At 48.6% G+C, this 57,671-nt stretch carries 55 protein-coding genes, 3 pseudogenes and 1 other annotated feature (1 of these 59 running past the window's edge); of the genes and pseudogenes, 15 read left to right on the top strand and 43 right to left on the bottom strand.

All coding sequences use genetic code 11. From position 1 onward, the window contains the following. The 12 genes and pseudogenes from H8730_RS10790 to H8730_RS10735 form a co-directional block, all read right to left on the bottom strand. A protein-coding gene (locus H8730_RS10790) for a stage III sporulation protein AF (RefSeq protein WP_177717842.1) crosses the window boundary here: on the bottom strand, positions 1 to 370 show its 5' portion. Its footprint begins 194 nt before the window's first position; only the first 370 of its 564 coding nucleotides appear in the window; the start codon lies at positions 368 to 370; the stop codon falls past the left edge of the window. A 16-nt stretch (positions 371 to 386) separates the two neighbouring features. Continuing rightward, positions 387 to 1,577 (bottom strand): stage III sporulation protein AE, encoded by a 1,191-nt coding sequence (locus H8730_RS10785; protein WP_177717840.1) that lies wholly within the window; start codon positions 1,575 to 1,577, stop codon positions 387 to 389. A 13-nt stretch (positions 1,578 to 1,590) separates the two neighbouring features. Further along, complete coding sequence (gene spoIIIAD, locus H8730_RS10780; RefSeq protein WP_177717838.1) at positions 1,591 to 1,977, bottom strand: stage III sporulation protein AD; 387 nt, start codon at positions 1,975 to 1,977, stop codon at positions 1,591 to 1,593. A 37-nt stretch (positions 1,978 to 2,014) separates the two neighbouring features. Beyond that, positions 2,015 to 2,209: a stage III sporulation protein AC gene (gene spoIIIAC, locus H8730_RS10775; RefSeq protein WP_177717836.1), complete on the bottom strand. Its 195-nt coding sequence runs from the start codon at positions 2,207 to 2,209 to the stop codon at positions 2,015 to 2,017. A 17-nt stretch (positions 2,210 to 2,226) separates the two neighbouring features. Then, positions 2,227 to 2,751 carry a stage III sporulation protein AB gene (locus H8730_RS10770; protein WP_177717834.1) on the bottom strand — a complete coding sequence of 175 codons (525 nt, stop codon included), beginning with the start codon at positions 2,749 to 2,751 and terminating at the stop codon, positions 2,227 to 2,229. Further along, positions 2,735 to 3,679 (bottom strand): stage III sporulation protein AA, encoded by a 945-nt coding sequence (gene spoIIIAA / locus H8730_RS10765; RefSeq protein ID WP_177717832.1) that lies wholly within the window; start codon positions 3,677 to 3,679, stop codon positions 2,735 to 2,737. Before spoIIIAA ends, H8730_RS10770 begins: the two co-directional genes overlap by 17 nt. Before the next feature lie 216 nt (positions 3,680 to 3,895). After that, positions 3,896 to 4,777, bottom strand: a complete 882-nt coding sequence (dapA, locus tag H8730_RS10760; protein ID WP_177717830.1) for a 4-hydroxy-tetrahydrodipicolinate synthase — start codon at positions 4,775 to 4,777, stop codon at positions 3,896 to 3,898. Between the two features lie 30 nt (positions 4,778 to 4,807). Continuing rightward, entirely contained in the window at positions 4,808 to 5,374 is a 567-nt protein-coding gene (efp, locus tag H8730_RS10755) for an elongation factor P (protein WP_177717828.1), read from the bottom strand. Positions 5,375 to 5,446: 72 nt separating this feature from the next. Beyond that, positions 5,447 to 5,920, bottom strand: coding sequence for a type II 3-dehydroquinate dehydratase (aroQ, locus tag H8730_RS10750; RefSeq protein ID WP_249289825.1), 474 nt, complete (start codon positions 5,918 to 5,920; stop codon positions 5,447 to 5,449). 9 nt (positions 5,921 to 5,929) lie between these two features. Beyond that, positions 5,930 to 6,427, bottom strand: a pseudogene (locus tag H8730_RS10745) (shikimate kinase); the annotation flags it as partial. Beyond that, positions 6,417 to 7,331 carry a shikimate dehydrogenase gene (aroE, locus tag H8730_RS10740; protein ID WP_177717825.1) on the bottom strand — a complete coding sequence of 305 codons (915 nt, stop codon included), beginning with the start codon at positions 7,329 to 7,331 and terminating at the stop codon, positions 6,417 to 6,419. The pseudogene H8730_RS10745 and the gene aroE, both read right to left, overlap by 11 nt. A 9-nt stretch (positions 7,332 to 7,340) precedes the next feature. Continuing rightward, positions 7,341 to 7,871, bottom strand: a complete 531-nt coding sequence (locus H8730_RS10735; RefSeq protein ID WP_177717824.1) for a YqeG family HAD IIIA-type phosphatase — start codon at positions 7,869 to 7,871, stop codon at positions 7,341 to 7,343. A 318-nt stretch (positions 7,872 to 8,189) separates the two neighbouring features. On the opposite strand from H8730_RS10735, the gene H8730_RS10730 reads away from it, so the two are divergent. Beyond that, entirely contained in the window at positions 8,190 to 8,648 is a 459-nt protein-coding gene (locus H8730_RS10730) for a HutP family protein (RefSeq protein ID WP_177717823.1), read from the top strand. A gap of 33 nt (positions 8,649 to 8,681) precedes the next feature. Continuing rightward, the gene (locus H8730_RS10725; protein ID WP_177717822.1) at positions 8,682 to 9,620 is read left to right on the top strand and encodes a magnesium transporter CorA family protein; all 939 of its coding nucleotides are present in this window, start codon (positions 8,682 to 8,684) and stop codon (positions 9,618 to 9,620) included. Between the two features lie 97 nt (positions 9,621 to 9,717). Here the strand turns inward: H8730_RS10725 and H8730_RS10720 are convergent, their stop codons facing one another. Both H8730_RS10720 and H8730_RS10715 read right to left on the bottom strand, forming a co-directional pair. Then, positions 9,718 to 14,568 carry a SpaA isopeptide-forming pilin-related protein gene (locus H8730_RS10720; RefSeq protein WP_177717821.1) on the bottom strand — a complete coding sequence of 1,617 codons (4,851 nt, stop codon included), beginning with the start codon at positions 14,566 to 14,568 and terminating at the stop codon, positions 9,718 to 9,720. Positions 14,569 to 14,964: 396 nt separating this feature from the next. Continuing rightward, a pseudogene (locus tag H8730_RS10715) lies at positions 14,965 to 15,348 on the bottom strand (manganese catalase family protein); the annotation flags it as partial. Between the two features lie 163 nt (positions 15,349 to 15,511). Here H8730_RS10715 and H8730_RS10710 point away from each other — a divergent pair. After that, a complete protein-coding gene (locus H8730_RS10710) occupies positions 15,512 to 16,579 on the top strand; it encodes an ArsR/SmtB family transcription factor (RefSeq protein WP_249289820.1) in 1,068 nt (355 codons plus the stop codon). Between the two features lie 292 nt (positions 16,580 to 16,871). On the opposite strand, the gene H8730_RS10705 is transcribed toward H8730_RS10710, so the two are convergent. From H8730_RS10705 to H8730_RS10700, 3 genes are all read right to left on the bottom strand, one after another. Further along, positions 16,872 to 17,312, bottom strand: a complete 441-nt coding sequence (locus H8730_RS10705) for a hypothetical protein (protein WP_177719624.1) — start codon at positions 17,310 to 17,312, stop codon at positions 16,872 to 16,874. A gap of 372 nt (positions 17,313 to 17,684) precedes the next feature. Next, positions 17,685 to 17,813 (bottom strand): peptidoglycan-binding domain-containing protein, encoded by a 129-nt coding sequence (locus H8730_RS18060; protein ID WP_430385386.1) that lies wholly within the window; start codon positions 17,811 to 17,813, stop codon positions 17,685 to 17,687. A gap of 121 nt (positions 17,814 to 17,934) precedes the next feature. Continuing rightward, positions 17,935 to 18,120, bottom strand: a complete 186-nt coding sequence (locus tag H8730_RS10700; protein ID WP_177719632.1) for a hypothetical protein — start codon at positions 18,118 to 18,120, stop codon at positions 17,935 to 17,937. A gap of 292 nt (positions 18,121 to 18,412) precedes the next feature. Here H8730_RS10700 and H8730_RS10695 point away from each other — a divergent pair, with 292 nt between their 5' ends. From H8730_RS10695 to H8730_RS10675, 5 genes are all read left to right on the top strand, one after another. Then, entirely contained in the window at positions 18,413 to 18,946 is a 534-nt protein-coding gene (locus H8730_RS10695) for a hypothetical protein (protein WP_177719631.1), read from the top strand. A 57-nt stretch (positions 18,947 to 19,003) separates the two neighbouring features. After that, complete coding sequence (locus H8730_RS10690; RefSeq protein WP_177719630.1) at positions 19,004 to 19,390, top strand: hypothetical protein; 387 nt, start codon at positions 19,004 to 19,006, stop codon at positions 19,388 to 19,390. Between the two features lie 258 nt (positions 19,391 to 19,648). After that, entirely contained in the window at positions 19,649 to 19,930 is a 282-nt protein-coding gene (locus H8730_RS10685; protein ID WP_177719629.1) for a nucleotidyltransferase family protein, read from the top strand. Beyond that, positions 19,920 to 20,252 (top strand): HepT-like ribonuclease domain-containing protein, encoded by a 333-nt coding sequence (locus tag H8730_RS10680; protein WP_177719628.1) that lies wholly within the window; start codon positions 19,920 to 19,922, stop codon positions 20,250 to 20,252. The genes H8730_RS10685 and H8730_RS10680 overlap by 11 nt, the downstream gene beginning before the upstream one ends. 57 nt (positions 20,253 to 20,309) lie before the next feature. Further along, complete coding sequence (locus H8730_RS10675) at positions 20,310 to 21,875, top strand: recombinase family protein (RefSeq protein WP_177719627.1); 1,566 nt, start codon at positions 20,310 to 20,312, stop codon at positions 21,873 to 21,875. A 26-nt stretch (positions 21,876 to 21,901) separates the two neighbouring features. On the opposite strand, the pseudogene H8730_RS10670 reads toward H8730_RS10675, so the two are convergent. The 6 genes and pseudogenes from H8730_RS10670 to H8730_RS10645 all read right to left on the bottom strand — a co-directional run. Continuing rightward, a pseudogene (locus tag H8730_RS10670) lies at positions 21,902 to 22,105 on the bottom strand (manganese catalase family protein); the annotation flags it as partial. Between the two features lie 6 nt (positions 22,106 to 22,111). Next, positions 22,112 to 22,402 carry a spore coat protein CotJB gene (locus tag H8730_RS10665; protein WP_249289819.1) on the bottom strand — a complete coding sequence of 97 codons (291 nt, stop codon included), beginning with the start codon at positions 22,400 to 22,402 and terminating at the stop codon, positions 22,112 to 22,114. Between the two features lie 12 nt (positions 22,403 to 22,414). Beyond that, positions 22,415 to 23,011 (bottom strand): spore coat associated protein CotJA, encoded by a 597-nt coding sequence (locus H8730_RS10660; protein ID WP_249289818.1) that lies wholly within the window; start codon positions 23,009 to 23,011, stop codon positions 22,415 to 22,417. 126 nt (positions 23,012 to 23,137) lie between these two features. Beyond that, positions 23,138 to 24,478 carry a sensor histidine kinase gene (locus tag H8730_RS10655; protein WP_177719763.1) on the bottom strand — a complete coding sequence of 447 codons (1,341 nt, stop codon included), beginning with the start codon at positions 24,476 to 24,478 and terminating at the stop codon, positions 23,138 to 23,140. Continuing rightward, positions 24,475 to 25,149 (bottom strand): response regulator, encoded by a 675-nt coding sequence (locus H8730_RS10650; protein ID WP_177719764.1) that lies wholly within the window; start codon positions 25,147 to 25,149, stop codon positions 24,475 to 24,477. The genes H8730_RS10655 and H8730_RS10650 overlap by 4 nt, the downstream gene beginning before the upstream one ends. A gap of 12 nt (positions 25,150 to 25,161) precedes the next feature. Next, a complete protein-coding gene (locus H8730_RS10645) occupies positions 25,162 to 25,986 on the bottom strand; it encodes a helix-turn-helix domain-containing protein (protein ID WP_177719765.1) in 825 nt (274 codons plus the stop codon). A gap of 176 nt (positions 25,987 to 26,162) precedes the next feature. Here H8730_RS10645 and H8730_RS10640 point away from each other — a divergent pair, with 176 nt between their 5' ends. The 3 genes from H8730_RS10640 to H8730_RS10630 are packed head-to-tail and all read left to right on the top strand — an operon-like array spanning position 26,163 to position 28,948. Then, positions 26,163 to 27,011 carry a sugar phosphate isomerase/epimerase family protein gene (locus H8730_RS10640; RefSeq protein WP_177719766.1) on the top strand — a complete coding sequence of 283 codons (849 nt, stop codon included), beginning with the start codon at positions 26,163 to 26,165 and terminating at the stop codon, positions 27,009 to 27,011. A 2-nt stretch (positions 27,012 to 27,013) separates the two neighbouring features. Continuing rightward, positions 27,014 to 28,075, top strand: a complete 1,062-nt coding sequence (locus H8730_RS10635) for a Gfo/Idh/MocA family protein (protein WP_177719767.1) — start codon at positions 27,014 to 27,016, stop codon at positions 28,073 to 28,075. A 12-nt stretch (positions 28,076 to 28,087) separates the two neighbouring features. Next, positions 28,088 to 28,948 carry a sugar phosphate isomerase/epimerase family protein gene (locus tag H8730_RS10630; protein ID WP_177719768.1) on the top strand — a complete coding sequence of 287 codons (861 nt, stop codon included), beginning with the start codon at positions 28,088 to 28,090 and terminating at the stop codon, positions 28,946 to 28,948. A gap of 53 nt (positions 28,949 to 29,001) precedes the next feature. Here H8730_RS10630 and H8730_RS10625 read toward each other — a convergent pair whose 3' ends face one another. The 13 genes from H8730_RS10625 to gpr form a co-directional block, all read right to left on the bottom strand. Beyond that, positions 29,002 to 29,988, bottom strand: a complete 987-nt coding sequence (locus H8730_RS10625) for a Gfo/Idh/MocA family protein (protein ID WP_177720389.1) — start codon at positions 29,986 to 29,988, stop codon at positions 29,002 to 29,004. Positions 29,989 to 30,034: 46 nt separating this feature from the next. Continuing rightward, positions 30,035 to 31,237, bottom strand: a complete 1,203-nt coding sequence (gene thiI, locus H8730_RS10620) for a tRNA uracil 4-sulfurtransferase ThiI (protein ID WP_177720391.1) — start codon at positions 31,235 to 31,237, stop codon at positions 30,035 to 30,037. A 14-nt stretch (positions 31,238 to 31,251) separates the two neighbouring features. Continuing rightward, the gene (locus tag H8730_RS10615; RefSeq protein ID WP_177720393.1) at positions 31,252 to 32,463 is read right to left on the bottom strand and encodes a cysteine desulfurase family protein; all 1,212 of its coding nucleotides are present in this window, start codon (positions 32,461 to 32,463) and stop codon (positions 31,252 to 31,254) included. Next, positions 32,444 to 33,181: a 16S rRNA (uracil(1498)-N(3))-methyltransferase gene (locus H8730_RS10610; protein ID WP_177720395.1), complete on the bottom strand. Its 738-nt coding sequence runs from the start codon at positions 33,179 to 33,181 to the stop codon at positions 32,444 to 32,446. The genes H8730_RS10615 and H8730_RS10610 overlap by 20 nt, the downstream gene beginning before the upstream one ends. Before the next feature lie 13 nt (positions 33,182 to 33,194). Continuing rightward, positions 33,195 to 34,157 carry a 50S ribosomal protein L11 methyltransferase gene (gene prmA / locus H8730_RS10605; protein ID WP_177720397.1) on the bottom strand — a complete coding sequence of 321 codons (963 nt, stop codon included), beginning with the start codon at positions 34,155 to 34,157 and terminating at the stop codon, positions 33,195 to 33,197. 19 nt (positions 34,158 to 34,176) lie between these two features. Next, on the bottom strand, positions 34,177 to 35,322 hold the full coding sequence (gene dnaJ / locus H8730_RS10600) for a molecular chaperone DnaJ (protein ID WP_177720399.1): 1,146 nt from the start codon (positions 35,320 to 35,322) through the stop codon (positions 34,177 to 34,179). A gap of 117 nt (positions 35,323 to 35,439) precedes the next feature. Further along, positions 35,440 to 37,299, bottom strand: a complete 1,860-nt coding sequence (gene dnaK, locus H8730_RS10595) for a molecular chaperone DnaK (protein ID WP_177720401.1) — start codon at positions 37,297 to 37,299, stop codon at positions 35,440 to 35,442. An 88-nt stretch (positions 37,300 to 37,387) separates the two neighbouring features. Further along, positions 37,388 to 37,987: a nucleotide exchange factor GrpE gene (gene grpE / locus H8730_RS10590; RefSeq protein WP_177720404.1), complete on the bottom strand. Its 600-nt coding sequence runs from the start codon at positions 37,985 to 37,987 to the stop codon at positions 37,388 to 37,390. A gap of 40 nt (positions 37,988 to 38,027) precedes the next feature. After that, a complete protein-coding gene (hrcA, locus tag H8730_RS10585; protein WP_177720406.1) occupies positions 38,028 to 39,128 on the bottom strand; it encodes a heat-inducible transcriptional repressor HrcA in 1,101 nt (366 codons plus the stop codon). A gap of 127 nt (positions 39,129 to 39,255) precedes the next feature. Further along, positions 39,256 to 40,419: a radical SAM family heme chaperone HemW gene (hemW, locus tag H8730_RS10580; RefSeq protein ID WP_249289817.1), complete on the bottom strand. Its 1,164-nt coding sequence runs from the start codon at positions 40,417 to 40,419 to the stop codon at positions 39,256 to 39,258. A 95-nt stretch (positions 40,420 to 40,514) separates the two neighbouring features. Next, positions 40,515 to 42,323 carry a translation elongation factor 4 gene (gene lepA / locus H8730_RS10575; protein WP_177720410.1) on the bottom strand — a complete coding sequence of 603 codons (1,809 nt, stop codon included), beginning with the start codon at positions 42,321 to 42,323 and terminating at the stop codon, positions 40,515 to 40,517. A 146-nt stretch (positions 42,324 to 42,469) separates the two neighbouring features. Next, positions 42,470 to 43,747, bottom strand: a complete 1,278-nt coding sequence (locus H8730_RS10570; RefSeq protein WP_177720412.1) for a stage II sporulation protein P — start codon at positions 43,745 to 43,747, stop codon at positions 42,470 to 42,472. Positions 43,748 to 43,824: 77 nt separating this feature from the next. Further along, entirely contained in the window at positions 43,825 to 44,832 is a 1,008-nt protein-coding gene (gene gpr / locus H8730_RS10565) for a GPR endopeptidase (protein ID WP_249289816.1), read from the bottom strand. Positions 44,833 to 45,048: 216 nt separating this feature from the next. Here gpr and rpsT point away from each other — a divergent pair, with 216 nt between their 5' ends. Then, the gene (gene rpsT, locus H8730_RS10560; RefSeq protein ID WP_177720413.1) at positions 45,049 to 45,312 is read left to right on the top strand and encodes a 30S ribosomal protein S20; all 264 of its coding nucleotides are present in this window, start codon (positions 45,049 to 45,051) and stop codon (positions 45,310 to 45,312) included. Positions 45,313 to 45,396: 84 nt separating this feature from the next. Here the strand turns inward: rpsT and holA are convergent, their stop codons facing one another. The 6 genes from holA to H8730_RS10530 form a co-directional block, all read right to left on the bottom strand. After that, positions 45,397 to 46,389, bottom strand: a complete 993-nt coding sequence (gene holA, locus H8730_RS10555; protein ID WP_177719871.1) for a DNA polymerase III subunit delta — start codon at positions 46,387 to 46,389, stop codon at positions 45,397 to 45,399. Next, entirely contained in the window at positions 46,377 to 48,716 is a 2,340-nt protein-coding gene (locus H8730_RS10550) for a DNA internalization-related competence protein ComEC/Rec2 (protein ID WP_249289815.1), read from the bottom strand. Before H8730_RS10550 ends, holA begins: the two co-directional genes overlap by 13 nt. Before the next feature lie 68 nt (positions 48,717 to 48,784). Beyond that, a complete protein-coding gene (locus tag H8730_RS10545; protein ID WP_249289814.1) occupies positions 48,785 to 49,927 on the bottom strand; it encodes a GerMN domain-containing protein in 1,143 nt (380 codons plus the stop codon). After that, positions 49,924 to 51,354 carry a sensor histidine kinase gene (locus tag H8730_RS10540; protein WP_249289813.1) on the bottom strand — a complete coding sequence of 477 codons (1,431 nt, stop codon included), beginning with the start codon at positions 51,352 to 51,354 and terminating at the stop codon, positions 49,924 to 49,926. Before H8730_RS10540 ends, H8730_RS10545 begins: the two co-directional genes overlap by 4 nt. Positions 51,355 to 51,365: 11 nt before the next feature. Further along, positions 51,366 to 52,049, bottom strand: coding sequence for a response regulator transcription factor (locus H8730_RS10535; protein WP_177720270.1), 684 nt, complete (start codon positions 52,047 to 52,049; stop codon positions 51,366 to 51,368). A 19-nt stretch (positions 52,050 to 52,068) separates the two neighbouring features. Beyond that, positions 52,069 to 52,698, bottom strand: coding sequence for a helix-hairpin-helix domain-containing protein (locus tag H8730_RS10530; RefSeq protein WP_177720269.1), 630 nt, complete (start codon positions 52,696 to 52,698; stop codon positions 52,069 to 52,071). A 191-nt stretch (positions 52,699 to 52,889) separates the two neighbouring features. Here H8730_RS10530 and H8730_RS10525 point away from each other — a divergent pair, with 191 nt between their 5' ends. Continuing rightward, entirely contained in the window at positions 52,890 to 54,233 is a 1,344-nt protein-coding gene (locus H8730_RS10525; protein WP_177720268.1) for a D-alanyl-D-alanine carboxypeptidase family protein, read from the top strand. Positions 54,234 to 54,364: 131 nt separating this feature from the next. On the opposite strand, the gene leuA is transcribed toward H8730_RS10525, so the two are convergent. Next, positions 54,365 to 56,017 carry a 2-isopropylmalate synthase gene (leuA, locus tag H8730_RS10520; RefSeq protein ID WP_177720267.1) on the bottom strand — a complete coding sequence of 551 codons (1,653 nt, stop codon included), beginning with the start codon at positions 56,015 to 56,017 and terminating at the stop codon, positions 54,365 to 54,367. 200 nt (positions 56,018 to 56,217) lie between these two features. Then, positions 56,218 to 56,469 (bottom strand) — a binding site (T-box leader). A gap of 363 nt (positions 56,470 to 56,832) precedes the next feature. Here leuA and H8730_RS10515 point away from each other — a divergent pair. Then, positions 56,833 to 57,096 (top strand): type II toxin-antitoxin system prevent-host-death family antitoxin, encoded by a 264-nt coding sequence (locus H8730_RS10515; RefSeq protein WP_249289812.1) that lies wholly within the window; start codon positions 56,833 to 56,835, stop codon positions 57,094 to 57,096. Beyond that, positions 57,089 to 57,391 (top strand): type II toxin-antitoxin system RelE/ParE family toxin, encoded by a 303-nt coding sequence (locus H8730_RS10510; protein ID WP_249289811.1) that lies wholly within the window; start codon positions 57,089 to 57,091, stop codon positions 57,389 to 57,391. The genes H8730_RS10515 and H8730_RS10510 overlap by 8 nt, the downstream gene beginning before the upstream one ends. Positions 57,392 to 57,671: the final 280 nt, after the last annotated feature.

Below are 57,671 nucleotides of genomic sequence, written 5' to 3'. Positions count from 1 at the left end.
CCCCCTGAGAGGTACACGCCACTTGAATTTCATCTAGCACCTTTCCCTCCTGGGCCAGCACGTCGGAACACTGTTTTGCTAGGATATCCGCATATTGTTTTTCCAGAATCTCCTGCTGCGTTTTTCCATATTCCTCCTGGGCCACCGCGGCTGTTTCCGTCAACTCGGGAAAATCTTGCAGCAAAAACGTCTTGCTGAGATCCTGTCGAAAAAACTGAAGAACCGGTCCTACGGCAATCATCAAAAAGGCGATTCCCAATATTAGCTGAATGAATTTCTTTATCGACCCCTTTGGAATCAGGATCTCCATCATCCCCTGAAAAATCAGGAAGACCACAATTGATAACGCCCACTGCCGAATTGCACCCATACCGCACCTCCTCCTGTTATAGCGCCGCGCCTGTGGTATACAAAAAGATGCCGAATGCGCCGATAAAGATGATGATGGCGCTGCACAACACTGCAATTAAAAGTCCTGCTGCATCCGCCATTCCCGATAGGAGACCTATGACACGTGAATCTGCGACTGGTGCCAGCAGTGCCGCCATCACCTTGTATAACAGCCAGCAGACAATGAGTTTGATCATGGGCAATAGGCAGATGCAGAGTAGGATCAAAAAGCCCGCTGCCCCGATACCATTTTTAACCAGCGTTGATCCTGTCAATACGGTATCCACTGCTCCGGATAAGGCGCTGCCGACCACCGGCACCGCAGAAAAAGCTGTGGATGCCGTCTTTTGTAAAAACTTGTCCATGGCTGGCAGCGCAATTCCCTGGATTCCCATCAAGATAAAAAACAAGGACGTTATGATCTTTAACCCTTTTTCAATCAGAATTCGTATGAGACTGATAAATTGACCGAGCATTTCTTTCGGTGAAATATGGTTGGCCGTTTCCAGCATCACCATCAGCACGATCCCTCCCCCTACGACATACTGTAAGGCGGACAGCAGCAAGTTCATGCCTCCTAGAATGACCTCACTCTGAACTGTGGCTGAGACGACTTGTCCGGAAGCGGCCGCCACCGCTGCTAAGGCAGGCATAAGCGCAAATCCCACCTGCAGAATTCTCTCCGTCGTCGATCGGACGATATCCACAGCCACCGCAAAGCTGTGAAACAAGGTGATCACCAACACACCGTATACGGCAAAAAATCCGATTTCTCCAGCGCTGCTGCCCTGAAAGTGCTCGTCCAGACTTTTCAGAAGCTGACTCAGCAAGGCCAGGGCTGCGACCTGGAGAAGCAAATGCCCTTGCAGTGGAATCTCTTTAAACAATAGATTCAGAATTTCTTGCATCCATTGACCAAAAGTTAGATCCACCTCCCCGCTGACTAGCTGGCTTAATAAATCACCAAAACTTTGAAAAGCAAAGTTCTGTTCATAAAATTGATTGTCCTGCGATACTTCCCCCATTATCGAATCCATGGAATCAAAATCCAGCGCCTCCATCTGCTGGCGGATGATATCCTCCGCGTCCTCCCTGGAGCCGGAATCCTCCTCTGCGCGGACGGAGGTTATGGATAGACACAATAGGATTAGCACCATCACCACAAGTCGAAGAGCTTTCTTTCTCATGTGTCCTTCCCCCTCACAACAGTATTGAGGATAAGGTATCCAGAAGCGCTGTGAAAATGGGGAGCGACACTGCGATAATCAGAATCTTTCCCGCTAGCTCAATTTTCATCCCGATGGCGCCCTGCCCTGCGTCTTTGCAAATCTGGGAGGCAAACTCCGTAATATAGCCGATCCCGACAATTTTAAATAGGATGCCCAGTGTCTGGGAGGACAGCCCCGTCTTTTCTGCCAGACTTTGAACAACGCCCACTACGTCCTCCAAGTATCCCGCGACGAAGAACAGAATCACGACCCCCGCCGCAATGGTGATGTAGATGGCAAATTCTCCGTGAAAGGGCTTTAATACCAACGCAAGAATGACGGCTATGATTCCAACTACTGCTACCTGAAATATTTCCATATCAGCCTCCATTTGTATCCACCGCGCATTGGTCCGCCTACAAGTTGAACATGGATTGAATCATGGTGAAGAGCTCATTAATGTACTGTACGACCCAAAATAGCACGACGATCAACCCTGCCAGCGTCGTCATCATGGCCTGGTCCTCTCTTCCCGCTCTGCTGAGAACCTGATTCAGAACGGCCACAATGATGCCCACAGCCGCGATCTTAAATACGATTTCAATCTCCAAAGCCGGTTTCCTCCTCTTTATAGCAATACCACCATGATCAGAATGCCGCCAAGAATCCCTAAACTTTTGTACATACGGCCTTTTGTCCGCTTTTCTTCTGCCAGACGCTCCTGCTTGTCCTGCACATATTGTTCTAGCAGTGCGATCTGATTTTGCAAAAGCTCCGCGTCTTGTCCAGCCAAATGCTTGCCCAATGAACATAGCATCATACAGTCCTCCTCATCGAGGTTCAGTTCCCTTTGGCGCTTCCGAACCCCCTCGCTCCAAAGCTCGTCCAGACTTTTTCCTTCTTTTCGGTCCATATCCTCCGATAGATCGGTAAAGACTCGCCCCAGACCTCCCGCAATCCGTTTGCCAACCATCTCGGCTGCGTCGGATAAACTGGCCGAGTATCGAATTTCAGATGCCAAGATATACAGCGCTCGTTTCAACTCTTTATATTCTTTTAGCCGCACATCCATCCGCCGAGACATCCAAAGGCCCGCCATAGCAGACGTGAGGCCAAGAAAGCAGAGGCCCATCATCTTACAATAAAACTGCATAATCTCCCTTCTCTCCGTCATAAATTTGTTCCAGTGTCCCAGGACCTTTCCGGCCGCTTAGCACAATGATCCTCTGGAACACTCGATTTGCCGCCAGCTCGTCCATGCCGGGTTTATTTAAGAAGTCATCGAGGCTGTTTCCGTGAATGGTACAGAGAAGCTTGACTCCACTATTGACTATGGTTGTAATCGCCTGTATTTCTTCTATGCGGCCTATCTCGTCGACGGCGATGACCTGCGGTCCCATGGAGCGCAACAGCATCAGCATCCCCTCCTGCTTCGGACACCCATCTAAAATGTCCGTTCGCAGCCCGACTGTGTTTTGTGGAATTCCTCGATAACAGCCCGCTATCTCCGAGCGCTCGTCCACAACACCAACCTGCATCTTCTCTCCATCCGAGATCTGTCGGATTAAATCCCGCAACAGGGTGGTCTTCCCACAGCGAGGCGGGGAGATGAGCAGTGTGTGGTAAATACCTTGCGCACCTCGTATCCAGGGCATAATCTCGTCGGCGCACCCGATGATTTCATGGGCAATGCGAATATTCAGACTCGATATAAATCGAATGGTTTTGATTCTGTCGCCGTCTGCCACAACTTTTCCGCACAGGCCGACCCGATGTCCCCCCTCCAGGGTGATATATCCATTTTTTAGCTCTTGCTCGTAGGCGTACAGAGAATAGTTGCTCATCAGTTCCAGCGTCTTTTCCAACATGGCAGAGGTAACCTGAATTCCCTCATCCTCACTGTCACTCAGCCGCCCCTGTGACGTCAGGAACATTTTTTTCCGGCCTGCATACGCCATCGCTGGCCGATTGACCCGTAAACGGATTTCTTCCAGGGGATACACTGTATGGTTGATCATTCTGCCCACCGCTTCTCGAAGAGGCGGACATAGAATTCTGGAGATCGTATCTTGTTTCTGCATCTCTCTCCCCCTTTCCAGATTCTGTTATCATATGTATGTCCCACCTTTCATGTTTATGACAGAAAAAAACAAGCCTCCTCTCATTGGCCACCTTTGCAGCCGTGAACTTTGCCCACACCACCGGTCAAATGGCACTTGTCCGGCGGACTTTTCTGTACAATAAAAGAGCAGTGTGATAACTATATGCATCACACTGCTCTTCTATCTTGTGGTATTTTACTGTAATCCATAATCGAGCATGGCTTGCCTCAACTTCGCCCGGTTTGCCTCTTCCATCTCAACGAGAGGTAACCGGCAAACCCCAACATTCATCCCCAACATATTCATTGCCTCTTTGACTGGGATCGGGCTTGTTTCACAGAACAGCGCCTTGATCAGCGGCAGGGCTTTTAGCTGTAGGCGTCGGGCTGTGTCCCAATCCCCCTGTAGACATGCCTTTATCATTTGATGAACGTCAGCCGGGACTATATTGGCGAGCACGGAAATGACGCCCTTCCCTCCCATGGACATCAGCGGAACCGCTAACCCATCCTCGCCGGAGTAGATGGAAAAGTCTTCGCCACATAAGTTTTTTAGCTCCCCCACATGGCCAAATTCACATTCCTTTATGCCAACGATATTATCAAAATCCTTGGCCAACCGTGCCACGGTCTCCGGGGTCATGTTCATTCCGGTTCTCGAAGGTACATTGTACAGGATGATCGGGATGTCAATGGCCTTTGCCATGACGGCAAAGTGCTCATAGAGCCCCCTCTGCGTTGTCTTGTTATAATAGGGCGTCACCAGTAAGACAGCATCCGCCCCAACATCCTGGGCAGCACGGCAGAGAGCAGCGCCATGGTTGGTATCGTTAGAGCCTGCGCCTGCCAAAACGGGAACCCGTCCCGCCACACGCTCCACCGTATACTGGATCGTCCGGATATGTTCCTGATCCGGCATTGTCGACGCCTCGCCTGTCGTCCCTGCAATGACGATGCAATCCGTTCCCTGCTGAATTTGGAAATCTATCAGTTCCCCCAGCTTAGGATACTCGACGCCGTCCTCTGTAAAAGGAGTAATGATCGCCACGCCTGAGCCTTCAAAAACCGTCTTCTTCATGGATAAATACCCTCCTTCATTTACCCTGTCTTACGCTCGACCCAAGTACTCTCCTGTACGAGTATCGATTTTGATCTTTTCTCCGATATTGATGAACAGTGGCACCGCAATGCTGGCGCCAGTCTCCACCTCCGCCGGTTTCATGACGTTGGTCGCGGTATCTCCTTTAAGGCCTGGCTCCGTGTGTACGACTTCCAGTTCGACAAACAAAGGCGGCTCAACTCCAAACACCACATTGTTGTGGGAGAGAATTTTGACCTTTTCGTTCTCCTTAACAAATTTTAGAGCGTCACCCAACTGATCCTGGCTGAGACCGATCTGTTCATACGTGTCCTGATCCATAAAGTAAAACAGAGTGCCATCATTATATAAATATTCCATATCGCGGCGCTCTATGTGCGCACGGTCTACTTTTTCAGAAGGACGGAATGTCCGCTCAATGATTCCACCGTTTTTGATGTTTTTCAGCTTACAGCGGACAAAAGCGGCGCCTTTGCCTGGCTTTACGTGCTGAAATTCGATTATTGTGTAAATATCTCCCTCAAACTCAATGGTTACACCATTGCGAAAATCACCGGCGGATATTACTTCTGCCATACTATAGTTCCTCCTCTTATCATCCTTATCAAATTTTCCTTCTTACTAGTGTAACCGATTGATGACATTTTTTCAACCATTTTTTTGCAAAATATTGCATAAAGCTTGCAAGCCCAGCTCATAGGACTTGAACCCAAATCCACAAATCTGACCAATGCACTCAGCCGCTGTGACGCTGCGGTGTCGAAACTCTTCCCGCTTATGGATATTGGACATGTGGACTTCCACAACCGGCACTGCGATGGATGCAATGGCATCCCGCAGCGCATAACTGTAATGGGTGAATGCACCTGGGTTCATGACAATCCCGCTGATCCCTTTCCTATGGGCTTCCTGTAGCGTATCGAGTAAGGCCCCCTCGTAGTTCGTCTGAAAGCACTCGACCTTCACTCCAAGTTCTTGACCTCTCTCCACCACATACCGCTTGAGGGCTTCATAGTTTTCATCTCCATAGATTTCGGGTTCACGGATTCCCAAAAAATTTAGATTTGGTCCGTTGCAAACCCATATTTCCCGCTGGCTCGATTTCTCTAGTTCGTTTGTCATGTCGAGTATCTCCTCCGCTATGTCTTCCGGTGATTGTTTGAAAACGGAAACCTCTATATCCGCAGCACTCCTGTACAGGGGTAACCGTTCCTGCAAAAGCTTTTGTATCGCCTCATACCGCGCTTCCCCCTCATACGGTGCCAACAGCGGTCTGGTTGTATCGCATCGCATTCTGCGATACAGTTCCTCCGGTGCTGTGTACATGTGTACAACCACAGCTCCACCCTCTTTAAGGCGTTGACAGTTCGCGGGATCCTTGATGATGCCGCCCCCTGTGGCAATCACTTGATGGGTCCTTTCTGACAGCCTATGGATCAGATCCCGTTCCATCTTTCGAAATGCCCTTTCACCCTTCCGCAAAAAAATCTCAGACACCTGCATCTTCTGCTCTTCTTCAATTCGCGTGTCCGTATCGACGAATTCCCACCCAAGCATTGCAGCTAGCCGTCTTCCAACCGTCGACTTACCACACCCCATGAAACCCACCAATACGATGTTACTGGCCATAGTGAAAATGCCTCCTCGCCCAGGCAAGAAATTTTTCATGCATGGTTTCCAATTCACCTTCCGAGAATTGTCTCTGAGTCCAGATTTCGTATGATTTTGCCCCCTGGTAAAATAGCATTGACAAACCGCCGACCGCGGGGATCCCTCGTTCCCTTGCCATATTGACAAATTTCGTTGATTCCGGGTTAAACACCATATCCGCCACATGGCATACTTGATCAAAAAAGTGAGGATCGTCTACCGGGATTCCATCAACATTGGGATACATTCCAACAGAGGTTGTCTGCAACACCACAGAGTATTCCCCCTTGTAAAGCTCTTCCTCTGAGATTGAAGAGATTGGGGGGATCGGATACGCTCCATATTTTTGAGCGCGCACGACAAACTTATCAATCATATCCTGCGCGCGCTCCCGTGTGCGATTATAAACTCCAATTTTAGCAGCCCCTTCTACTAGACAGCTTGTCAGCGCGCTGCGCGCCGCTCCTCCAGCGCCAATTATTAGTACCGCCTGATCCTTCAAAGGGATTTGATTGAGCTGTAAAAGTTTGCGAAAGCCTGTCACATCGGTATTGTAACCTTCATATCCAGACTCCGTCCATCGAAGCGTATTGACAGCTCCTACTAGCTGGGCCTCCGGGTCAATGCGATAGAGCGCCTCGCGCACCAACTGTTTGTGAGGAATCGTGACATTGATTCCCTGAATTCCCAGCGCCCAAGCGCCATGAATCCCTTGCAGTAAACGCTCCTTCGTAATATGAAACGGTACATAGGCAAAATTATCTCCTGTCGCTTCGATTAAAATCTGATGGATGTAAGGTGAAAAGGTGTGCTCAATGGGGTCGCCCACTACCGCTAAGAGCTTCGTGTTGCCGTCTATGCTCATACATGCTTTATCGCTCATGTCTGCCTCCTACTTTTTCTTTTGAGTTGTATGCTCTGAAGATGGGTTCAACTGTCTGTACCGGCGCAACACGATCTTCTCTGCGCCGCGCTTAATCTTAGTGATCCACTCATCCTTCTCAGAGATCGGACTGACGAGAATGCTAACCATACCCATTCGGTTACCCGCCCATACGTCAGTAAAGACTTGATCTCCAATCATAGCCGCCTGACCGGGTTTAAGCCCCATGGTCTTCAGCGATTTTCGCAGATTATAGCCAAAGGGCTTTCCTGCTCGATGGACCGCTGGCACCTTTAAATTTTCATTGAATAGCGCAACTCTCGCTTTTTTCCCATTTGACATAATGCATATTTTGAATTGCATTTTGGTCAACTCCTGAAATAGACGTATCGCCGAGGCATCCGGCCTTGGAAGATCATATGGAGCCATGGTATTGTCTATATCAAAAAAGAGCCCTCGAACACCTTTCCTCCAAAGCTCTTCATACGGGATGTCATATATGGATGCCACATAGTGGTCGGGATAAAAACAAGTGAACATAGGCTACACCTCTTTTGCTAAAATCTTCTTTATTGTATCGTATTTTTTGATAAATTGCAACCATTTTTCCTGTCCCTCATGATGCTGTACAGCGCACCGGCTTGAGACTGGTCTGAAAAAAAGTTGCAATTTCTAAGATAAAGTGATATAGTAAATAAAAGGTTGTAAATTAGCGCAAATTATACTTATCACGCGCTCCAACGCCTATCTTCTATTTTTATCCCGATTTTGACCTTTTTTGATGTTTTTCCAATTCTCCCGTATTGGGATTTGAGAATCCGGCATTCGCTTATGACCTTTTTCGAAAGGAATGATCCTATGAAATCTGACAGTACAGAAGTTGCACGCTCTGCAATTAAAGTTGCCATAACCTCGTCCCGCTCCATGGAGGAACAGATGATTGAGGCGTTGAAAAAAAAGGGGATTCAGTCAGTTGCCGTTGACATCGGAGGATCTCTGCTAGAGTCCATCCCCAAAATTGTGGAACGCGCTCTCGTCGCCTCCAAGCGGACTGGAATCATACAGGATTGCCATCTCCACGATGGAGCTGTTGTCGGCGCTGCCAAGGAGGCAATCATGCAGGTATCAGGAAAAGCTATGGGGCTCAATGTAGGCGGCAAAATCGGAATTGCACGATACAAGGAACATATCAGTGTCTGTATATTCTTAAGCATTGGTCTGCTTCATCTGAATGAAATCGCCATCGGACTTGGACACCGCTCTCTGCCCTCTCCAGATGAACTGAACACCTCCGCTTTTCCGGAAGAGGCACAGTAAGTTCTGATATCTCATGAAAGAAGGGATTCTTCTATGCAGGAAATTTTAAAAACCATCGACGGTCAATTGACAGTCCTGTCTGCCCCTGAACCTGATTGCTGGATCAACCTGACGGCGCCCACTGAAATGGAGATTAACACGATCTGTCAAGAGTTTGAAATTGAACGGGAAACTGTAACGGCTGCCCTGGATGAGGAAGAGCGCTCCCGAATTGAGTCGGATGGAAACGCGACTCTGATCGTCGTCGATGTGCCGATTATTGAAATCGACGATTCGTCTGAATTCAATGTGTACACCACAATTCCCTTAGGAATCATCTTGCAGCCCAACCGTATCCTGACCATCTGCACGAGAGCTGTACCGATTCTACAAGATTTAAAGCATTTAAAACCCTTTCATACTCATATGAAGACACGCTTCATCCTGGAGCTGCTCTACAAAAATGCCACGTATTTTCTGCGTTATCTCCGGCAGATCAACCGGTTAAGTGATCAAGTCGAGGCAAAACTCCATAAATCCATGCGGAATAAAGAATTGATTCAACTTCTTGCGCTGACCAAGAGTTTGGTCTATTTCACAACCTCCTTGCGCTCGAATGAGGTTGTTCTTGAAAAGATGATGAAATACGATGTCATCAAAAAATATCCGGAAGACACAGATTTGCTTGAGGATGTCATCATTGAGAACAAACAGGCCATTGAGATGGCAGATATCTATACCGGCATTCTGAGCGGTATGATGGATGCATTTGCATCCGTGATCTCGAACAATTTAAATATCGTCATGAAGACTTTAACCGCCATTACGATCGTTATGACAGTCCCCACTGTGATAGCAAGCCTCTTCGGGATGAATGTTCCGATACCCTTTGGTTTATCGCAGAGTCCTTATGCGTTTTTAATCGTAATCGCCATATCCGCCATCGTATCGCTGGCCGTCACATTATTTATGAAACGTGGTAAAATGTTTTAATCATTGGACTTCTCCCCTGCCCTGACCGGCAGGTTTTTTATCGCAGAGAGACCGCCGCAAGACAGACACAATATACTCTCGCGGAACACGAACTATTCTATGATTTCCACCTCCGCCTTGACCGTATCTTCAATGCAATGATCCCCCCTATGGAGGCCATCATCCCCAATCCCAGCAGAACAATCCTGACAAGGGTGTTGGAATCCCCTGTTTTAGGATTTGCCATTCTGTCATTCAATACGATGGAATCCCCCTGAATCGTTCCGTCTTCCAGCACCTCAAATTGGTATGTTGCATCGTTGAGTTGATAGTCTGGTGGCGCGACAATTTCGCAGAAATAATACCGCCCCGGCGTTAGATATGAGAAGTCCACATACCCTTCTTCATTCGTCTCCACCGTCAACAGCTGGACTCCATGGCTATCGTACAGCCCAATCTTAGCTCCCTGCAATTCCTTGCCCGTCTGCTGGTCCTGTTTCCATATCCGCCAAACAGCTGGCTCATTCCATATCTCCTTCACCCCCTTAACACTGCCATCAGCATAAACTTCGAACTGGTATTGGCGGGGATCCACCCGATATCCATCCGGCTGACGGATTTCCTGAAAAGTATAAACACCTTCCAGAAGATTCTGTAGGTGAATCCTTCCCTCCGCATCCGTAACTTTTTCGATTGTCTCTCCGCTGGACATGGCTTTGATTCGGAGCCTTGCTCCGGCTAACGGCTCTGACGAATATGTGTCCATCTTTTGAATTGTCCACTCCACGGGCCGGTTAAAAAGGAGCGAATCTCCATGCCCCCTGCCATCTTCATCGATCCAAAAATGGTATACTCCTTGATCCAGCTGATATCCATTCGGTTGCCTAATCTCTCGAAATGTGTACCGGCCCGGAAGGAGCCCTGTGATCTCTACAAGTCCACTTGAATCCGTGGTTTGGCACATCAGGGATCGACCTCGTTCATCCAATATCTCCAATTCGGCATCTTCCAATGCTTTTCCAGTCAAGACATCCGACTTTTGTATCTTCCATGTGGTTGGATGATTGATTCTGTGAAGGGTGATTCTATCCGGTGATTCTATGTCCAACGTAACTTGGGAAACTTGGGAATCCAACGCGAAACCCGGAGGGGGCGTCACCTCGATCAACTCGTATTCGCCGAGAGGCAGGTAGGTAGACAGCGCACTTCCCCTCTCGTCTGTCTTTAATGTCTCAACCAACATCCCGTCTAGAGTCCTCACTTGGTATTCCGCGCCTTCTAGTCCAATCTCTCCGCCATCCTCAACTTTGAGAACATGAATTCTTTTTTTGATCAGTTCATTTTCTATCTGCATTGTCTCCCCCTCTTCATCCCGTGGAGTCACAAGAAACTCAGATGTATCCGCCCCCCGATAGGAGGCATCGACGTTGTATGTCGTGTCAGCAGCTAGATAGCCTAAAGGTCCATCCAGTTCTCTCAGATAATATTCGCCCAGCGGAAGATCTGTCTTGCTCTTCGCGCTCCCATCCTGTCCAGTTATGAGAATGTCGACAAGGGAATCCTGTGGGATTATAGCCGTTTCTTTCTGTGTAGAGAAAAAGTTCTGAGCCGCGTAAAGTCCAAACACAAAGCCCTCGCCCGGCCCATACTGATACTGAGGCCCATTCTCACACCACACGACCTGCTCCGCGGCCTTTTGTACCTGTACAATCGCTCTCTGCCGCCTATTCTCCATCGCGACCGTCTCCGTGATCACTTCCGCCGTTTGATCTTGATACCGTAGCTCCACCGTGTTGACAGCAGTGTCTCGAACAAAACCTGGAGGGGCCGTGACCTCTCGAACTCGATACCGTCCCAGATATAGTTTTCCTGATTTGGCTCTCCCATCCACGCCTGTGGTTATCGTGTCCACGATTTCCCCCTTTTCCACCTGCTTTGTGTGATCCGGTGTATAAATATCCTCAGCGGCAATTATTTCAAATGAGGCTCCTTCCAATCCCCTTTTTTCATAGATTGGGTGGTACAGTAACCCGTAGTCTGTTTTCTCCACATAGGTATCCGAAAGGATCTCCCCTGTTTTCACAACTTCAATCTCCCCTTTCGCCGCTTGGTCAAAGAAGGATACCACGATAGGGCTCTCAATATCAGTTTCAACAGAAAACTGAACCGGATTTTCATTTAATATGTAGCCGTCTGGAGCCTTCTTTTCATAGAGGAGATACCTCCCATATCCCAGTGGACCCGGCAGTGTCAAAGTTCCAGAATCATCTGTCTCAAACTCGCAAAGCCACTGTTCTGTGGGATAATAGATCTTATATCGCACTTCCTCCCCTGTCTTTTCGTTTACCATCTGAAATTTGGCGCCTGCCACCGGAATGACCTCTCCCGTGGCTGCATCGCGCTTCTCAATTCGAACATAAGATTGAATCGGATGATTTTCTAAAATGTAATAATAGGTTTTTTGATCCTCCCAGATCTCAACATCAAACTCTTCAATGTCTCCATATCCCTCCAACGGCTGGATCTCTCTCACGCAGTATCGCCCATATGGCAACCAATCGCTCTGTGCATATCCCATTTCATTCGTCTTCACCGTCGCGACCTCTGCATTATCAGACTTGCGATAAATGCCGAACACGACTCCCTGCAAAGGTTTCCGGGCAGCCCCCTGCCCCGCCGGTGCCGTATCCGCAAACTTGGTCAAGGAGATCTTTCCCTGAATAACCCGATCTTGTATGCATACCTGCTTGCGCGCTATTTCGACCCGTTCTCCTTCATAGGCCACTTCCACTCGCAACGCTTCTGAATTCAAAGTATAACCTTGAGGTGGTTGCTTCTCGATGACATAATAGGTTCCCAGCGGAAGAGCATCGCTGGAATAGGCAATCACCTCTCCCTCTCCCGCCTGGATCGTTTCAACCAGTTCTCCATCTGGCTCCTGATAGTGAATCTCATACACCGCTCCCCCAAGGTCAGCATCGCCCTGGGGCTCTGAGCCTGTTTCTGAATCTTGCTTTACGATGGAGATCTGTCCATATTGCGGCTTTTGCGGTATATTGAGATGCGCTTTCACAAGATTGGCGGTTTGACCTCCGTATTGAAGTCTCACAACGTAAGGTTTTTCTGATACTTGGTACCCTGGTGACGCATGAATCTCTTTCACATAGTACGTTCCGAGGGGTAAATTCGCCGATACAGCCTTTCCCTCTTCATCAGTTATCATGACATCCGCTTGAACCGTACATTCCGCATCGCGGTAGACTCGAAATTCAGCTCCGGCTAATGAATATGAACCGTTTTCATCTGTCACGGCGCTATCGGCAGAGTATTTTGATAAGAGAATTTGGCCTGTCTGCGGCTGTTCGTAGACATCGATCCGTTTGCGCAGAATCTCTTCCTGTCCATCCTCCGCCAACAGTGCCACATCGTATGGCGTCGTGTCCAGAATGTATCCCCTGGGGGCTGCCAGTTCCTTCACATAGTATCGCCCTAGCCTAATATCGGTAAATTTCCCTATTCCCGCTTCATCTGTCGCTGTCCGATCCACTTCCTGCCCAGCCTCATACCATGTTTTGCCGTTTGCATCCCGTATGGTCTCCGCCGCATAAAGACCATAAACCGCTCCTTGCAGAGAATACTCGCCCCATTCCGGTTTTCGGTTGATTTTTCGGAGAATGATCTCACCGCGCTTCCGATTATTTTGAAACGTAACGGTCGCCGTTTTCTCTCCCTCGATAACGACTTTCTGAGGATTGTCACTTGCGATGATAAACTCTTGGGGAACTCCTATTTCTTTTATCCAGTAGGTCCCCGGTAGAAGCCCTGTCTTGGCCGCAATTCCCTTCTGGTCTGAGATCAATGTGTCAATCTGATCAAGACACTCCGCATCTGTAAAAACTCCAAAGGTAAACCCATCCCGTTTGCCATCATTATTTTTTGTTACCTTTTCGATTTCGAGATCCCCGGTTGTCAGCTGAAGGGCAACATAGGCGGACACTGTATCGGCGCCTGTCCCCGCCGGCGTGATACATGTCTGTGTTCTCTCGCCTGCAGTGCTTGTCGTCCATAAAAGTGGAATCTCCGTATTGCCGGCCGACTGCTTCTGTCCTGTCGCTAAGACAGAATCGGTTGCCTCATGGAGAGTAATCTTTAACGAGTTGCCAATGCTATCGATTTGGGCACCTGTTGCTATAAATTGGTAGCTTGATACGATTCCGTTTGCATCGTCCAACGTCACGCTCCTGTTTTGAACTCTGCGGGTATTGTCCATTGCCTCAACCGCCGTGGCGTATGTGAAACTTGGACGCTTCATGTGATTCTGCACAGCCATCTCGATTCTCGCATACTCTTGCTGAAAAGTCGTCTCATACGTCTCAATGCCTGAATATAGTTCTTTTGCATTCTGTGAATCTGCCGCTGCCCAGGTTGGTTTCGCAATGTGAGTAAACGTATCATCCCGTTCACCGATGACAGTCTCCCAGATCAGTGCCTGGGTTGCCAGATAGGTCTCCAAACCACCCCCCTGAGCCATAGGTTTCACCCAACCTCCCCAGTGCCAGTTCCCACCATACAACAGGATGCGCCCTATAATTTTTTCTATATCGCCTTTGTTGGTTAGCGTCGGATTCGTCAGCTCAGTGAGATTCTGTGGTCCATCTGGATTTGCTGTCATCTGCGCGTTATTGTGGATCCTTGTTCCCGGCTCAACGCAATATACCGGTGTTCCCGCCTCTAACTTCTGTCCTGTTATAGTTCCCTGTACATCGGAGCGCAGAAACATACAGCTATAATTGCCTCCACCGGCCTCTACTCCGTTCCACGTTTTGATCTCTCGCCGCATAAAGCCATCGTATACCCGCATGTCTAAACGGTTACTCCAGTCCTCTGCCCTCGTTTTGGGCTGAATTAGAACGAACATTGCCAGTGATATTGCAATCACCAGCCGCTTCCAATGGAATGTATGTCCCACTCGGTCGCCTCCCTCTTTTGTTTATTTTCCTGCATCGCCTTACAGTTTTATTGTACCGCATCTTAGCCGTGTATCTCGATTTTATCCATTTCGTTTTGTTCTTCTTTCATATAAATAGTTTAATTCATTTGTGTCAAAAAGCCAAAAAATTGGAGCAATCCCGTATAGTATCCTGCTTTTCTACGTGATAACAAGGGATCCGTTCACTTGACACTATTTTCTTGTTATTTCCAGATTGGGAACAGAATGATGAGATCGCCAACCACAGCCCGTTTGAATAAAAACATGCTCCATCTAAAGCAGACGGCGAACCGTCCGCTTGAAATGGAGCACGTCATTGAAATGAATCTGTGGCAACGCCAGCTCAGGACTTATCTTGAGATTGCGATATGATCACTAATAGCATTTTTTTATGCTCTTATGAAAATTCACATCATCCAGCGCTTCACCAAATCTCTGAAAATGAACGACCTCGCGCTGACGCAAAAAACGGAGAGGATCAATTACATCGCAGTCATCCGTCAGGTTCATCAGATGTTCGTAAGTGGTTCGCGCCTTTTGTTCTGCTGCCATATCTTCATGCAAGTTGGTCACCGGATCATCCATGGACTGGAAATATGCCGACGTAAAGGGGACTCCATTGGCATCCGCCGGGAACACCGCTCTACCATGTTGTGTATAGTAGCCACCTAACCCCGCGGCTATGATTTCGTCTATCGTTGCATCCTGCATTAGCTGATACATCATCGTGGAAATCATCTCAACGTGCGCTAATTCTTTAGCGCATTTACCTTATCAATCATTTTTTTACTTTCAAATCTCTTCGTATGTTGCCACTGTGCTTTTCGTTTTCCAATTTACTAGAAAATTTGTAAATTCTCTTGCATCATTCACATGTTTGTGGTAATCTTAAGACATATTGTGTGGATTGGAGTGGATAGTATTGCATATAAATGAATCCGTTGGTATTTTCTATGATATGATCTATTACAATCTCATCTATTTCAATAGAAAGTACATAGAACTTAAAGATTATGGCTTTTATTATGACCGAGATGCATTTTTTATAAATTATGATACGCTTAGGAGAGCGAGAAATCATCTAGATCCTCCACCTCAGCTTTTTCCCTTTTTTTGTTTTTATAATGATAGACCATGTGTAATGACTGAATTTTTACAAGATGCCTTTGATTTCTTTCATGATACCATAGATTCTTTCCTTGCTAAGCTGTCCGATAAGGCATCGTTTAAACGATTTGTGTATTCCTATTATTTATCGGATTTTCTCGAACAGCTGTCCCTTGATGAGGTTCTGCGACGCGACGGTGAAAGTATTGGCAAGGCATTAGCTCTCCTTAGCAAGCGAATCGATATTGAACAGTTTACCTATATGTTTTACCATTTTAACGAAGTCATCAATAGTTTAGTCACGTATCTCAACCAGTTGAAGCCGTTTATTGAGGCATTTCATAGCACACAAAAAAATAAGATTCAAGTTGTTCAAGATTTTATTTCGGAAGATAATCAAGTAATGGTCAGGAAATGTTGGCCTGATAGAATGGATGATCTCGTCCATTTTGAATCCCAGACCTATTCTGTGAGCTTACTTAATAAATATCTAATTGTACGACAAAGAAGTGCAGATAAAAATAAACATGCATTCCTTTTGGGATATGATTGTTGTTCGGTTCTATCTCAAATAGTTGACTACAGTTCTATGTCCGTATCAACCGTTATGGAATCCTTAGGTCATCGAGTTAAGCTTGAGATTCTAACAAAACTGCGCGAAAAGGATATGACGGTGTCTCAATTAGGACGGAGCCTAAACTTGGCCAGAACATCAATTTCGAGATACATTGAGGATTTATATGCCGAGTTAGTGATTTTAAAGATACGAAAAAAAGGTTCCGAAATCTATTATTGCATAAATCCGATTTATTTGCGGCGCGCAAAAAATATAATTGATGAATATTTAGATCAATTTATTCTTGATGTTGAGTCAAAATTATGATATACTATACACGAAGGAGTGATGATATGAATTGGAAATTCCCTGCGATACAGTCAGTATCTTGTATCGATTTATCTTCCCTGGTATCCGCTTTGGCTAGGTCTTGTTTTTTACTTGTCGGAAGATAATTTAGTATGAAACAAAGAAAACATCCACTCAAAGTGAATGACAAAATGCTGCCTCTACATGAGAGACATTATTCAGATGATGTAGGGCCTATTGCTTTAGTATGTTTATCTTTTTAAATCCGCATAAACAGCATGTTACAGAATAGTTTGTCACTAGCGTGTGACTACCAAATCAGTATAATACATAAGCTCAGAATATGCAAATTCAGAACGCGCAACCGTCCGAAAGGGCGGCCTTTTTTTGTCAAGCCCAGTCCGTGGGATTGGGATGAATGGTAAAGCCTACGATATCGGTTCTCTGTTCCAACCTGTATGTTGTAGCCTGGTTTGAGCTGCCCGTTTAACATGGCGTCTTCTTTCATTCGCATAAAGGTAGCGTCATGATCTGTTTTGGAATAGCTGTTCCTTCCTTCAAAGATTTCCAGGGCCATTTCGTATTTCTGCTTTCTCGGCAGGATATCCTTTTGAAATTCCCTGGCTGTTTTCTTTAGTACCTTGTCTTTGGGATTCTCTTCCAGCTTCTTGTCAATGCTTTCCACAACAGCGGCCACCTGTTCGGCTGTGATCCGGGTGTTTTCACCCTTTTCCCCTAAATCTTCTTCCAAATAGATATGGTTTTCTTCCGCAACGATCCGGTCAATCTCCTGGAGGTGGTTTTTGATTTTTTCATCCAGCTTCTGGTCATAATTCCGAACAGACTTATTCCACCCTGTTTGTATCTGTTGTAGAGTGGAGACAGCTCCAGACTGTCCACGATGGTATTTACAACCCGCACCATGTGATTTTCAGGTATGAGATCTTCAAAAGATAGTGGTAATTGTAACTGATCCATGGTATAATCTTTAAATGTGAGCATACCTTATTATACCATGTAATAAGGGAAAATGGAGAGCGGCGTGGTAACCGTTCTCTATTTTTTTGAAATGAAGAGGGTATCCCTCAAGTCATTTCATGACTTTTGGGACACCCTCATCGTTCTATCTATAAGGTCTCCAAATCGGAGGTCCCTTTTTGCTATCGAAACAAGCTAACCTGCGTCTCCGCCCAGCCATACCATCCACCGTCAATCCATGATCCGCCTGATACTTGCGCACTGCGGCCTCCATACCGAAACACGGAAAGAAAATTGAGTGGTCTCTTGTAGCTCTTGAATTGATGCTTGTCCTCTTTAGATTCTTTGAAAGACGGCTTTTGCCGTCCTTCTTCTTTAGTTTGCTACAGGGTCGTCTATGATACCGGAGCCTTTCGAAACGTACATGTAATATCCATCCCATATTTTTGGGATAGAATGGTGCTAAAGGTTTGCTCCATCTTGCGCCGCTCTTCCGCCAACTGTTCTGGTGTTCGAACTTCATCAAACTCCGTATTGATTTTGACCACCGTATTCCCGATCTTTATTGTTTCTTTTACCATGTCGATCACCTCCTATTGGATGGTATGTTGATTGTAGATTGTCCTATGCCTTGACGATTCTTCCGCGATGTGCTATTTTGTATCTGTCATTGAATTTTCATATGTCGTCCCTCTCTTTTAGGAAGTAGTCCGGGTAATGCGTGACCTTAGAATGCCAACGCGCACCATATCCGTTTTATCGTTTGTTTTTATAGATTTTTGCAATATATTTTTGATATTCCGTAAATTCTGTTGCATTTCAAAAGGTAATGTGATATTCTTAGATTGCATTCATGAAAAGGAGGTGCGGCGCGTGTCTGTTGAGCAAGATTTAAAAACTTTAATATTAAAACATTATAAAAGTATTCGTGCTTTCGCCCTTGAGTTAAACATCCCCTATTCAACGATTGATACCATGTTAAAGCGCGGTGTTTCCGGTACTGCTGTTTCTACTGTTCTTAGAATTTGCCACGCGCTACAGATAGACGCAGATAGCCTTTCGAACGGGAAAATAGAAGAAAAACAGCCTGTCTCTACAATAAAATATTCTCTTACTGAGGAAAAACACATAAAAAAATACCGCACCCTAGACGAGTACGGCAAAAAGAATGTCGATACAATATTAGATAACGAATACGAACGCTGTAATAAGGATGAGAAGGACCTCATCGTCCTCCGCGATATCAAAGCGGAGTCCGAAGTTCCCAAGGGCTTTCATTCCATCCCCACTCCACAAGTAGACGCATTCGCCACCCATGCCAGCGCTGGACAACTACAATCAACCAAGCAAATCGACGCGGCAGAAGCTTTGGCAGATAAACTGCGACAAAAAACAAATAGCAAATAAAGGACGTGATCGAATGTACAAACATGAAGAAATTGCCACTAGGAGGCTATTACAAGGATGAATATAACGTACTACCCCACCGAAGACATTGTCAAATCAGCTATGCAACAGGACGACCCCCTACTGGCCATCATATCCTTTGACGGTGCGGCCGCAGCAATTGCTCCCATTGATGACGCGGTGGAACACCATATTCTAATCAAAAAGTCCGGTCTTCCTGCCAACATCGATGAAGTTTTTCGAATCGTTATCAATAAGGAAGGCGCAGACTGGACATTCATCTGTCCCAGCGATTATAAACAGATTCCAGATAAGCGAAGGAGAATCGCCGCTTTTTATAAGGACGGCTTCGCTTTAATTACAGAATTGCTTTCTGAAATTGGATACTTTGTTGACGTAACCATCCCCAAGCGATATCGACGACACTTCGATGAGCTGATGTAGATATCGTTCCTTTCTTGGGGCACAAGTGAAAATAAATAATAAGCCAGCATGTAGCGCTTACATTGTCATAAAAAGCTTTATCTTTGCACATACATTATATTGATAATCTTTAGTATTAACTGCTATAATGGATGTACAAGACGAGATGATACTATGGCAATAGCAAGCGCATTTGCGGAAATCCATCGCTGATCTGAAGGCTGGCAAAGGACAGATTCATGAACCAATCGAGAACGAGAGATAAGGAGGTCCACAATCATGACAGTGAATACAATTCGAGATGCTGTTTTAACATTGATACCAGATTACCCTATTGACAGGGTTATTCTGTTTGGCTCCCGCGCGACCGGCCAAAATCGGAACGATAGTGATGTCGATTTAATCTTTGAATTTTCCGCCCCTGTATCTCTTCTCACTTTATCTTCAATTCAGCTTCGTCTTGAAGAGATACTACAGCTGAATGTAGACGTCATACATGGACCCTTACAAGAAACTGATCTGTTAGAAGTATCCGAAGAGGTAGAAATCTATGCAGCGTAGAGACTATATTATTATTCAAAAGGTCGTTTCCGAAATTGACTTGGGGCTAGAAATGCTCGGCACTTCTGATTTAGACGCGTTCCTTCGGGACGAAAAATTAAAACGAGCGATTGGAATGACAGTCATCAACATCGGAGAATTAATTAAAAGTGTGAGCTTAGACTTAAAAGAAGCTTATCCGCAAATCCCTTGGAAAGCAATCGCAGGTATGCGAGACTTGACCGCACACAAATATCAAACACTTAGAATGGAAGACGTATATTTCACCGCTAAAAACGACTTTCCGGCGTTAAAAATCCAATTGGAAAGCCTACTCAATTAATTTGCCGCCCTCCTACACTTACAGGAGGGCAAAAATCTATCACCAGGAGCTGACACCATGCCCTACTGCACCTATCTCCGCAAATCCCGCGCTGACGCCGAAGCGGAAGCCCGCGGCGAAGGCGAAACCCTAGAGCGCCACCGCAAGATTCTCTTCGACTTAGCCAAGCGCCTTCACCTGGACGTAACGAAAGAATACGCCGAAATCGTCTCCGGTGAAACTATCGCCTCCCGTCCGGTTGTCCAGGAACTCCTAGCCGACGTAGAACAAGGACTCTGGAACGGTGTACTGGTGGTCGAAGTGGAACGTCTGGCCCGCGGTGATACCATCGACCAGGGTATCATTGCCCAGACCTTTAAGTTCTCCGATACCAAGATCATCACGCCCATGAAGACCTATGACCCGAACAATGAATTCGACGAGGAATACTTCGAGTTTGGCCTTTTCATGAGCCGCCGTGAATACAAGACCATCAACCGGCGTCTCCAAAATGGCCGCGCCGCTTCCGTGCGGGAAGGAAAGTACGTGGGAAACAAGCCTCCCTATGGGTATACGAGAAAAAAGCTGGACCATGACAAAGGCTATACCCTGCTCCCCCACCCGGATCAAGCCAAAGTGATCCAACTGATCTTCCAATGGTATACAGAGGGCCTGGAAAATGAGATCATGGGACCTGCCGTCATCGCGACCAAACTCAACCATATGCATATCCCGCCACAGAACGGTGATGCTTGGGTTCCGGCCAGCATCCGCCGCATTCTGCGCAATCCCACCTACACCGGAAAGGTCTGTTGGGAGCGCCGAAAGGTGGTCAAAAAGATGGCCGGAGGGCAACTGGTTAAAAGTCGTCCAGATGCCAAAGACTACATCCTTGCGGATGGTCTCCACGAGGCTCTGATTCCCATGGAAACCTGGAACAAGGCCCAGGAGGTCATGACCCAATCGCACGTTCCCTCTAACGCCCACCTGCCCATCCAAAATCCTCTGGCGGGATTGGTCTTCTGCTCTCAGTGCGGGCGCCGCATGATCCGCCGTCCATTTCCCTCCCGCCCTGACACGCTCATGTGTCCCCTCAGCGGCTGCTCCACCGTCGCCTCTGATTTGGACCTGGTGGAGTCTCGGATTTTGGAGTCCCTGAGTCGATGGCTCCGGCGCATAGAGGTCGATATTCAGACGGCAGGGAGGCCACAGAACAATAGCGCGCAGATTGAACTGTTTACCGCTGCACTGAACCAGGCAGAGGACGACCTGGCAACCTTGCAAAAGCAGGTAGATTCACTCTATGACTTGCTAGAACAGGGAATTTACACAAAGGAAGTATTTCTACAGCGTTCGAAGGTCCTATCTGAGAAATTAGCAGACAAGAAAAAAGAGCGGTCCTTCTACTCCAGAAAACTGGAGGAAGAACAGCTCAAAGAAACGCAGCATCAAGACGTTATCCCTGCAATCGAGCATGCTTTAGAAATTTACGATCAGCTGGAAACCGCCGCTGAAAAGAACCGTCTACTCAAAAGCGTCTTAGACAAAATCATCTATTCGAAATCGGATAGTGGCCGCTGGCATGGTAGTCCAGACGCGTTTGAACTGGAGATTTATCCAAAGACCTACACCCAGCCTATTTAGTCGGTTTCTATATATAGATAACGTCTATGCGCTAATTCTTCCGTCGAAATATCAGTTAATAATCCCTTTGTCTTGCTGGTTGGCATCGTATAGCGCTGAGACATATATCGCAAACTAGCCCCCAGCTCTCCGTCGGGCCCTCCCAATTGTGCTGCGACGAATTTGGCCATGTTCAAATCGCCTTTTCGAATATTGATAGGATACTGCAATTTTTTCTCATAATACCACATGGACGGCTACCTCCTCTTATTTTCCCAGGGCCACGGCTGGTCATCCACCCACTGCCAGGGACAGTCGCTTTTCGCTGTACCAAAATTCATAATCGGGCCATATTTCTGCGTATATACTTTTCTCAATTCGTCCATCGCCTCGACTAAAATATTATAATCTTCAAGCGCCTGCCGGCAATCTGGGTGGTTGTCAAGGTACAGATTCAAATCAACCAACAAAAAGCTGATCTGCTGAATCTGTTTCATCAAATCCTGCTCTTGATTACAGGAATTCATATTATTGCAATTGCACATCATCTAAGCCGCCTCCTATCTCGCATCATATTTTTGTCCCGGACCCCAGGGCCAATAGAGGTTGGTAAAAGAACTTCCTCTAGCAAGCGCAGTTTCCGGCGAAACTAGGCCCGTGTACGGCTGAGGCGGGATATATGCTGTAACCAGTGGCACATTTTCACACAGATTAACAGGATTGCATCCCCCATTTTCAGCTGCTGAACTGCAATCGGCTTTTTGGCAACCACAGGCCGCTTCCGGTCTTTGCACACATGATCCACAATCGACTGTCCTCGGTTCCGGGCGCTGTCCGCAGCCACAGGCTCTCGGCTCCGGGCGCTGTCCACAGCCACAGGTCCTCGGCTCCGGGCGCTGTCCACAGCCGCAGGTCCTCGGCTCCGGGCGCTGTCCACAGCCGCAGGTCCTCGGCTCCGGGCGCTGTCCACAGCCACATCCCTGCTGCTCATTGTCTGACCCATGCGTAATATCCGCCAAGACGCTCTGGGTCCGCTCCATCGCCTGTTGGATCTGCTTATGCATCTGGTCATAGGATCGATTATCAGAACACGCGGCCTGATTGCCAATAGGACGCAAATAACTTTTCCGCGCACCTGCGTACTCTCGTTTCTCCATATAGAGTCCCTCCTTAAAAGAACTGGATTGTATTCGGTACAGTATCAGGATATGTATAAAAAACAGGGGGGGTGAATGAAAACTTTCAAATACAAAAAGAGCTGCCGTATAAGACTACGACAGCGTTCAATCATCATGGGAGGCTCCTATATCCGGAAGCCAAATTGTAAAGCGTGTTCCCACGCCAGGTTCGCTTTTACAAGCGATTTCACCCTTGCACAATTCCAGAATCCGTTTGACGATGGCCAACCCCAATCCGCTTCCCTCTTTCGAATGGGAGGAATCTCCCTGATAAAATTTGTCGAAAATACGCTCCTGCACCTCCGCATCCATCCCGATGCCGTGATCTTCGATCTCCGCGACCACAATAAAATTCTTTCTGTAAAGCTGAATTTTAAGATACCCCCCTGGGTCTGAAAACTTAATCGCATTCCCGATTAAATTGATCCAAACCTGTTCCAGCATCTCCTCATTCCCAACCCATCGCACAGGTTCCAACCGCAAGTCTAGCTCCAATTCCTTTTCCGTCCACTTCTGCTCTAAAAGCAGCAAAACACGGCGAATCTGCTCATCAACAGAGAATTCCTGCTTTACCGAGACGATATCTTGATTTTCTAAGCGGGACAGTTTTAATACATTGGAGGTCAGCTTACTCAGCCGATCCGATTCGGATATGATGATATCCGTATATTCATCGAACCGTTCCGGCGGAAGCGTAGAATCTTTTAACAGATTGGCAAATCCCTGAATGGATGCTATCGGCGTTTTAAACTCATGAGAGACATTGCTCAGAAAATCCTTGCGCAAATGCTCCATATTCCGTAGCTCCCGAACCATCCGATTGAAATTTCGCGTAAGAACGCCTATTTCGTCTGCACTGTCATAGTCAACCTGAACGTCAAAGTTTCCTTTCGCCACTTCCTGGGCCGCTTTTGTAAGCCTCTTCACCGGTTTCGTAATCTGACGCACTGCAAACAGAACCAATAACCCACCGATACTTGTACAGATAATCAGCGCCACGATGACGGTATACCGAAAGATCGTGACATTTCCCAAGCGGGAGTGAAGGCGCACCTCAATATAGTAACCGTCACCCTGGATCAAAACCGCTGGAAATAGATTTCGGACCGATCCTTTGATAAACACTTTTTCTCCCTTGAGAAGAGCCTCTATCTGGCTTGTCTTCAGCCGGTAGGGGAGTTCTTTCATGTCGCGATAGACCATGATTTCATACATGGAATTCGATTGAAGCCGCGCGATCTCCTCGACGGAAAGATCCGTCTTCTGATCCAATTCCAATATCGCGCTGCTCGTCTGAATCATCTGTGGCTTCAGGCTTGTCAAAATCACGCCAAAGGCAAAGTGGATCATAATATAAAAGGAGAGCAGTGACGCAATCAGAAAAATTCCCATAAAAATCAAGACGAATTTCACGCGGATGGAATGAATAGACAGCCGCATTTTCATACATATCGCTCCGCTTTGTAGCCAAGACCGCGGACGGTTATAATTTTAAACTCCTCCAAGTCCCCCAGCTTCTCCCGTAGGCGCTTGATATGGACGTCCACAGTCCGCTCATCGGTCTTTGCATCCATCCCCCATATCTCATCCATCAGCTGTTGCCGGGTAAAAATCTTTTTAGGATAGCTCAGCAATTTATATAGTAAATAAAACTCTTTCCGCGGCAACTCCAGTGTTTCCTTCTCAGATGTGACTGTCAAAGCATCGTAGTCCAAAACAACATTTCCAATCGTAAGCTTATGCTCATTGACAATCTGGGCTCGGCGCAACAAGGCTCCAACCCGCCAGATCATTTCATTCATGTCAACTGGCTTTACCATATAATCATCCGTTCCCAGGGCAAAGGCCCGTTTCTTATCCTCCAGCCCTTCCCTCGCCGTCACAACCAAAATCGGCAGTGTAAAATTGGCTTGCCGCAGCTGCTCCGTCAGTTGAAAGCCGTCAAGAAAAGGCATCATCAGATCACATATAGCCAAGTCAATATGCGTATTCTCTAAGATGGTTAGCGCCTCTCTGCCGTCCGCCGCCAGATATACCTTATATCCTTCCTGCTCAAGATATGCTCTCATCAGAGTTCGCAAGCTGTGATCGTCCTCCGCAATTAAAATATGAAACACTCTCTTCATCTCCTATTCTTGACCTTTTTTCTCCCTGGACGGAAGCTGACCCATATATTTCTTGTATACCTTTGAGAAATACGACAGATTCCCAAAGCCGCTCTGTTCTGCACTTTCACTGACATTGTAGCCTGACGTCAGCAATTTTCTCGCATTGCTGCAGCGGAGATAATTGATATAGTCCACCGCCGTCCGCCCTGTCACCTCTTTAAACGCCCTACAAAAGTAGAATTTACTGAAACCGACTCTTTCACAAATCTCTTCGATTGCCAACGTGTCCGCAAAGTGTCCGCGAATGTAGGCGGTCGCCTCCTTAACCATCATCAGTTTTCTATAGTTTTCCGCCGATTTCGCCAGCAACTCTTCTGACACCACATAGTGGCGGTATAAATACACGAGCAACTCCCCAACCTTAACCTTGACCGCTGCCTTATAATACGGGGCTTTCCTCTCGTATTCTTTGGCTATAGAAATGAAATAGCTCCGCAGCGCCGGATCATAGATTTTGCTCTGAAGTAGCTGCTCATCAATATAAAATCCCAGCTCTTCACAGAAGCTTTTATCAGGTATCAGACAGAAATAGTGTGAAGAGGCGGTAATCGCTGTGATTTCATGGAGATTGCTAGAGTTGATAACCGCCAAGTCCCCCTCCTGCATCTCCATCTGCTCCAGATCCGATGTGACGATGGCACGTCCGTGAAAAAAATAGAGAATCTCCATGCTTTCATGCCAATGCATTACAGCCCGGTTCCCATGGAGTTGTACGGTGTCGCTGTGAAAAATAATAGGAAATTTCGGATCTTTATGGTTGTGAAACTCATATAGACTTTCCCTCACCTAAAAACCTCCTGAGCAATATCGTGTTAAAAAGAGGCAACATATTTCCTTTACTTCTTATTTCACTATTATATAATAAAATAGAATCATACGTCAAGTCACTGTTGTCCAAGCAACGGCTTGTTTAGCAAGTATGCGTCAAATGAAAGTCAAAATATAATGTAGGAGGTTATTGTATGTATTCTTTTCCGATCGGCGTCATGTTGGATTCTTTTCGCACCGATGTTCCAACAGCCTTAGGTAAGGCCGCTAAAGTAGGAGCCAGCGGAATTCAGGTCTATTCTACATACGGAGAGCTTTCACCTGAGAAATTAGTCGGCTCAAAGCGTGGCGAATTTTTGGATATGGTAAAGTCTCATGGACTCAAGATTTCAGCACTATGTGGAGATTTTGGCCATGGATTTGGCGATCCGGACAAAAACCCTGATCTCATCGAAAAATCCAAACGCGTCTTAGACCTGGCAAAGGAGTTGGAAACGGACGTGGTTACGACGCATATCGGCGTTGTGCCCACGGATTCGTGCCATCCCAGATATCAAATCATGCAGGATGCCTGTGGCAAGCTGGCAGAATATGCCGACCAGATGGATGCACATTTTGCCATAGAGACGGGCCCAGAGACTGCTGCTACCTTGAAGGGCTTCCTGGACGGTCTTCATTCCACCGGCGTCGCTGTCAATCTGGACCCAGCGAATCTGGTGATGGTTACAGGGGACGACCCTGTCGCCGCTGTCTACACCTTAAAGGACTACATTGTGCATACCCACGCAAAAGACGGACGCCGGCTTCTCGTCCGCGACCCTGAGATCATCTACGGGATCATTGAAGACGAAATTCAAGCGGGGAGAGCCTTTATCGAGCTTCCGCTGGGCGAGGGCGACGTGGACTTTCCAAATTACCTGAAGGCGTTGGACGACATTGGCTACCGCGGTTTCCTTACAATCGAGCGCGAAGTGGGAGATGATCCGGAGACGGATATCGCAAAAGCTGTAACATTCTTGCAGGATAAAATTAAAGGAGAATAATCATGGGACAAAAGCTAAAAGTTGGAATTATCGGAACCGGCAGCATTTCCGCCATGCACATTGAAGGATATCTAAAGAATCCCAACGTCGAGCTGTATGCTTTCTGTGATATCAACGAAGCGCAGTTAAAAAAAATGGCGGCTAAATACGGAATCACCCGCACCTACACAGATTGCAACGAAATGCTGAAATTAAAAGAATTGGATGCCGTCAGCGTCTGCACCTGGAATAGCGCTCACGCTCCCTGCACCATCGCTGCCCTCAACGCCGGCAAGCATGTTCTGTGCGAGAAGCCCATGGCAACCTCCGCCGCCGAAGCTCGCGAAATGTTGGAAGCTGCGAAGCGAAATCATAAACTGTTGATGATCGGATTTGTTCGCCGCTATGGCAATGACTGCCGCATTGTCAAAGATTTCATTGACAAAGATTTTATTGGCGATATCTACTATGCCAAGGCCACCTATCTTCGCCGCAACGGAAACCCCGGCGGCTGGTTCGGCGATAAATCTCGCTCCGCCGGCGGTCCGCTGATTGACCTGGGAGTTCATGTCATCGACTTGACCCGCTACCTGATGGGAAACCCCAAACCGGTCTCCATCTACGGCGTAACCTACCAGAAGCTGTTCAACCGTCCCCACATCAAAGGTGCCAAGGGCTATACCTCCATCTCATCGGGCAACCACGATATCTGCGATGTAGAGGACTTTGCCTCAGCTATGATACGCTACGACAATGGCGCGGTTCTCTCCATTGAGGCTAGTTTCTCCTTGAATATCAAAAACGACCAGGGAACCATTGAGCTGTTTGGCGACAAGGCCGGCGTCAAATTGGACCCTGAGGTGGAATTCTATACTGAGACCAACGATTATCTAACCAATATCAGCCTTGATACTTCCTCCGCGCTGAGCTTTGACGGCCTCTTCAACAATGAGATCGATCACTATGTCGATTGTATTATAAATGGCACGCCTTGCAAATCCCCGGCGGAGGACGGCGTAACCATCATGACCATACTGGACGGTGTGTATGAATCCGCCAGAACCGGCCATGAAGTTCTATTGTAGGAGGCCACAGTGATGAAAATTGCCGCAAGCAGCTATAGCTTTAGTCAGGCCTTTCGCGACGGCCGCTACAATCAGATGACCTGTATCGCGAAAGCAAAAGAAATGGGATTTGACGCAGTGGAATTTGTCGGGCTCACACCACATGACGGCTCCTCCCCTATGGAGTACGCAAAGAGCCTCCGCGAAGAATGCCAGCGGCTCTCCATGCCCATCTCAAACTACACTATCGGGGCTGATTTCTTGAATTGCGCGGATCTGGACGATGAAATTCAGCGCGTGAAAGGGGAGATCGATATGGCGGTGGCGCTGGGCGCCACCAGCGTTCGCCATGATGCCACAGTCGGGTATCCAAAGGGAGCTTACAAGAGCTTTGACTCCATCCTTCCCATTATCGCCAGCGCGTGCCGCCAGGTAACGGAGTATGCCGCCGAAAAAGGCGTAAAAACCATGGTAGAGAACCATGGAACCTTTGTACAAGACAGCGAGCGGGTTGAAAAGCTCGTCACCGCCGTCGACCATCCCAATTTTGGACTTCTGGTGGATATGGGAAACTTCCTCTGCGCTGACGAAAATCCTGCGATCTCTGTCGGCCGGGTAGCGCCCTATGCCTTCTATGCCCACGCGAAAGATTTTCATGTTAAATCTCCTATGGAGCCGAATCCTGGCGATGGATTCTTCTGTAGCCGCAATGGCACCTACTTGCGGGGCGCCATCGTCGGACATGGCAATGTTCCTGTGCGCCATTGCCTTAAAGCATTACAACAGGCTGGATATGATGGGTACGTTGCCATCGAGTTTGAAGGCATGGAAGACTGCATCAAAGGTCTCACCATCGGTCTTGCCAATCTTCGCCGGTACATCTCGGAGCTTTGATCTAGCTTCAAAAAACTAGCAGGCGGTTGCCTGCTAGTTTTTTCTTACCAGCATCATTCCTCTCCTGGGTACCGCAGACCCCACGACCGGCGAAGCGTATCCATAATCGCCGCCACCGCAATGGTAGACGAAAGGGGCCATATGGGACTTTCCATCAGTCCCTCTCGAATACACCGCGATGCGTGCTCCACCTCATATACAAATCCATTTCGATGGGGAAATGAAAATGTCTCAACCTCATCCTTTCCATTTCGATGAAGGCGCACCACCTGTGCATCCCAAAAACTCGGGATCTCCAGATATCCATCCCGGCCATAAATCTCCATCCATCCCGGCATTGACACATTGACACCGCTATTCAAGACCGCCATCTGTCCATCCTCATATGTCAGAATCATGGCCGCCTGCTCGTCAACACCGCTGTTTCCGATGTCGGCCGCCCCCAAAATCTGGATCGGATCAAACCCAAAAAAGGAGGCGGCACAGGAAATCGCATACACCCCCACATCCAGCAGACCGCCGCCGGCAAGCGCCGGATCGTATATTCTGGAATGGGGATCAAAAGACGAGCCATAGGAAAAAGCCCCCCGAATCACACGAATATCTCCCACACTCCCCGCCCCCGCCAACTCTAACGCTTTGACCGTCGCGGGCAGAAATCGAGACCACATGGCCTCCATGAGAAAAACATGGTTTTCCCCGGCCGCCTTCGCCATAGCCCTTGCACTGGCAGCGTTGATCGCCATCGGTTTTTCACATAACACAGCTTTTCCATGCCTCATCGCCATAAGCGCCGCATCTCTATGCATCATATGTAGATTGGAGACATAGACAGCGTCAATATCGTCCCGGCTCACCAGCTCCTCATAGGATCCATACCCGTGGGCAATCTGATGCTCAGCGGCAAATGCTGCCGCTTTTCTCTCATCATGGGATGCCACAGCGACTATCACATCCTCGCCAATCAAGTTCACTGCCTCCGCAAAGGTTATGGCAATTTTGCCAGGCCCCAGAATTCCCCACCGAATCCCCTTCTTCATTAGCTCGCCTCCAATTTAATTCAAATTTTAATATAATTCGAACGTTTTATTCTATCCTCTCACCCCGATACACCGTGATCACCTCACAGCCATCCACCGCTTTCTCGATCTGTTGCGCCATATCAGGAAGCCTAGACTCACTCTTTTGAATGGCCTCCAGCTTGGGCTTGGTCTCCGGATGTTTCGCCACAAAGATTGTGCAGCAATCCTCATAGGGCAAGATGGAGGTTTCATAGGTATCAATGCTGTTTGCAATTGTGACAATATCCTGCTTGTCGAAACCGATAACAGGACGAAATACAGGCATTTCGCAGACCTCATTGGTACAATATAAACTCTGGAGTGTCTGACTGGCTACTTGACCCAAGCTCTCCCCTGTAATCAAGGCCAAAGCGCCTTCTTTCCGAGCGATCTTTTCCGCAATCTGCATCATGATCCGTCGCATGATGATGGTCAATTGTTCGTGGGGGCATTTCTCATAGATGGACAGCTGAATCTCCGTAAAGGGCACGACATATACGCGCATTTTTCCAGCATATAGGCTTAATTTGCGCGCCAAGTCCACCACTTTCTCCTTTGCTCTATCTGTCGTATAGGGGTGAGCATGAAAATAGACCGCGCACAATTCCAACCCCCGCTTTGCCATCATCCACCCGGCTACTGGGCTATCGATACCGCCTGACAGCAGCAGCGCCGCCTTGCCGGCTGTCCCGGTAGGCATACCTCCCACACCGGGGATCACTTTGCTGTAGACATAGACCCGCCCCCTCAATTCCACCCAGATGACGGTTTTCGGTTTATGGACGTCAACCTGCCACGCGGGATAGGCCTCCAAAATCGTTGCCCCCAGCGCGCTGGCCAATTCCATGCTGGTCATGGGATATTGTTTATTGGCGCGTTTTACCTCCACCTTAAAGGTGGTTGCCGCGTCGCCGCCGTAGTGTTCCTGGATATATCGATTTACGTTGGCAGAGATTGCTTCGAAGGAATCCTCGGAAAATACATCGACTACACAGATTCCGACGACGCCAAACACCTTTGAAATCCGAGCGGCTGCCTCTTCTGTCCAGTCCGTCCAATCTTCCCCCGGCGCTTCGACAAATAAACGTCCCTGTTCCTTCGCAATCCAAAACTCACCCATGGGCTGTAGACATTCCTTAATGTTCAATGCCAAACGATTTTCGAACAGACGCCGGTTATTTCCCTTGATCGCGATTTCACCATATTTGATTAACAACCCTTTTTCCATGGCGCTACTCCTCCCTACCGTCTTCCCTTTGGTGTAAATCTCCGAAGCATTGGTATGATTTCAGTACATGCCTTAACAACCCGATCCATCTCGTCCAATGTAGAGTCTTTCGAAAAACTGACGCGCACTGATTCGTCAATTGCCTCAGCGCTCATCCCTAGGGCTCCTAGGGCAGGACTTTTCACGTCTGGCTTATTGGATGCACACGCAGAACCGGACGATACATAGATTCCATAGTCCTCCAGGGCGTGCAGCAGGACCTCGGAGCGGACGCCTTTAATCCGAAGATTCAGAATATGGGCAGCTCCCTCCCTTGGTTCAGGCCCATTATGCGTGATGCCATCGATGGATTTCCGAAGCTGTTCATACAGATATAGCTTGCAGCACTGCATGGACTCCTGCCGCCTCCTCCGCTCATCCCACGCTTCCTTCGCAGCTTGTCCAAATCCGGCGATCCCGGGAACATTTTCTGTTCCCGAACGAAATTGGCGCTCTTGTCCCCCGCCGCGTATGAAACTTGGAATATGGAGATCCCGGCGGATATATAATCCCCCAACCCCCTTCGGCCCATGGATCTTGTGGGCACTGGAGCTGAGCAAATCAATGTTCCATTTCCTGGGAAATATTTCCATTTTTGCAAAACTTTGGACCGCATCAACGTGAAAGAGAGTATGAGGGGCACACTCCCTTAGAATCCCTCCCATCTCCTGGACCGGCTGAATGACCCCCGTCTCATTGTTTACCTGGAGACACGTCACCAGGACGGTATCCTCGCGAAGTTTGCAGCGGAAATCTTCAAGATCCGCACGCCCCTGCTCATCCGTGCCGATATATTCGATTTCCCACCCCTGCTCTTGAAGATATTTCAAGGGCTCCGATGTGGCCGGGTGCTCCCCCCGAAGGGTCAAGATATGCTTCCCTCTTCGCTCAGAAGAAGATGCGGCTCCTAATATTGCCGTATTGCTGCATTCGGTTCCCCCCGAAGTGAAGTAAACGCTAACCGGGTCGGCTTGCAACACCTGTGCCAGTGTCTCCCGCGCCTCTTTCACATAACGCTCCGCTTCCTGTCCCTTTCTGTGGAGAGAGGAGGGATTGCCGTAGGCTGCCTCCAAAACTTCTCTCATCTTTGCGACCACACCTTTAGAGGGTTTCGTCGTCGCCCCGTTATCTAAGTATATTTCATTCAAAGCTGTCTCCATAGGTTCCTCACATTTGATCGTACTCATATAAGATCATAGCCGCCGCTGTCATAGCCGCTGTCTCAGTCCGAAGAATTCTCGGGCCAAGCCCGACAGTCTGCGCTCCGGCCTTCGTCAGCGCCTCCACTTCTTCCAAATCCCATCCGCCTTCCGGACCGATCAAGACTGCAATGGATCTTGGCTTTGCTGTCTGACTGCGCAATATCGGTTTTAAGGCCTTTCCCTTTTCCTCCTCATAAAATAAAAGAGCCAGATCAAATTCTTTCAGGCAGGGCAGACAGGAAGAGAGCTGAGGATGGAAGGCGACGGTGGGGATGCTCCCCCTCTCACATTGCTTCGCAGCAGTCGTACAAATTTTATTCCACCGCTCAAGCTTGCCAGATACCTTTTTCTCCTCCAGTTTCACTACGCTGCGCTTCGTCTGAACAAAATGAACACTTGCGATCCCCAGCTCCGCTGCTTTTTGAAGAATCCAATCCGTTTTCTCCCCTTTTGGGAGTCCTTGAAAAACAGTAATCCTCGTGTACGGCTCTGTCTCGGACGGATGGGATGATACGATCCGGCAGAGAATCGCCTCCTGCGACAGCGACTGGATTTCACATTCATAGTCCGTTCCCATCCCGTCGCAGGCTATAATCATGTCCCCCGGCCGCTGACGCAAAACATGGAGGATATGATGGGCATCCTCTCCAATGCGGAGAGACTCGCCATGGATATCCTCCTTGCTGACAAAAAACTTGGGCACGCCAATCCCTCCCTCATGATTTTCTGGATACGATTGCAACCCAGCTGCCTAACTCGACAACTTTCAAAACTGTATATCCCGCCGCTGCTAGGGATTTCTCCACATCGTCTCTGCGCTCGCGGATGATCCCCGAAGAGAGGAATAGCCCGTCCTCTTTGAGAAACCCCCGCGCGGAAGGAGCCAAATGGATGATGACATCGGCAATGATATTGGCTACGATGCAATCTGCCTGGATTCCTGCTAATTCCTGAATATCCAGCAGATCTCCCTTATAAATCTCCACGTTTCCTGCAACTTGATTTTTTTCTACATTATCTTTGGCCACCAAAACAGCATTGGGGTCTAAGTCTGTGCAGATCACCTTTGAAGCGCCTAGCTTTGCCGCTGTAATCCCAAGAATTCCGCTTCCGCATCCGACATCCAGAACCGTCTCCCCGCCCTTTATCTCTTCCTCCAGCAGAGCTGCGCACATTGATGTAGTTTCGTGCGTTCCAGTGCCAAAGGCCATTCCCGGATCCATGGTGATGCGGATATCGCCAGGCTCATCCACCGCCTCCTCCCAGGATGGCACCACAAAAATATGCTCTCCTATATGAAACGGCTTATAGTACTGCTTCCATGCATTGGCCCATTCATCCTCCGCCATGGTCGCAGTCTCGATTCTCCCCTCGCCAATGGGAAGAAACTGGGCAATCCCCATCACCTTATCCTGCAGCGTAAGCTGAAAATTTTCCAACAACGTCTGATTGGGCAGTTCCTCCTCCGAAATGTAGCATCGGACTAGGGCCACGTCCTGTTTCATGCCAGCCAACAAGTCCTCATCGATATAATCCCACGCCAGCGGATCCTTGTCCTGCCAAAGGATATCCTTCGGATCCACAATTTCAACACCCTTGGCCCCCATCTCTTCCATAGCATAGCTGATGGCCTCAACCGCCTCGGTTACTGTATGGACCGTAATCTGATACCAGTTCATAGGAACCTCCATTCCGCAATTATTCAAATGCGTCTTTCATCTTTTGAAAAAATGACTTTTTCTGACCATGGACGTCATCCTCCCCCATGGCGGAGGCGAACTGGCGCAGAAGCTCTTTCTGCTTATCATTTAGCTTCTTGGGAACCTCCACGTTGACCGTCACGTATTGATCCCCTCGTTGATTGGAATTGCGCAGATAGGGAATTCCCTTGCCGCGAAGCCGGAACCTAGTCCCCGTCTGCGTCCCTTCTTCAATGGTATATTGAGCTTTTCCATCGATGGTGGGGATCTCCAGCTCATCTCCCAACGCCGCCTGTGCAAAGCTGATGGGAACGGAACAGTACACATCATAGCCCTGCCTTGAAAAGAAAGGATGGGGCCGAATCGTGACGGTAATGAATAGATCGCCGTTCGGACCTCCCTGTGCACCGGGCTCGCCTTTGCCACTCATGCGAATGCTCTGCCCCGTATCAATCCCCGCCGGTATATTCACCTCAAAGGTCTTTTTCACTTTTATTCGACCGCCGCCGTTGCAGCGAGTACATTTCTCTTTTATGATTTTCCCTGTTCCTCCACAGGTGGAACAAGTCCGAACGCTCGTCATCGCGCCAAACATCGTCTGTTGTTGGACGCGCATCTGACCAGACCCATGGCAATTCGGGCAAGTTTCCGGCTTCGTTCCCGCTTTTGCCCCTGTTCCATTACATTGATCACAGTTGTCGAATACCCACAACTCCACATTCTTTTTGCAGCCAAAGGCCGCTTCCGTAAAGGTAATGTCCAGACTCGACTGGACATCCTGACCTCTTGTAGGTCCATTCTTGGTTCTTCTTCCGCTGCCACCGCCGAAAAGGTCGCCAAAGATATCTCCAAAAATATCCCCCATATCGCCAAAGCCACCAAAACCGCCGAAGCCGCCGTCTCCTCCGCCGGCGCCCTCAAAGGCGCTGTGACCAAATTGGTCATATTTGGCTCGCTTTTCTTCATCGCTGAGCACTGCATAGGCCTCCGACGCCTCTTTAAACTTGGCCTCCGCCTCTTTGTCTCCCGGATTCACATCGGGATGATATTTTTTTGCTAACCGGCGGTAAGCCCGTTTAATATCCTGATCTGTGGCGTTGCGTTCAACACCCAGCACCTCATAATAATCTCGTTTCTCAGCCAAACCCGTTCACCTGCCATCTCAATTCCTAATTTTACCCCTCTTGGATTCATCCGATCTGAATACCTCGAAAAGCCAAAGACCTCTGATCTTTGGCTTTTCGATTCACAGTGCGGACCGTTACACTTCTTTGAAATCAGCATCGACTACATCGTCGTCGGGCCCCTGGCCGCCACCCTGTGCCCCACCATTAAAATCCTGAGGCCCCTGCGGTCCACCCTGCTGCTGATACAATTTCGTCGCCATCTCGTTGAGCGCTGTCGTGAGGCTCTCCGTTGCAGCTTTCAACTCCGCTGCCTGCGCCTCTGTTGCCGGCTGATCCTTCGTCTGATCGAGTATGCTCTTGACATGGGCCAGTTCGCTCTCGATTTTGCTCTTATCGCCTGCGTCCATCTTGTCGCCCATCTCTTCTAAGGTTTTCTCCGTCTGGAACACCATAGAATCCGCTTGGTTTCGAACCTCGATGGTTTCCTTCCTCTTCCGGTCCTCTTCCGCAAACTGTTCCGCTTCCTTAACAGCCTTCTCTACCTCTGCGTCAGACAAATTCGTTGACGCTGTGATGGTGATCTTCTGCTCTTTTCCGCTGCCTAGATCCTTCGCCACTACATTGACGATACCATTTGCATCAATGTCGAAGGTGACTTCAATCTGTGGCACTCCACGGGGAGCTGCCGGAATTCCATCCAGACGGAACCGTCCAAGCGTCTTATTGTCCTTAGCCAAAGGCCGCTCTCCCTGGACAACATGGATATCAACCGCCGTCTGATTGTTCTCCGCCGTAGAGAAAATCTGGCTCTTTTTCGCCGGAATTGTGGTATTTCTCTCGATCAAGGGGGTCGCGACTCCACCCATGGTCTCAATGCCAAGGGTCAAAGGTGTTACATCCAGCAGCAGGATATCACCAGCTCCCGCTTCACCCGCTAATTTGCCGCCCTGGATCGCTGCTCCGATGGCAACGCATTCATCCGGATTTAGAGTTTTGGAGGGATCTTTGCCAGTAATTTTCTTGACCGCTTCCTGAACCGCCGGAATACGGGTCGAACCTCCTACCAGCAGAACCTTGTGCAGGTCGGAAGCCTGCAAACCAGCATCGCTCAATGCGTTTCGAACAGGTCCCATGGTGCGCTCAACCAAGTCGGCTGTCAAGCGATCAAAATCTGCCCTGGACAAGGTGATGTCCATATGCTTAGGACCTTCCTGGGTGGCTGTGATGAAGGGCAAATTGATATTGGCCGTCGCCATGGAGGATAACTCCTTCTTAGCTTTCTCAGCCGCCTCCTTCAACCTCTGCATCGCCATCTTGTCCGCGCTCAGATCCACGCCTTCTTTTTTCTTAAATTCTGCGACCAGATGATCTATAATTCTCTGGTCAAAATCGTCACCGCCCAGATGGTTGTCTCCGCTTGTGGCAAGAACTTCGATGACACCGTCCCCGATCTCGATCAGCGATACATCAAACGTACCGCCGCCCAAGTCGTAAACCATAATCGTCTGTTCTTTCTCATTGTCAAGCCCGTAGGCAAGCGCGGCAGCCGTGGGCTCATTGATGATTCGCTTTACATCAAGACCCGCGATCTTACCAGCGTCCTTTGTCGCCTGTCTCTGCGCGTCAGAAAAATATGCGGGAACCGTGATAACCGCCTCGGTAACCTTCTCCCCGAGATAGCTTTCCGCATCCGCCTTCATCTTTTGCAGAATCATGGCGGAAATCTCCTGGGGGCTGTACCCCTTTCCATCAATATTCACACGGTAGTCGCTGCCCATCTGTCTCTTGATGGAGATAATCGTGTGATCGGGGTTTGTGATCGCCTGTCTCTTAGCGGTCTCTCCCACAAGGCGCTCCCCGTTTTTTGTGAACGCGACCACGGACGGCGTCGTTCTCGCTCCCTCTGGATTTGTAATAACAACCGGCTTACCGCCTTCCATAACGGCAACACATGAATTTGTTGTACCTAAGTCGATACCAATAATTTTTCCCATAATAATTCCTCCTATTTCTTTTCAATCGTTTTCTTTTTTGATCCTGTCCATATTAGCTCTTTGCCATTCCTAATTCCACTGAATTGCATTAATTTGCCACTTTCACCATGCTACAGCGAATGACAGTGTCTTTATATTTGTAGCCCTTCTGGAAGACTTCGACGACTTCATTTTCGCCGACGTTCTCGTCCTCCACATGGGTAACCGCGTTATGATAGTTGGGGTCGAAGGGCTTTCCGCACGCTTCGATCTCCTGCAAACCCAGAGATTCCAGCGCCCCCAGCAGTTGCTTGTAGATCATCTCCACGCCCTTTGCGAAAGAGTCGTCCTTCTTATCGTTTCCTGCTAGCGCTCGCTCAAAATTATCGATAACCGGAAGTATTTGCTCCAATACATCCTTTGCGCCTCGGTCAAAGATCTGCTCTTTCTCCTTCTGCGTCCGCTTGCGAAAATTATCGAATTCTGCCATCGTTCTGCGCAGGCGGTCCAGATATTCTTCTGATTTCGCCGTGGATTCCTCTAATTTCTTCTGCAGTTCTTCCACATCCTCCAGGATGGCTTTCTCCTCCGCCTCAGCATCGGAAGAAACCGAAGTCTCCGGCTCGACCGACGCCGGCTCCTTTGCCTCCTGCGGCTCATTTTCCTTCTGTTCCTTGACCTCGTCATTGGTTTTGTCTTTGTCTTTCAACGTACAGACCACCTTTCCTTATTCATCCACCTTGCTCAAGCTATGTGCTGGGCTCACCCGGCGGATTCTCTACGATTCTGGATTTTGGCTTCGCCTCAGCATCTGTCTTCTTATCATCAGGAAACAATTGCTGGAAATCTTTGATAAGGCAGCCAAGGGTCGATACAACCTGATCATAATCCATTCTCATGGGACCGACCACGCTGATGGACCCAATATTGCGGTTACCATAATGGTAAATCGCTGTTATAATACTGCAGTCCTGCAGCTCTTCCATGGTATTTTCCGTGCCGATGGTGATACTCATGGGGGATTTCCCGGAAAGACTGCTGTGAACCATGGACAACATCTGTTCTTTCTCTTCAAATACTTCCATCAGCGCTCTTGCCCTCGTGATATCTGCAAATTCAGGGAAATTCAGAATATTCGTGGCGCCTGATGTAAAGACATCCACATCATCCGCAAATTGTAGCGTCTCGTTAATCGCGTCCAGCAAACCATCCATCATGGTCTGGTCTACCTTCATCTCCTTTTTGATCTTCTGGATCAAGGGGAGATTAATCTCTTCCACTGTCAGCCCGCTCAGGTTTGTGTTCAGTACCTCCGATAGGCGGTACAGATCCTCCTGACTAAAGGGCTGCTCAATCTGCAATACATTGTTGCGGACCACATTGCCATCGGTAATAATGACCAATATCACCGAATTATTGTCCAGCGCAATGAGCTGCAAATGCTTCAGTCGAGTCTTTTTAAACTGCGGCATAGTTACAATCGCGGTATAGCGAGTCAGATCGGCCAACAGATCGCCCATTTCCTTCAAAAGGGAATCCAACTGGTTGCGCTTTTCGCGCAAAATCCGTTTCAGGATTTCCATCTGTTCGCTGCTGATGCTTTTCGTCCTCATCAGATGATCCACATACAGCCTGTATCCCTTGGAGGAAGGAATCCGGCCTGCCGACGTGTGGGGCTGCATGATAAACCCCAATTCCTCCAGATCCGACATCTCATTCCGAATGGTCGCCGAACTGATCCCCAGGGGAAACCGCCGGGAAATCGTCCGCGATCCAACCGGTTCTGCTGTTTCAAGATAATTCATGATAATGGCCTGTAATATTTGAATCTTGCGGCTATTAAGCTCCATCTCATCACCTGCCATTTGTTATTAGCACTCGATGCCTTAGAGTGCTAACATCTGTACATAACATATCACTTGCCGGTGCATTTGTCAAGTATTTTTGAAAATTTTTTTATGAAGGAATTATGAACACCTACTCAGTCTCCGGATCCAATAGAAACTCAACAAAGACCTGATTGGCAAAATCTCGCCCCAATTCCGTCAGGCAGATCCTGCCTTCTTTAAATTGAAGGAACCCTTTCCTCTGCAGCGCGGCGAGAGCTTCTCCGTAGACACTCTCCACGCCGGCTCCAAACCTAGCCCGAAAGGAATCCGCCTCCACCCCGTCTGTTCTACGCAATCCCAAAAACATATATTCCTCCATCTCTCTGGCCTGCGTGACCACCGTGCAATTTTCCTGAATGGATCTGGGATACTGGCTGTTCTTTAAATAGTTCTGCATATCATTCGTATTTTGAAATCGCGTTCCCTCCAGATATGAGGAGGCTCCCAGCCCGAGCCCCAAATAAGAAGTGAGATCCCAATAGCAGAGATTGTGGAGACACGCATAGCCCGGTTTGGCAAAGTTGGAGATCTCGTACTGCCTGTATCCCGCAGCTGCTAGCTGCCTGACAGCGGTGTGATACATTCGCCGCTCCTCCTCGTCAGACGGCAATGATAGCTTTCCCGCTGCCTCCTCCCGATAGAAAGGCGTGCCCTCCTCAAGAATCAGGCTGTAGCAGGAAATATGCTCCACACCCATAGCCAAGATCTTCGCCAGGGTATCTGTCCAATCCTCCAGACTCTGGCCGGGAAGCCCCATCATAAGGTCGGCGGAGATGGAGCGGAAGCCCGCGCACCGCAATTCCTGGATCCCCTCCAGTGTCTCCTCCCAGGTATGAACTCTTCCCAAACGCTTCAATAGAATATTCTGCGCCGCCTGCACGCCAACGCTCACCCTCGTGACTCCCGCCTGCTTCCAACACCTTATCTTTTCTTGCGTGATGGTTCCAGGGTTTGCTTCAAGGGTCACTTCGTTTGTCATAGGCTTCTGGCCAAATGCATTCCACACGGAGGAGAGAAGCTCGCCTACTTGTCCGCCCTCCAATATGGAGGGAGTGCCTCCGCCAATAAAAACAGAATATAGGCGGTAGCCTCCTTTTTCTCGGAACCAGCGACCCCTCGCTTCAATCTCCCGCTTCAGCGCCTCCACGTAGTCGCGCTTAATCGAAGCATCCGCGGAAAAAGATAAGAAATCACAGTACCTGCACTTGCGCAAACAGAACGGAACATGCAGGTAAAGCGCCAAATTCTTCATTCCAAACTCCATTTCTGCGCTGCTTTTGCGCATAGCAAGGTTATGCCCGGCATTCCTGAAAAAAGAAGATCCCCGCAGGCGATCTTCTTGAATTCTTACTCATCATCTAACTTAAGAACGCTCATAAAGGCTGCCTGTGGGACTTCCACGTTGCCGACCTGGCGCATCCGCTTCTTTCCCTCCTTCTGCTTCTCTAAAAGCTTTCGTTTTCGGCTTATGTCGCCACCATAACATTTGGCTAACACATCTTTTCGCATGGCCTTGACGGTTTCCCGTGCGATGACCTTGCTTCCGATTGCCGCCTGTATCGGTATCTCAAAGAGATGTCTTGGAATCTCATCCTTAAGCTTCTCCGCTATCTTTCGCCCGCGCTCGTAGGCCTTCGATTCATGCACGATAAAACTCAGCGCATCTACCGGTTCTTTATTGATTAAAATGTCAAGCCGCACCAGCTCCGATTTCTGATATCCAATCAAGTCATAGTCAAAAGAAGCGTATCCTCTGCTTCTAGACTTTAACGCGTCAAAGAAATCGTAAATAATCTCATTTAGCGGTAGATGGTATGTGAGCATTGCGCGCGTATCCTCGATATACTCCATCCCCTGATATTCGCCGCGCCGATTTTGACATAGCTCCATGATGGACCCAATATATTCCGTTGGCACCATAATCTCCGCCTGCACCATAGGTTCCTCCATAGATGCGATCTCGGCGGGATCGGGCATGTCCGCGGGGTTGGATAGCTCGAGATTCTCGCCATTGGTTTTGTGAATTCTATAGATTACACCGGGGGCTGTCGTCACAAGGTCTAGGTTGAACTCTCTCTCCAAACGCTCCTGAATGATTTCCATGTGCAGCAGCCCCAAGAATCCGCATCGAAAGCCGAAACCCAGCGCTGTAGACGTCTCCGCCTCAAATTGCAGGGCTGCATCGTTAAGCTTCAATTTGTCGAGGGCGTCCCGCAGATCCTGATATCGCGATCCATCTGCCGGATACATTCCGCAGAAGACCATGGATTGAACCTTTTTATATCCCGGCAGCGCTTCCTTCGCCGGGTTCTGTGCGTCGGTAACCGTATCTCCCACCTGGGTGTGACTTACATCCTTTATACTAGCCGTAAAGTATCCCACTTCTCCGGCCGATAGCTCCTCCGCTGGAATAAAGTTGCCGGCTCCCATATATCCCACTTCGACAACCTCATATTCCTGACCGCTGGCCATCATGAGCGCACGGGTTCCCTTTCGTATGCTTCCCCTCATAATGCGGCAAAAGACGATGACGCCGCGGTAGGAATCGTAGAGAGAGTCAAAAATTAGCGCCTGCAGGGGCGCGTCATACTCCCCCTTCGGCGGTGGTATCAGCTCCACGATTTTTTGGAGAACCTCCTCCACATTAAGCCCTGTCTTGGCTGAAATCAAAGGTGCTTCCGACGCATCTAAGCCGATGATGTCCTCGATTTCCTGTTTGACAAGATCTGGGTGGGCAGCGGGCAAGTCAATTTTGTTGATCACCGGCAGAATCTCAAGATTATGCTCCAAAGCCAAATACACATTGGCCAGCGTCTGCGCCTCAATCCCCTGCGCCGCATCGACAACTAACACAGCTCCCTCACAGGCCGCCAGGCTTCTGGAAACCTCATAGTTGAAATCCACATGGCCGGGGGTATCGATCAGATTAAAAATATATTCCTGCCCATCCTCTGCCGTATAAACCAGTCGAACAGCCTGAGCTTTGATTGTAATCCCGCGTTCTCTCTCTAAATCCATATTATCCAGCACCTGCTCCTGCATCTCCCGCTCTGTCAGCAGCCCCGTCTTCTGAATAATCCGATCTGCTAAAGTGGATTTGCCGTGATCGATGTGCGCGATAATGCTAAAATTGCGAATGTACTTCTGGTCTGTCATGAATGTTCTCCCCTCTGTCTACGATCGCAGTGTAAACGGAGTCTATTTTCTCCTTGCGCGGTTTGCTGTAGGCGCATATACGTATTATAACATCCTATTATAGCATATTTCGCCGTCAAATGCTACGTTTTTTTATAGAAATTATCTTATCCATTTCCAGTTAAAACGGTATACAAGATCTCTGCGAAGGGTTCCATGGCGTCCTTTGCTTCCTGCAACGTGTTGCCCTCCGCCCCCACCTCGAGCAATAACGATTTGGGCAACATGAACGTACTGTATCGATACGCCTTCAAGTACATCTGCCGCATATATCCGGGGTACAACAGATCTGCCGCCATCTTAGTGTGGAAGCTAAAGGCCAAATTATCCTGCAAATAAGGATTGGGAAGATAGCTGATCGGCGCCATCTCTCCGTTATCCTGAAGCAGTTTACTAAGGCCATTGACGAGCATGACCTTGGCGATCTCCTTTCCGTTAACGGTCGTGACAAGGCGGCCATCGCCTCCGATGCCATCGCGGTGCATATCGATTGCAATCTCGATTGATGGATTTTCATCCAGAATGGGCTGAACGCCTTTCGTCATCCTCCCATAGGCGCCCGTCACCCCTGTCTCATCATAAACCGCTTTATGGTGCATGGTGGCAATTCCATACTTATCATTTAAAATCTGCGCCAAATAATCGCCAACTTCTAAAATCCCATATTTCGGCATGTCCGCGTACCCTTCCGTTCCGTGGGTATGAAAGATCAGAATTTTGGGTTCTGCACCGGAGAGGTCCGTCGTAAAGTCCTTTTCCATGAATGCCGCGGCGTTTAAATCCTCCGGTGTCCGTTTTACCTCATCGGAATCACACAGATAGAGGTTGACCAATTGATTGAAATCCTGAAGACTGCTAATCGGATACTGCTCTTTTAGATTTGCGACAACGGGAGCCACTGCCGATGAATCCACGACTGTCGTATAGTCGTCCTGCGGGATTCCCTTAAAGACGTCCAGCAGTGTATCTCCTCCCGTCTCGCTATTTTCCAAGGGCGGGGTGGAGGCTTCCTCGTCCTCCATATCCTCATGGGACTGTTGCATATCTGAATTCTCTGCCACATCCTGAACTGCATCTCTAGGTTCCTTGACCTGCTCTTGCCAGGGAAGTACAGCTTCTACCCAAGTCTCAACCCTCCCCGGCACAAAACCTAAGATCTCTTTCGAAACTCTTTCCCAAATGGGCTCCTGCGAAGACTTTGTATCCAAAAAAGGGAACGCGCTTTTTATAATTTCTTCTAAAAAATTTGTATCTTTCTTCTCCTGGCCTTGTGTATTTGAGGAAGCTACTTCCTTAGCTGCGCTGGTTGAAAAAAGTGTCAGCACGAGACACATCACCACGGCGATTCGCAGAAATCTTCTCTTATTGACTGTTGTTTTCACCATTGAACGACGTCACTCCCTCTGTGCGGCCTTGTCCGTTTCTCTCCGCCGATTGTATTTCCCTTCATCCTATGCGTCGGTCAATATAAATATTCCTTTAACTCCTCCGGTTCCAAATGGTGCAGAACCATGTTCAGCGCCCCTGCTATTACATTTCCCAGCCGCTGTGCAACAGCGTCCATATCTTTCGGCGTTACATACAAGTCTCCGATATTCGGCTTTAGCACCTCCTGGATGAGCTGGTACTTCTCCTGTTCAGAGAAATTTTGAAAAATGTGCATCTGGATTCCGCCCTGCGCCTTCATGGTGTCCTGCAAATATTCAATGGTATCGCTGACAATTGTGGCCGCATCCACCACGGTGGGGACTCCAATGGCAATCACCGGTACGCCAAGTGTTTTGCTGGACAGCTCTTGTCGAAAGTTTCCAACCCCGGCGCCGGGATTGATGCCCGTGTCTGCGATTTGGATCGTCGTGTTGACACGGCTCGTCCGCCTGGAGGCCAAGGCGTCGATGGCAATGACCACGTCCGGTTTTACCTTGTCGGTCAAGCCCGCTACAAGCTCGCCAGTTTCAACACCCGTCTGCCCCATTACGCCCGGAGCTATGGCACTTACAGGCCGTATGCGGTCCTTCAGCTCATGGGGCGCTACTGCGTAGAGGTGGCGCGTCACCAAAAGTCCCGATACAGCCAACGGCCCTAGGGCATCGGCTGTAACTTGTCGATTTCCCAGACCGATAACCAGTGTCTTTGTATCGTCTTTCAGAGGAATCATACGCCTCAATTCCCTTGTTAAAATCTCCATTACCTCTTGATGCGCCTCGAGAATGTTTTCCTTCAGCTCAGGACACTCTAACGTCACATACCTCCCCTTTGGTTTACCCATCGCCTTTTCCCCCTCTTCGTTCAATACCTCAACGACCGAAATCGTAACCTCATAGTCCCCTTCTCTCCGCACGGAATACCGTACCCCTGATATCTCCGACCTCTCATCCCCCACCAACTCTCTGGCCTCAAGGGCAAGGTCAGTCCGCACACTAAATCGTTGTTCATTTCCAACATATTCCTTAGCTGTTTGCTCTTCCACGCCGTCCTCCATTCCGCCATTCACACATGGACTTATCAATTCATCAGTGCTATTTACCTAGGTTTCCAATCCTATATTTTTTTCTAAAATTTTCTTTCTATGCATTGACGAGCCGACAATTATCGGGTATAATACTATGAGTGTCTTAGTTGTCCGTTCTATTCAATCCCAATATACTGATAGAATTATGTAGTCTCAGGAGGTTATGGAATATTCATGGCAAACATTAAATCTGCAAAAAAACGTATTTCCGTTATTCGTCAAAAGACACTTCGCAACAAGATGATCAAGTCACAGGTTAAAACCGCGATCAAAAAGGTGACCACCGCCGTTGCTGCCGGCGATGCTGCCGCCGCTAAGGAAGCGCTGCGGGCTGCGACCTCCACCATTGACAAGGCGAAGTCCAAGGGTGTTTTTCACAAGAACAATGCATCCCGAAAGGTATCCCGTCTGAGTAAACTGGTCAATACGATTGCATAATGATTGTTCGTTCCGGATAGAACGCTGAACGGCCACCCCCAAAAGGGGTGGCCGTTTTATTGTTGTGGTCCGTTCTGCTTGACATCACCGTCCACTGGCATACCGCATAATTGTCAGCTCAACGGCTTCCTCCGCGCTGAGCTCACCCGTTTTGACCGCGACATCGGTTTCCAACAGATTGCCCAGAATTTCGCGCAGGACGGCGGGCGAAAATTTTTTCCCCTGCGCCACATAGTTTCCGACGGCAAAGGGGGGAACCCCCAGGACTTTTGCCATCTGCGCCTGGGGCATATGGTCCTGCGCAAAGATTACAGCTTTATAGAGCAGCCGAAACTGCCTCGCAATCATGTAAAAAATACGGTATGCTGGTTCGTTGTTCTGGCACAGTCTCTTATAGATGGCCAAAGCCTCTTTAGCCTGCCTGTTCCCTATGCAATCTGTCATGCGAAAGATATTGCTTTGAGGGGATGCCGTGCAGATGGAGTCAATGTCGGCCACCGTTACATTGACTTCCATCCCCTTCAGCGATACGAGCTTTTCCATCTCCTGCGCTAGCTGATTCATATCCTGCCCTACCAGCTCGACAAAATACCGCGCCGTCGCTCCATCCATGATTTTTCCCTGTTTTTTCAACTCCCGGACCGTCCAGCGCGCTAAATCATCCCCCTGCAATCGGGAACAATCCTCCGGATGCCCATATTTTGTCATGGCTTTAAATAGCTTACTCCGCTTATCCACCTGCTCCTCGACAAATACTAAGACCGTTGTCTCCGGAATCTGCTCAAAAAAACTGAGCAGCGGATCAAATTCCCGCCCACCTTTAAACGCTTGGGAGTCCCGCACGAGGATCAGCCTCTTCTCCGCCAGAAAGGGAAGGGTTTGCCCGCTTTGGATGATGGCCTCCGCCGATGCATTGCTCCCCTCCAAAACATCGCAGTTCATCATTTCATCCTCCGGCGTCAACAGAAGGTGAAGAATTCTCTCGCTGTAGTACGTTTTTAGATAGGCTTCCTCTCCGTATAATAAATATAATCGCCCTAAAGTTCCCGCCTTAAGCTGTTCCTTTATTCCCGCCATATACACTCCAAATCCTTTCTGTATTCCCGATATTGAACACAGCCTTTTTTTAGTGTTATCAGGATCGACCCGGTATCCTCTGTCACGCGCCACGGAATTTCCAGAGCGTCGAGGCGCTGTAGCACTTCGGCATGGGGGTGTCCGTACCGATTCCCCCTCTCACAGCTGATCACCGCCAGAGAAGGGGCTGTTGTCTTCAAAAACTCATACCCCGAAGCGGTTCGCGACCCGTGATGTGCGATCTTCAGCACTGTGCAGGGGGATAGGCCGTCCACTACGGCTTCTTCCGCCGCTAAGTCCATGTCCCCAGTCAGCAAGAGACTCCACCTATGAAATTGTAGCCTCAGCACCAGGGAGCTGCCATTGATATCGGTTCCTCCCACCTCCGCTGTCGGCCAAAGACAGTCTACCGTCAATGATCCAGCATTCAGCTGGTCGCCAGCGCTGATACGCTGAATCCGGCCATCCTGTGCTGCAACGGCCATCTCCAATTCCTTTCTCGCCTCGGTATCTTGCACCGCTACATCCGCCAGATACAAAGCGTTCACCGAAAAGTCCGGGTCCCTCGCCAGTGCCAACAAGCTCTCCAAATGATCAAAATCTGGGTGCGACAAAAACATCCCTTCAATGGTTCGAATCCCCCTGGATTGGAGGTAAGGTTTCATCACACTGTCATAATTCGGTCCTCCATCCACCACATAGACGGAATCGCCCTGCTGTAAAATAAAACAATCCCCTTGTCCTACGTCGAGGAATGCGGCAACCGTCGCGTTATTTCTCCACAGGCTTAAAAATAGAATTCCGCTGGTGACAGTGGCCGCCATCGCACAGCGGTATCGCTGTCGTGTGGAAGGTCTTTTGGTATAGTATACGACACCCGCCGCCAAAATGCAAGAATAGATCAACAGCTTTCCCATGGCCGGACGTCCAGGCCGCCATACACTGAACGGCAGCTTTAGGATACATTGACAGAGCCACTCATAGGACCGCAAAATCCAGTAAACGCTTCCTAGCAATACCTCAGCCGCAAACTCCGATATCCCGCTGACGAGGCAACCGACGATGCTACCTATGACCACCAGGTTCATGGTGGGCACAACGAAGAGATTGGCCAGCGCAGAATAAGGGGAGAGCTTATAAAAGTGGTATAGCGTGACCGGCGCTGTCGCTAAAGTGACGCCAAAAGACCCTTGTATTCCTTTCCGGATTCTTTTCGGAACCCAATACAAGCGGTCAAACAGCGCCGGTGTCGCCATCAGCCCAGCAACGGCCGAAAAGGACAACTGAAAACCGGGGTCCAATATATAAAGCGGCTGATACAGCAAAATCAGCAGCGCCGCTAGACACAGTGCATTGATTGGGTCTTTCGGCCGAAATAGTATGGACGCGCTGATGTCAACGGTAATCATTAAAACCGCGCGCAGAGTGGAAATCGCTGCCCCAGTGAATATACAATATCCCCACAGTATAGAAAGACACAAGCCCGTGGCCGTTCGCTTAGATACCCCTTTGCTAAGTATCGCATAGAGCGCATAATATAGGATATGAACATGCAGTCCGGAAATGGCCAGGATATGCGCAATGCCTACATTTTGATATAGCCTTTTCACTTCCGGATCCATATGTGATTCCTCGCCAAAGATCATGGCATTGACAATACCCGCTTCCTTCTCCGGAAGGAGTCCGTTGATTCGACGCGCCAGCCGCTCCCGCAACCGGTCCATACAGCCTCGAAGGGTGAGCTTGTCTGTTTCCTGATACCTGGTGACCGCGGCCTGACAGGTATATGCGATTCCCCTGGTTTTATAATAGAGATAGGCATTAAATTCACCTGGCGTCCCCGGCAGCTGGATTTCATACAGCGTTCCCCTCAGCGCAACCCTCGTTCCCGATGTGATTTCTGCGTTGTCTGACACCCATGCGATGATTTTGGATTTCGTCCGCCGCTTTTCCTGGGATTCCCGGAGTACAACATAGGCGGGCGCGAGGGTAAGCTTCATCTTTCCGCTGGACGCAGGTTGTGCAGACAAAACCACCCCTTCCATCTCTACCTGTCCCCCATCTGGCAAGGATTCCGGGTCGATGGGGGACAGCGCCCGCACGCCTTCTAAGTAGCCAGTCAGGATTGCCAGGGCCAATAAAATCGGAAATGGATTGGGAAATCCACTTTTTTTCCAGAGCGCCCTTCCTCCCGCCAGAATGACAGCACCTGCAGAAAGGACAAGCCCCCGCCACAGAGCGGGAGCTTGTCGGTCCAAAAAAAGAGTTGCCACCAGCGTGACGCTGAAGACAACCGTCAACCATGCCAATGGCCTTGTGGGCTTCATGATACCCTCCATTCCACCGCAGCAATTTGAAAAATCAAAATGTAGAGCTTGATCTTTCAAGCTAACGCCTACTCATTCTCCTCGACTTTGACATACAGTGCATTCGGGGAGAGAAAAGATCCAAGTTTCACTTCTGTTTTATAGGTTTCAACCCTCTGTCCATCAATCAAAAACTGCACATATTGAATATTGGGCAGCTCTGTGAGTGAATTGACGATGGAATAAATTGTCAGCGCTTCCTCCCTTGGACCGCCTGACTGATTCTTCTGAAATTCTGCACTCAAATCTAGGTAGCAGACTTTATCCTTGATCATAATCTCATTGATCTCCGTGCCCGCCGGAATCGCGGAGGACAGCCCCTCCTCTTCCGGACCCTTGATCAACTCTCGAACCATCACCTCAGGCAGCTTATCTGTCAAAGTCAATGTCAACGTCCGCTTTTCTTTCGTCAATGTCACTCCGTCTTCACTGATAAAATATAAATTGACAGTCGTTTTATCTGTATAAAAATCCTGATTATACTGATTTAAAATCACCGCATCATAGGGATTGATCGTATCGACCAAGCTTGAGGATTCCGAACCATCATCCGCTCTGTCTGACTCGACATACAGCTCAATCGTATCGAATATGCCAAGGCTCAAAAGTGCCTTTCCAAGCCCAGTCCGAAACACAACGTTTTTATTCGGGGTCAGTTCCGAGTAATCTGCACTCATTTTCAACTGTAGAATGTGCTTTGTCGTGGTGATTTCACCTTCCCGCAGCTCCTCCGTGACAGTGAAGCCGCCTTCCGCATTCGATTGCTGCAGAGAATAGGTCTCCTCTCGAATTCCCTCCATCTCCACATGTTTGAAGGGGACGATGCTCACAGCCTCCACATTTTTGTCATCTGTCTCAACCCAGTCCACATTGACGAGATCCGCTAAAACCTGTTCAACAATGGCCTCCGCAGACCAGCCCTGAAAATCATAGTCTTTAACAGTCTCATAGATAGCCGTGTGGGACGCGTTAGTATAATACAGAGTGAACTCACCGGATGTAAAGACGCTGTTTGTCTTCACCGCTTCTTCCTGTAGATACGTCATTTCCTCCAAAGAAGAGCTGTCATCCGACAAATTGGAGTTTCCACACCCCGACAGTATCAGCGGCACCGCAAAGGTCACTGACACGATTCTCGCAAATCCCCGCAATACGCGTGCTGAAATTCTCATCCTGTCGCCTCCTGACTCATGACCTGCTGGAGCGGCAGCATAACAATGAAGGACGTTCCCTCGCCCACTTTACTTTTCACTCCGATGGTTCCCTTGTGAAGCAAAATGATCTGACGCACAATCGCGAGCCCAAGCCCCGTTCCGCCTGCCCCACGGTCCCGCGCCTTATCTACACGGTAAAAGCGGTGAAATAACTTGGAAAAATGCGATTCGTCAATCCCAATCCCTGTATCGGAGACCGTGATTTTTGCATCTCTGTGGTCGGAGTCCACCGTGACGGTGACGCTTCCATTTTCGACGTTGTATTTGATTCCATTCTCGATGAGATTGGACAATGCCATAGTCAGCTTCATCTCGTCCGCCTCGATCGTCACATCCCGCGCTGTGTCCAGCAGCAGTTCAATATTGCGGCGATCCGCCAGCGGCTTCAAGCGCTTCAAAATGTCTTCCGCCAGTTCATTGAGGGAAAACTTCTTGATGTTCAAAGACTTTTCACTCTCCTCAAGGCGAACCAGAGTCAACAGATCATTTACGATGGCGCTCTGCCGGTCGATCTCCGAATTTATGTCCTGTAAGAACTCTTTGTACATCTCTTCCGGCACACTATCCTGCAACAACAGTGATTCAGTCAACACTTTGATGGAACTGAGCGGCGTCTTGAGTTCGTGAGACACATTGGACACGAATTCCTGCCGTGAGGCATCGACCTCCATAAGATCATGGGTGATCCCCTGAATCGATTCCACAATGGCCCCATAATCATCCCGCCTGTGAAGGTCCACCTGTTCCTCCATGTGTCCCCCCTCCATCCGGTGCAACCACGCCTGGATGGAGGACAAAGGTTCCGTGTAGTACATAATGATAAACATCCCTAAGATGCAGGCGATGACGCCCACAAGAAGCATCAGATAGATGATCATGCCCCGATTGCTCCCCAGGCTCAACAGAAGCTTATCGATGGTAAAGAACACGTAGACGATCCCCGTAACTTTATTGGAATCGTACTGTGTGATGGGGACCGCAATCCGAATATAAACGCCATCCCTGACCTTGACGCTCTCCCCTGACAATGCCTTCAGCACATCCCCATTGACAATGGTGCGGCCAATTTTAGTCTGAGAAGAATCCTGCATCACAACAGCCTTCTCGTTCAACACGATGATCCTCGCCTCGCCGTATAGACGGCTAAAGTTCTCGACCGCCTCCTCCGTGCCCTCGCCTTTTAAGTCCATCTGCAGCTGTCCGAGAGAGATGTCCCCCGCAACAAAATTCGTATATCGGGTTATCTCCGTGATCTTTTGATTGACCCAATACCGCTCCAGGAATTGATATAAGATGTTGACAAAGATAATGGAGGACAGCATGTAGATCAACAATAGCCAGAAGGAGAGCTGGACCCGAACCTTTTTATACCACTTTACTTTCATGAGGAGCCTCCTCAATCCTTAAAGTAATACCCGACTCCCCATTTTGTGTGGATGAAGGATGGGTCCGCCGGATTGGGTTCGATCTTTTCTCTGAGCCTGCGCACATGGACATCCACCGTCCTCACGTCTCCGGGATAATCGTACCCCCACACAACATCCAGCAGCTTTTCCCGGCTGTATACCTTCCCCACGTTGTTGGACAGCAGCTCCAACAAATCAAACTCCTTCGCGGTTAAGTTGGCTTCTTTTCCTTCAATAAAGACTCTCCGGCTATCAAAATCGATCTTAAGATTCTTCATCTCCAACACATGAGAATTCTTCTCCTCATGATATTTCATCCTTCGCAGAATCGCCTTCATCCGCGCTTTTAACTCCAATATATTAAAGGGCTTGGTCATATAATCATCCGCGCCGTACTCTAGCCCCAGGATTTTGTCCATATCCTCCCCCTTGGCCGTCAACATCAGGATGGGAACGGTTGAAAACTCCCGGACCTGCTGGCATACCTGAACACCGTCCAGCTTGGGCAGCATCACGTCCAGAATCACGATGTCATACTCCTTCTCCCTGATCATCTGCAGCGCTTCCTCCCCATCGTAGGCAGCATCCACCTCCATGCTATCCTGTTCGAGGCTGAACTTGATCCCCTTCACGATAAATTTCTCATCGTCTACAACCAATACTTTTGTCGCCATCTCGTCATCCCTTTCCCCGTCACTCAACCGTTATACAGTCTTTTATCTTTTCAAAAGTGCTTTCGCCTATCCCCTTGACCTTCATAATCTCTTCTACGGATGTAAAACCCCCATGTTCTTCCCGATAGTCCAGAATATTCTGCGCGTACGCGGCTCCGATCCCCGGTAAGGCATCCAGTTCTATTTTAGATGCTAAATTAATATTGGTCAAGGGTTTTTGTTGATTTTCTCCAATTTTTTCAGCATCTGTCGGAACTTGCTGCAATACCTCCCCCTGCCTCGGCACGTAAATCTTCTGGCCATCTACAATCTTCTGAGCCAAGTTCAGCTGGGCGAGGTCCGCATCCTCCGTTGCACCGCCTGCGATCTCAATCGCCTCTTGAATGCGGGCGCCCACCGCTAAAAAGTAGACGCGATCCGGGTGCGCCACAGCACCGCTCACATGAACAGCCACCGTTGCCGGCTCCTCCGGTTCCTGGGCCGCCTCATTCCATGAGAGCTCGGATGAGTCTGCAAGAGTTTCATTCGGCTCCTGTATTGTCAGCGTATCATTTTCGTTCCATCTGGCAACCCTATACAGTAGACCTGCTATGAGAATCACCGCCATAGCTGCGCAGATTATATGTCTCCTGTGCTTTATACCCTCCACTCTCCTGGCATCTCCTCTCAGAAAATTTCGTCGATTCTATCCTTCCAGTTCAGCCATGCCTTTCAAAATTTGGCGGATTGACATGTCTCCATGGTTGAACTTTGACGTCAAATTACAACGATTTTCAATGTGATCTTTCTTTTTTTTCCAAAAAGTGTTATACTAAATAGAACATCGAAAGGAGTCTTGTTATGAAATTTTCAATTCAATTCTCTTTCCGCCGGCCTCACCGCATCCCCTGTCTACTTATGATTCCACTCTTGCTTCTGGCTACATTGTGCCCGGCACATGCGGATGAAGCTCCGGTTGTCTCCAGTGGCACAGCGGTTCTCATGGACGCCGACTCCGGCCAGGTCTTGTATGAGTCGGACGGTGCAGAGCGCTGTTTTCCCGCCAGCACAACAAAAATCATGACCTGCATGCTAGCTCTAGAGCACTGCTCCCTTGATGAAACCGTTGTCACCCCCAAAAGCTCCCTCGATATCGTCCCCGGCTCTTCCGCGATCTACGTCACGCCGGGGGAAGAGCTGACGATGGAACAATGTCTGCATGCTCTCATGATGGCATCGGCAAACGACGTGGCAAACGCGGTAGCTGAGCATGTCGCGGGCTCCCTTGACGCCTTTGTGGATATGATGAACGCCCGCGCAGAGGAGATCGGCGCCACTGACACGCACTTCGTCAACGCACACGGGCTTCACAGCGATGACCACTATACCACCGCGTATGACCTTGCTCTCATCTCCAAAGAGGCGTGGAAGCTTCCCTACTTTCAAGAACTGATCGGGGAAATGTTTTACGAGATCCCTCCCACGAATCTGTGCAACGAATCCCGCTATTTCTACCGAAAACACAAGTTAACCCGCCAGGGTACTTCTCTCTATTATGAATATTGCCTAGGTGGAAAAACCGGGTATACGACGGAAGCGGACAACACGCTTGTATCCTTCGCCCGCAAGGATGGGCTGACCCTCATCGCTGTGTCCCTATGCTGTCCCACCACACAGCAGTACCTCAACACGAAAAATCTATTTGAATACGGATATTCCCACTACCGCAGTGTCGAGTATTCTCTCACCGATACATTGATTGAACGGGTTCCTGTCTATAACGATTGCGCTTGTACAGAAAAGATTGGATATGCCGATATTGTCGCGGATGACCGATTCCAATACGCCGTATCCAATGATACGGCCGACGACTCCCTGCCTCCTTTCGATATCTCCGTGTCTCTGCCGGACTATATCATCGCGCCAGGCGATGTGGACGAATCTCTCGGCAGCGTCTCCTATCACTTGAATGGACAGCTGATCGCTGAAATCCCCTGCTACCTCAGGGAACCGGTCCGTCCCGTGTCGATTGAATCGCATCCGGCAACCGCCCCTTCATCAGCTCAAAATCATGAATCGTCGATCCCCGGTATCTTCCCCTGGTACTGGAACATCATTTTTATCAGTCTATTCCTTCTCACCTTGTCGCTTCTGATCCTCCCCGCTCTGCGGCGGAGACGACGGAAACGGAGACGGTTTTACTAAATCTTCTACACTTATAGTATCGTCGATATTAGCCGGATAAACACCGTTTTTTATAATTTTTTAATCTAGGAAACAAAAGGGAGGGTTCACATCGCCTACCGCAATGTGAGCCCTCCCTTTTGTAGGATGCATTACGCTTTGAGAATTTTGTTGATCGCCGTTACGATGGCGCGCAAAGACGATTTTGTAATGTTGGAGCTGATTCCCGCTCCATAGTAGTCCTTTCCATCACAGCGCATCTGAATATAGGTGATCGCCCTGGACTTTGAACCATATTCAAGAGAATGTTCCGAATAATTTACGACTTCAACGTCGATTCCAAGCAGCCCCTCAATTGCTTTACAGAATGCGCTGATAATTCCGTTACCTTCCCCGTGTATGGTAACATTTCGTCCGCTGTACAGCATCTCCGCTTCAATGGAAGATTGATCAGTCCCTCGAATGGCTTCTGAATAGTGAAGAAGTTTTAACGGTTCCGTACGGTTGACATACTCTTTCATAAACAAATCGTACAGTTCCTGGGGCAGCAGTTCTTTGTTGTTCGTATCGGACACCTTCGTGACCATAGGGCCAAAGTCCTTTTGAAGATTTTTGGGAAGAATGAGACCAAAGTTTTGTTCCAGGATATAGGCGACTCCGCCCTTTCCAGATTGGCTGTTAATCCGGATGATTGGGTCGTAGCTCCTCCCCACATCAGCTGGGTCAATGGGCAGATACGGGACCTCCCAATACTCGGGATGCTCTTTACCACGCGCCATTCCTTTCTTAATCGCGTCCTGGTGAGACCCAGAAAACGCAGTATACACTAATTTACCTGCATACGGATGCCGCGGGTGCACAAAAAGTCCTGTACTTTTTTCATACATCTGCACCACCTCTTCAATATTGTCAAAGTTTAGCTTTGGATCAATTCCCTGACTAAACATATTCATGGCAATATTCATGATATCCGCATTGCCCGTTCGCTCCCCGTTTCCAAACAGCGTTCCTTCCACGCGGTCCGCTCCTGCCATAAGTCCCAGTTCTGACGAGGCAACCGCGCAGCCCCTGTCATTGTGGGCGTGCAGACTTATAATAACGCTGTCGCGATCGTGAATATGCTCGCAGACATATTCAATCTGATCTGCGTACACATTCGGCGTGGCCATCTCCACGGTAGACGGAAGATTGATGATGACCTTCTTCTCCGGAGTCGGCTTCCACACATCCAACACAGCATTACAGATCTCCACTGCATACTCCATCTCCGTGCCGGTAAAGCTCTCGGGCGAATACTCAAAATGATAATTCTCAGCACCGTATTCCCTCGCCAAGTCCTGAATCATTACCGCTCCGTCCACCGCCAGCTGTGTGACCTCCTCCTTCGACATCTGAAATACCACGTCGCGCTGTAGTGTTGAGGTTGAGTTGTACAGGTGAACAATCGCATTTTTTACGCCGCGAAGCGCCTCGAAAGTCTTTCGGATAATATGCTCTCTCGACTGGGTCAATACTTGAATCGTTACGTCATCCGGAATCAGCTTCTGCTCAATCAGAGCTCTACAGAAATTATACTCCGTATCGGAGGCCGCTGGAAATCCAACCTCGATCTCCTTAAATCCTGTCTTCACCAAAAATGTAAAGAAATCTAACTTCTGCTGGAATGTCATGGGCACTTCCAGCGCTTGATTGCCATCGCGCAGATCTACGCTACACCAAATGGGCGCCTCCGTAATCTGGCGGTTGGGCCATTTGCGGTCGGGCATCGCCATGGGCGGGTAGGGTCTATACTTTTGATAGTTCATAACAATCTCTCCTTTACTATTTTTGAATCGCGGATTGGAGGTAACGCTTTTTAAGTCCTTGCTGCATCAACAGAGACGCGCATATATAAAAGTTCGCTTCGCGACCTTCCAAACTATGTCCGCCTCACGGCGGACGCTTTTTGCGGGCTTTTTACAGTTCTTTTCCTTCACGGATAAAAAAAGCCCTTCGTCTCTTATCCCTAAGAGACGAAAGGCCGATATCCTTCCGTGGTACCACTCTTCTTAGTCTTCCTCAAAAGAAAAACTCTCATCAGATACGGGCAAACGCCGATATCCTGTCATCTTAACGGTTGACTCTCCGTCTGGGCCTACTTGCAACTTCAGCCAGCCACTCCAAGGCCAGTTCAGCTCTCATCTTCTACTGTCTTCCACCACCCGACAGCTCTCTGCAAGAATTCGAAAAGCCTACTCTTCCTTCTCCAAGTGTTATCCAACTACGATTCAATTGATAGCTATACTCTACCACAGCTATCCTCAATTGTCAATAGCAATTTTATTGAATTTTGCTGCTGGCTGTCGTAATACAATACATGGACGAAACCAGATGAGGAGAAAATTCTGACCAAAACCAGAAGAAAAACGATTGCCCAGAAAAATAACCTTGCAGCATTGTCTATAGGGATAGCGAGCATCGGATTATGTATACCACAATCCCAAGCCACATCTGCTGGCGTGGATTTTTCGTGCAACTGGCTGAGAAAGGAGACTGTTTGATACGGCAGTATTTTGTATAATCACCTTGTGTTTTGTGCATAATACTGTTATAATAATGTACATGAAAGGGGGTGTATAACATGCCGCAGATTAGACCGATTACAGACCTTAGAAATACTACCGAAATTTCCGAGCTTTGCCATGCAAAGCGCGAACCGCTTTTTATTACGAAGAATGGCTACGGCGATTTAGTTGTTATGAGTATTGAAACATACGAGGAAATGATAGAAACAGCGAGGACAGACGCTGCAATCAGTGAAGCTGAACAGGAATACGTTGCTGACGGCGTTTTACTGGATGCCAGAGAAGCTCTTTCCTCTTTACGGAGGAAACACTTTGGATAAATATGTTGTAAAGCTCTATACACGCGCTTATCGAGATTTAGACGATATTTATACTTATATTGCCGGAACTCTCTTAGAACCTGACACCGCTTTGACTATGGTTGATGAATTAGAAGAAGCGATTTTCAGTCTTGAGCAGTCACCGGAACGCGGCGCAATTCGCCGCGTTGGAGCTTATGCAGGCGGAAATTACCGTCGGTTATTTGTCAAAAATTATTGTATTATTTACCGTTTGATGAAGAAAAATAAAGAAGTGCATATCGTTACAGTACGGTATACGCCGAGCAATTTCTAAAATTGAATAAAGGGTAAATATGGGAAAGACTGTCCAAAACGGGCAGTTTTTCGTTGAAAAGGAAAGAGGGGATCGTTTTCTCCCTATCCGGTTTAACCCATGTTTGACATCTCTACAAATGGTTCGTAAATTCCCAAAGTAAGTCCCACAGAGGAAACAGAGATGGAGTTACTATGAGAAACGTAGTGGAAATAAGCCTGGGAAAGCTAAAAAAGAGGCAGAAATAAGTGGAAACAGAGACAGAAAAAGAGGAAAAGGGATTGCAAACTGTAAAAAAGGG

It is taken from the genome of Bianquea renquensis (genome assembly GCF_014384895.1).
GTDB classification, from domain to species: Bacteria; Bacillota; Clostridia; order Lachnospirales; family Bianqueaceae; genus Bianquea; species Bianquea renquensis.
Note: the sequence above shows the minus strand (reverse complement) of the source record. Positions and strands in the feature narration are given on the sequence as shown.

Coding starts and splice junctions, on each gene's coding strand:
- hrcA (WP_177720406.1), bottom strand. CDS start 39,128: ATGGAGCTTAATAGCCGCAAGATTCAAATATTACAGGCCATTATCATG.
- efp (WP_177717828.1), bottom strand. CDS start 5,374: ATGGCAGAAGTAATATCCGCCGGTGATTTTCGCAATGGTGTAACCATT.
- holA (WP_177719871.1), bottom strand. CDS start 46,389: ATGGCGGGAATAAAGGAACAGCTTAAGGCGGGAACTTTAGGGCGATTA.
- dapA (WP_177717830.1), bottom strand. CDS start 4,777: ATGAAGAAGACGGTTTTTGAAGGCTCAGGCGTGGCGATCATTACTCCT.
- H8730_RS10785 (WP_177717840.1), bottom strand. CDS start 1,577: ATGAGAAAGAAAGCTCTTCGACTTGTGGTGATGGTGCTAATCCTATTG.
- H8730_RS10655 (WP_177719763.1), bottom strand. CDS start 24,478: ATGAAAATGCGGCTGTCTATTCATTCCATCCGCGTGAAATTCGTCTTG.
- H8730_RS10630 (WP_177719768.1), top strand. CDS start 28,088: ATGAAAATTGCCGCAAGCAGCTATAGCTTTAGTCAGGCCTTTCGCGAC.
- H8730_RS10550 (WP_249289815.1), bottom strand. CDS start 48,716: ATGAAGCCCACAAGGCCATTGGCATGGTTGACGGTTGTCTTCAGCGTC.
- H8730_RS10700 (WP_177719632.1), bottom strand. CDS start 18,120: ATGGTAAAAGAAACAATAAAGATCGGGAATACGGTGGTCAAAATCAAT.
- hemW (WP_249289817.1), bottom strand. CDS start 40,419: ATGAAGAATTTGGCGCTTTACCTGCATGTTCCGTTCTGTTTGCGCAAG.
- spoIIIAD (WP_177717838.1), bottom strand. CDS start 1,977: ATGGAAATATTTCAGGTAGCAGTAGTTGGAATCATAGCCGTCATTCTT.
- aroQ (WP_249289825.1), bottom strand. CDS start 5,920: ATGACAAACGAACTAGAGAAATCGAGCCAGCGGGAAATATGGGTTTGC.
- H8730_RS10545 (WP_249289814.1), bottom strand. CDS start 49,927: ATGAGAATTTCAGCACGCGTATTGCGGGGATTTGCGAGAATCGTGTCA.
- leuA (WP_177720267.1), bottom strand. CDS start 56,017: ATGAACTATCAAAAGTATAGACCCTACCCGCCCATGGCGATGCCCGAC.
- H8730_RS10515 (WP_249289812.1), top strand. CDS start 56,833: ATGCCGCAGATTAGACCGATTACAGACCTTAGAAATACTACCGAAATT.
- lepA (WP_177720410.1), bottom strand. CDS start 42,323: ATGACAGACCAGAAGTACATTCGCAATTTTAGCATTATCGCGCACATC.
- thiI (WP_177720391.1), bottom strand. CDS start 31,237: ATGGAAAAAGGGTTGTTAATCAAATATGGTGAAATCGCGATCAAGGGA.
- H8730_RS10660 (WP_249289818.1), bottom strand. CDS start 23,011: ATGGAGAAACGAGAGTACGCAGGTGCGCGGAAAAGTTATTTGCGTCCT.
- rpsT (WP_177720413.1), top strand. CDS start 45,049: ATGGCAAACATTAAATCTGCAAAAAAACGTATTTCCGTTATTCGTCAA.
- H8730_RS10615 (WP_177720393.1), bottom strand. CDS start 32,463: ATGAGTACGATCAAATGTGAGGAACCTATGGAGACAGCTTTGAATGAA.
- H8730_RS10690 (WP_177719630.1), top strand. CDS start 19,004: ATGAATATAACGTACTACCCCACCGAAGACATTGTCAAATCAGCTATG.
- H8730_RS10735 (WP_177717824.1), bottom strand. CDS start 7,871: ATGTTCACTTGTTTTTATCCCGACCACTATGTGGCATCCATATATGAC.
- spoIIIAA (WP_177717832.1), bottom strand. CDS start 3,679: ATGCAGAAACAAGATACGATCTCCAGAATTCTATGTCCGCCTCTTCGA.
- H8730_RS10635 (WP_177719767.1), top strand. CDS start 27,014: ATGGGACAAAAGCTAAAAGTTGGAATTATCGGAACCGGCAGCATTTCC.
- H8730_RS10730 (WP_177717823.1), top strand. CDS start 8,190: ATGAAATCTGACAGTACAGAAGTTGCACGCTCTGCAATTAAAGTTGCC.
- H8730_RS10725 (WP_177717822.1), top strand. CDS start 8,682: ATGCAGGAAATTTTAAAAACCATCGACGGTCAATTGACAGTCCTGTCT.
- prmA (WP_177720397.1), bottom strand. CDS start 34,157: ATGAACTGGTATCAGATTACGGTCCATACAGTAACCGAGGCGGTTGAG.
- H8730_RS10540 (WP_249289813.1), bottom strand. CDS start 51,354: ATGAAAGTAAAGTGGTATAAAAAGGTTCGGGTCCAGCTCTCCTTCTGG.
- aroE (WP_177717825.1), bottom strand. CDS start 7,331: ATGAGCGATAAAGCATGTATGAGCATAGACGGCAACACGAAGCTCTTA.
- H8730_RS10570 (WP_177720412.1), bottom strand. CDS start 43,747: ATGGTGAAAACAACAGTCAATAAGAGAAGATTTCTGCGAATCGCCGTG.
- H8730_RS10680 (WP_177719628.1), top strand. CDS start 19,920: ATGCAGCGTAGAGACTATATTATTATTCAAAAGGTCGTTTCCGAAATT.
- H8730_RS10675 (WP_177719627.1), top strand. CDS start 20,310: ATGCCCTACTGCACCTATCTCCGCAAATCCCGCGCTGACGCCGAAGCG.
- H8730_RS10525 (WP_177720268.1), top strand. CDS start 52,890: ATGAAATTTTCAATTCAATTCTCTTTCCGCCGGCCTCACCGCATCCCC.
- H8730_RS10685 (WP_177719629.1), top strand. CDS start 19,649: ATGACAGTGAATACAATTCGAGATGCTGTTTTAACATTGATACCAGAT.
- H8730_RS10640 (WP_177719766.1), top strand. CDS start 26,163: ATGTATTCTTTTCCGATCGGCGTCATGTTGGATTCTTTTCGCACCGAT.
- H8730_RS10625 (WP_177720389.1), bottom strand. CDS start 29,988: ATGAAGAAGGGGATTCGGTGGGGAATTCTGGGGCCTGGCAAAATTGCC.
- H8730_RS10665 (WP_249289819.1), bottom strand. CDS start 22,402: ATGATGTGCAATTGCAATAATATGAATTCCTGTAATCAAGAGCAGGAT.
- dnaK (WP_177720401.1), bottom strand. CDS start 37,299: ATGGGAAAAATTATTGGTATCGACTTAGGTACAACAAATTCATGTGTT.
- H8730_RS10770 (WP_177717834.1), bottom strand. CDS start 2,751: ATGCAGTTTTATTGTAAGATGATGGGCCTCTGCTTTCTTGGCCTCACG.
- H8730_RS18060 (WP_430385386.1), bottom strand. CDS start 17,813: ATGGAGGCCGCAGTGCGCAAGTATCAGGCGGATCATGGATTGACGGTG.
- H8730_RS10535 (WP_177720270.1), bottom strand. CDS start 52,049: ATGGCGACAAAAGTATTGGTTGTAGACGATGAGAAATTTATCGTGAAG.